Annotated in this window: 39 protein-coding genes and 1 pseudogene; 22 read left to right on the forward strand and 18 right to left on the reverse strand. The window is 64.8% G+C overall.

Going from position 1 to position 52,941, the window contains the following annotated elements; all coding sequences use genetic code 11:
• Both PG879_RS16695 and PG879_RS16700 read left to right on the forward strand, forming a co-directional pair.
• Window positions 1-135 (forward strand): annotated as a pseudogene (locus tag PG879_RS16695) (IS1595 family transposase); the annotation flags it as partial.
• Window positions 136-234: 99 nt separating this feature from the next.
• Window positions 235-729: a hypothetical protein gene (locus tag PG879_RS16700; protein WP_010674428.1), complete on the forward strand. Its 495-nt coding sequence runs from the start codon at window positions 235-237 to the stop codon at window positions 727-729.
• On the opposite strand, the gene PG879_RS16705 is transcribed toward PG879_RS16700, so the two are convergent.
• On the reverse strand, window positions 692-2,329 hold the full coding sequence (locus PG879_RS16705; protein ID WP_223953133.1) for an EAL domain-containing protein: 1,638 nt from the start codon (window positions 2,327-2,329) through the stop codon (window positions 692-694). The two genes, PG879_RS16700 and PG879_RS16705, sit on opposite strands and share 38 nt — an antisense overlap.
• A 188-nt stretch (window positions 2,330-2,517) precedes the next feature.
• Here PG879_RS16705 and glgC point away from each other — a divergent pair, with 188 nt between their 5' ends.
• A complete protein-coding gene (gene glgC, locus PG879_RS16710; protein WP_039038908.1) occupies window positions 2,518-3,792 on the forward strand; it encodes a glucose-1-phosphate adenylyltransferase in 1,275 nt (424 codons plus the stop codon).
• A 58-nt stretch (window positions 3,793-3,850) separates the two neighbouring features.
• Here glgC and PG879_RS16715 read toward each other — a convergent pair whose 3' ends face one another.
• Both PG879_RS16715 and PG879_RS16720 read right to left on the reverse strand, forming a co-directional pair.
• On the reverse strand, window positions 3,851-5,851 hold the full coding sequence (locus PG879_RS16715; protein ID WP_041212925.1) for a hypothetical protein: 2,001 nt from the start codon (window positions 5,849-5,851) through the stop codon (window positions 3,851-3,853).
• A 146-nt stretch (window positions 5,852-5,997) separates the two neighbouring features.
• Complete coding sequence (locus tag PG879_RS16720) at window positions 5,998-6,549, reverse strand: lipoprotein (RefSeq protein ID WP_039038906.1); 552 nt, start codon at window positions 6,547-6,549, stop codon at window positions 5,998-6,000.
• A 320-nt stretch (window positions 6,550-6,869) separates the two neighbouring features.
• Here PG879_RS16720 and PG879_RS16725 point away from each other — a divergent pair, with 320 nt between their 5' ends.
• From PG879_RS16725 to amoH, 7 genes are read left to right on the forward strand one after another with little or no spacing between them, the layout of a single operon-like run.
• Entirely contained in the window at window positions 6,870-8,063 is a 1,194-nt protein-coding gene (locus PG879_RS16725) for an isochorismate synthase (RefSeq protein ID WP_041212926.1), read from the forward strand.
• The gene (gene amoE / locus PG879_RS16730) at window positions 8,060-9,724 is read left to right on the forward strand and encodes an amonabactin biosynthesis (2,3-dihydroxybenzoyl)adenylate synthase AmoE (RefSeq protein ID WP_270830456.1); all 1,665 of its coding nucleotides are present in this window, start codon (window positions 8,060-8,062) and stop codon (window positions 9,722-9,724) included. Before PG879_RS16725 ends, amoE begins: the two co-directional genes overlap by 4 nt.
• A gap of 17 nt (window positions 9,725-9,741) precedes the next feature.
• Window positions 9,742-10,650, forward strand: coding sequence for an amonabactin biosynthesis bifunctional protein AmoB (gene amoB / locus PG879_RS16735; RefSeq protein WP_041212928.1), 909 nt, complete (start codon window positions 9,742-9,744; stop codon window positions 10,648-10,650).
• A complete protein-coding gene (gene amoF / locus PG879_RS16740; RefSeq protein WP_143237423.1) occupies window positions 10,647-13,748 on the forward strand; it encodes an amonabactin biosynthesis non-ribosomal peptide synthetase AmoF in 3,102 nt (1,033 codons plus the stop codon). Before amoB ends, amoF begins: the two co-directional genes overlap by 4 nt.
• A 20-nt stretch (window positions 13,749-13,768) precedes the next feature.
• Window positions 13,769-14,518 carry an amonabactin biosynthesis protein AmoA gene (gene amoA, locus PG879_RS16745; RefSeq protein ID WP_041212930.1) on the forward strand — a complete coding sequence of 250 codons (750 nt, stop codon included), beginning with the start codon at window positions 13,769-13,771 and terminating at the stop codon, window positions 14,516-14,518.
• Between the two features lie 14 nt (window positions 14,519-14,532).
• Entirely contained in the window at window positions 14,533-20,796 is a 6,264-nt protein-coding gene (gene amoG, locus PG879_RS16750) for an amonabactin biosynthesis non-ribosomal peptide synthetase AmoG (RefSeq protein ID WP_223952980.1), read from the forward strand.
• Window positions 20,793-22,337, forward strand: a complete 1,545-nt coding sequence (gene amoH / locus PG879_RS16755; protein WP_223952979.1) for an amonabactin biosynthesis glycine adenylation protein AmoH — start codon at window positions 20,793-20,795, stop codon at window positions 22,335-22,337. Before amoG ends, amoH begins: the two co-directional genes overlap by 4 nt.
• A gap of 205 nt (window positions 22,338-22,542) precedes the next feature.
• Here amoH and PG879_RS16760 read toward each other — a convergent pair whose 3' ends face one another.
• A complete protein-coding gene (locus tag PG879_RS16760) occupies window positions 22,543-23,481 on the reverse strand; it encodes an ABC transporter substrate-binding protein (RefSeq protein WP_010674440.1) in 939 nt (312 codons plus the stop codon).
• 185 nt (window positions 23,482-23,666) lie between these two features.
• On the opposite strand from PG879_RS16760, the gene PG879_RS16765 reads away from it, so the two are divergent.
• On the forward strand, window positions 23,667-24,398 hold the full coding sequence (locus PG879_RS16765) for a 4'-phosphopantetheinyl transferase family protein (RefSeq protein WP_029314400.1): 732 nt from the start codon (window positions 23,667-23,669) through the stop codon (window positions 24,396-24,398).
• 90 nt (window positions 24,399-24,488) lie between these two features.
• On the opposite strand, the gene PG879_RS16770 is transcribed toward PG879_RS16765, so the two are convergent.
• The 5 genes from PG879_RS16770 to PG879_RS16790 all read right to left on the reverse strand — a co-directional run bounded on the left by PG879_RS16770 (window position 24,489) and on the right by PG879_RS16790 (window position 30,777).
• Window positions 24,489-25,307 carry an amonabactin ABC transporter ATP-binding protein gene (locus tag PG879_RS16770; RefSeq protein WP_010674442.1) on the reverse strand — a complete coding sequence of 273 codons (819 nt, stop codon included), beginning with the start codon at window positions 25,305-25,307 and terminating at the stop codon, window positions 24,489-24,491.
• Between the two features lie 43 nt (window positions 25,308-25,350).
• Complete coding sequence (locus PG879_RS16775; protein ID WP_010674443.1) at window positions 25,351-26,400, reverse strand: amonabactin ABC transporter permease subunit 1; 1,050 nt, start codon at window positions 26,398-26,400, stop codon at window positions 25,351-25,353.
• Between the two features lie 12 nt (window positions 26,401-26,412).
• The gene (locus PG879_RS16780) at window positions 26,413-27,429 is read right to left on the reverse strand and encodes an amonabactin ABC transporter permease subunit 2 (protein WP_010674444.1); all 1,017 of its coding nucleotides are present in this window, start codon (window positions 27,427-27,429) and stop codon (window positions 26,413-26,415) included.
• Between the two features lie 78 nt (window positions 27,430-27,507).
• Window positions 27,508-29,481: a siderophore amonabactin TonB-dependent receptor gene (locus PG879_RS16785; protein WP_270830458.1), complete on the reverse strand. Its 1,974-nt coding sequence runs from the start codon at window positions 29,479-29,481 to the stop codon at window positions 27,508-27,510.
• A 60-nt stretch (window positions 29,482-29,541) separates the two neighbouring features.
• Window positions 29,542-30,777: an MFS transporter gene (locus PG879_RS16790; RefSeq protein ID WP_103259985.1), complete on the reverse strand. Its 1,236-nt coding sequence runs from the start codon at window positions 30,775-30,777 to the stop codon at window positions 29,542-29,544.
• Between the two features lie 215 nt (window positions 30,778-30,992).
• Between PG879_RS16790 and PG879_RS16795 the strand changes: the two genes are divergently transcribed.
• Window positions 30,993-31,742, forward strand: a complete 750-nt coding sequence (locus PG879_RS16795; protein WP_223952977.1) for a hypothetical protein — start codon at window positions 30,993-30,995, stop codon at window positions 31,740-31,742.
• Between the two features lie 9 nt (window positions 31,743-31,751).
• Here the strand turns inward: PG879_RS16795 and PG879_RS16800 are convergent, their stop codons facing one another.
• The 3 genes from PG879_RS16800 to PG879_RS16810 form a co-directional block, all read right to left on the reverse strand.
• Window positions 31,752-32,213, reverse strand: a complete 462-nt coding sequence (locus PG879_RS16800) for a DUF2919 domain-containing protein (RefSeq protein ID WP_043155869.1) — start codon at window positions 32,211-32,213, stop codon at window positions 31,752-31,754.
• Between the two features lie 144 nt (window positions 32,214-32,357).
• Window positions 32,358-33,305 carry a magnesium/cobalt transporter CorA gene (corA, locus tag PG879_RS16805; RefSeq protein WP_005301617.1) on the reverse strand — a complete coding sequence of 316 codons (948 nt, stop codon included), beginning with the start codon at window positions 33,303-33,305 and terminating at the stop codon, window positions 32,358-32,360.
• Window positions 33,306-33,720: 415 nt separating this feature from the next.
• Window positions 33,721-35,364, reverse strand: coding sequence for an electron transfer flavoprotein-ubiquinone oxidoreductase (locus PG879_RS16810; protein ID WP_182976549.1), 1,644 nt, complete (start codon window positions 35,362-35,364; stop codon window positions 33,721-33,723).
• Window positions 35,365-35,490: 126 nt separating this feature from the next.
• On the opposite strand from PG879_RS16810, the gene PG879_RS16815 reads away from it, so the two are divergent.
• The 5 genes from PG879_RS16815 to aroG all read left to right on the forward strand — a co-directional run bounded on the left by PG879_RS16815 (window position 35,491) and on the right by aroG (window position 41,290).
• Entirely contained in the window at window positions 35,491-36,240 is a 750-nt protein-coding gene (locus tag PG879_RS16815) for an electron transfer flavoprotein subunit beta/FixA family protein (protein WP_041215927.1), read from the forward strand.
• A 103-nt stretch (window positions 36,241-36,343) separates the two neighbouring features.
• Entirely contained in the window at window positions 36,344-37,273 is a 930-nt protein-coding gene (locus PG879_RS16820; protein ID WP_236758320.1) for an electron transfer flavoprotein subunit alpha/FixB family protein, read from the forward strand.
• Between the two features lie 224 nt (window positions 37,274-37,497).
• The gene (gene serC / locus PG879_RS16825; protein ID WP_010674452.1) at window positions 37,498-38,586 is read left to right on the forward strand and encodes a 3-phosphoserine/phosphohydroxythreonine transaminase; all 1,089 of its coding nucleotides are present in this window, start codon (window positions 37,498-37,500) and stop codon (window positions 38,584-38,586) included.
• A 170-nt stretch (window positions 38,587-38,756) separates the two neighbouring features.
• Window positions 38,757-40,037 carry a 3-phosphoshikimate 1-carboxyvinyltransferase gene (gene aroA / locus PG879_RS16830; protein WP_042863731.1) on the forward strand — a complete coding sequence of 427 codons (1,281 nt, stop codon included), beginning with the start codon at window positions 38,757-38,759 and terminating at the stop codon, window positions 40,035-40,037.
• Between the two features lie 197 nt (window positions 40,038-40,234).
• Complete coding sequence (aroG, locus tag PG879_RS16835) at window positions 40,235-41,290, forward strand: 3-deoxy-7-phosphoheptulonate synthase AroG (protein WP_041212942.1); 1,056 nt, start codon at window positions 40,235-40,237, stop codon at window positions 41,288-41,290.
• 86 nt (window positions 41,291-41,376) lie between these two features.
• Here the strand turns inward: aroG and PG879_RS16840 are convergent, their stop codons facing one another.
• Entirely contained in the window at window positions 41,377-42,099 is a 723-nt protein-coding gene (locus PG879_RS16840; RefSeq protein WP_270830459.1) for a TerC family protein, read from the reverse strand.
• Window positions 42,100-42,216: 117 nt separating this feature from the next.
• Between PG879_RS16840 and PG879_RS16845 the strand changes: the two genes are divergently transcribed.
• The 3 genes from PG879_RS16845 (at window position 42,217) to PG879_RS16855 (ending at window position 45,482) form a co-directional block, all read left to right on the forward strand.
• Window positions 42,217-43,332: an ATP-NAD kinase family protein gene (locus PG879_RS16845; protein ID WP_270830460.1), complete on the forward strand. Its 1,116-nt coding sequence runs from the start codon at window positions 42,217-42,219 to the stop codon at window positions 43,330-43,332.
• A 107-nt stretch (window positions 43,333-43,439) separates the two neighbouring features.
• Entirely contained in the window at window positions 43,440-43,718 is a 279-nt protein-coding gene (locus tag PG879_RS16850) for a YfcL family protein (RefSeq protein ID WP_010674457.1), read from the forward strand.
• A 99-nt stretch (window positions 43,719-43,817) separates the two neighbouring features.
• Window positions 43,818-45,482: an AMP-binding protein gene (locus PG879_RS16855; RefSeq protein WP_270830461.1), complete on the forward strand. Its 1,665-nt coding sequence runs from the start codon at window positions 43,818-43,820 to the stop codon at window positions 45,480-45,482.
• 606 nt (window positions 45,483-46,088) lie between these two features.
• On the opposite strand, the gene cdd is transcribed toward PG879_RS16855, so the two are convergent.
• From cdd to PG879_RS16870, 3 genes are all read right to left on the reverse strand, one after another.
• A complete protein-coding gene (gene cdd / locus PG879_RS16860; protein ID WP_010674459.1) occupies window positions 46,089-46,970 on the reverse strand; it encodes a cytidine deaminase in 882 nt (293 codons plus the stop codon).
• A gap of 226 nt (window positions 46,971-47,196) precedes the next feature.
• Window positions 47,197-47,883, reverse strand: a complete 687-nt coding sequence (locus PG879_RS16865) for an LrgB family protein (RefSeq protein ID WP_041212945.1) — start codon at window positions 47,881-47,883, stop codon at window positions 47,197-47,199.
• A complete protein-coding gene (locus PG879_RS16870; protein WP_010674461.1) occupies window positions 47,880-48,239 on the reverse strand; it encodes a CidA/LrgA family protein in 360 nt (119 codons plus the stop codon). The genes PG879_RS16865 and PG879_RS16870 overlap by 4 nt, the downstream gene beginning before the upstream one ends.
• Before the next feature lie 129 nt (window positions 48,240-48,368).
• Between PG879_RS16870 and PG879_RS16875 the strand changes: the two genes are divergently transcribed.
• Window positions 48,369-50,084 (forward strand): glycoside hydrolase family 36 protein, encoded by a 1,716-nt coding sequence (locus tag PG879_RS16875; protein ID WP_270830462.1) that lies wholly within the window; start codon window positions 48,369-48,371, stop codon window positions 50,082-50,084.
• A 58-nt stretch (window positions 50,085-50,142) separates the two neighbouring features.
• Here PG879_RS16875 and PG879_RS16880 read toward each other — a convergent pair whose 3' ends face one another.
• Complete coding sequence (locus tag PG879_RS16880) at window positions 50,143-50,649, reverse strand: hypothetical protein (RefSeq protein WP_039038881.1); 507 nt, start codon at window positions 50,647-50,649, stop codon at window positions 50,143-50,145.
• A 148-nt stretch (window positions 50,650-50,797) separates the two neighbouring features.
• Complete coding sequence (sbcB, locus tag PG879_RS16885) at window positions 50,798-52,213, reverse strand: exodeoxyribonuclease I (RefSeq protein ID WP_270830463.1); 1,416 nt, start codon at window positions 52,211-52,213, stop codon at window positions 50,798-50,800.
• A 188-nt stretch (window positions 52,214-52,401) separates the two neighbouring features.
• Between sbcB and PG879_RS16890 the strand changes: the two genes are divergently transcribed.
• A complete protein-coding gene (locus tag PG879_RS16890) occupies window positions 52,402-52,881 on the forward strand; it encodes an Arm DNA-binding domain-containing protein (protein WP_270830464.1) in 480 nt (159 codons plus the stop codon).
• Window positions 52,882-52,941 lie beyond the last annotated feature (60 nt).

A 52,941-nucleotide genomic window follows, 5' to 3' on the forward strand; every position in this document is an offset into this window, starting at 1 on the left:
GGGGTAGCGACCCACTATCTGAGAAATTATCTGGGTTGGCGAAGGATGTTGGAGCGCTACGGGCGGGAAGTGAATGTGCCACGTTGCTTGCATGAGGCGCTGGGGCGCCCCATGCAACACGTAATTGGGACATAGCCTTTTTTTATGGCCGCCATGGGCCATGAAAAGGCGATTTGCCTTTGCACCCGTCCCGGGGATGGGTCATCATCAACCCTTTGCCGATCGGGAGGTGCCATGTTTGTCTTTGACGTGACCACGAAGGCGGGGGCGCAGGGGAGGATCCAGGTGCAGGCGCTGGACTGGAGCCAGAGCGGCCCGGTGAGCTTTCAGTGTGACAGCGACGAGCTGGCCCTGGTGCTGCTGAGCGGGTGCCGCTGCGATGCCGTGGGGTACTTCAATCTGCTGGGGGGCTGCAAGCCGCTCTACGTGGAGCAGTGGCTCACCTATTTGCAGGAGCGTGGCCAGCTGGAGAAGGTCACGGCCCGCCAGGAGAGCCCGTCTCAACCCGATTACCTGACCCGGGCCGGGCTGGCGGACGACGAGCTCAATGCCCTGCTCGGCCAGATTTACAAGGTGGCCGGGTTCAACCGCCTGCAGATCAACCGCTACCTCAAGCATCGCCACAACCCGACCATGCTGGCGACCCGTTACGATCAGAAGGAGCTGGAGCGTTATCGCCAGCTCAACGACATCATTCTGACCCTGTTGAAGCTGAAACCGTCTCCGTGAAGATCCCCATCTGACCGATCTCCGGTCCCAGCTCCTGGGGCCGGGCGATGAGGTAGCCCTGCAAGCCGTCCACATACATGCTCTGCAGCATCTGCTTCTGGCCTATCTGTTCCACCCCTTCCGCGATCACCAGGCAGCCCATGCGATGGGAGACGTCGACGATCATCCGCACGAACTGCTGGTTGGTGAGATCCTGCTCCAGCTCGGTGATGAGACCGGGGTCCAGCTTGATGTAGTCGGGTTTGAGCTCGCGAAACAGGCTGAAGGAGCCGATCCCCTTGCCGAAGTTGCAGATGGCCGAGCGGCTGCCGTGGCGCCTGAGCAGCTCGAACAGCCGCCTGGACCCGGTCAGGTTGCGCTCCAGGTGCTCCTCGTCGAGCTCGAACACCAGATTGGCCCCGATGTCGGGGTCTTTTTGCAACTGGTGATCCAGCCAGATGAGAAAGGCGCTGTTTTGCAGCAGGGAGCCCGGCAGATTGAGACCCCATCGGCTGTTGTGGCCTCCGAAGGCGCGGTATTGGCGGATGACATGGCGGATCACCATCTGGGTCAGGCGCAGTACCATGTCCAGCCGCTGCGCCATGGCGAGCAGGGTATCGCTTGGCAGCACGGTGCCGTCGCTGCTACTGAAACGGGGATAGATCTCGTGGTAGGCGAGCATGCCGCGATGCAGGGGCTGGATGGGCTGGCAGGTGAAGCTGACGCTCTCCTGCTCCAGCAGCTCGGTCAGCACCTGGGTCCAGTGACGCTGACCCTGCACCTCGACCACCTCGTCGTTCTGCTGGATGGCCCAGCCATTGACCACCTCCGTCTGGGCGCGGGCCAGCGCGAGATCCGCCCGGGCCAGAATGGCCTCTATCTTCTGCTCGCTGCTCAGGCGGGTCATGCCCGAGTAGGCGGCACTCTCGAGCTCGTGATCGTGCTGATAGCGATCGAAGGCGAGCTTCAGATCCCGTCCCAGCAGATGGGGCGGGATCTGGGCCAGGGGGGGCAGCAGGACGGCAAAATCGGCCCCCGAGATGCGATAGACCCGGTGGCCCGGGAAGCGGTTGACGGTGTGGCTGATGAGGGCGGCGATGTCCCGGATGTAGGCATCCCCGGACTGGAAGCCGCGCTGGGCGTTGAGGGTCCCGAGCTCGGTGGCGCGGATGAGCACCAGGATGGCGGTCTGGGTGTTTTCCTGTTGCAGCAGCTCGGTCAGATCGCGCCGGAAGGCGTGGCGGTTGCCAAGCCCCGTCATCTCGTCCCGGGTCGCCTGATTGTGCAATTCGGTGATCTGGCGGTGGGCATCGATCTCGGCCTCATTGAAGGATGCAAGGAGCTGGCGCAGAGCCGTTTGTGCCTGTACGCTGTCGAGCATGGCGGGATCCCGCTGCTGCAGCGCCAGCAGCCAGCGTTGCTCCTGCCTCGCCTTTTCCCCACGGCGCACGCTGTGGGTGAGAAAGAGCTGCAGGGCGAATCCCGTCAGGGTGGTCATCAGGACCAGCAGCAGGGTGAGCGGTGAGGCGGGGGGGGCGAGCAGCACTCCCTGCAACAGCAGCATGGGAATGCAGACCAGTGCGCTGACCAGCAGCAGGTTTCCCTCATGTTTATTCAACATCGTTTCATCCTTGATGATGTTCATGATGTAGAAATTCTAACCAAGTCGCTGGCGCAAAACATGAGTACTCACGCAACTCCACGATAAAGCGCCGGCGGAATGCAACTAAATGTGAGTGAAAACACTTTCATGGTCTGTAAAAAAAGCGAAGATGGGTTGAAAACAGCCCCAACAGAGCAGAGGTAGATATGTTGCTAGAACCCGTAGACACCGCCAAAGCACGGCAACTATTGAATCAGAGTATGGCCTTGGTGCTCGCAGGGGGACGGGGCAGCCGCCTGAAGCAGTTGACCGATAACCGCGCCAAGCCCGCCGTCCACTTTGGCGGCAAATTCCGTATCATCGACTTCGTGCTCTCCAACTGCATCAACTCCGGCATCCGCCGGGTGGGTGTGGTGACCCAGTACAAGTCCCACAGCCTGTTGCGCCACCTGCAATCGGGCTGGTCTTTCCTGCGCTACCAGATGAACGAGTTCATCGACCTGCTGCCCGCCCAGCAGCGGGTGGACGAGGTGCACTGGTATCGCGGCACCGCAGACGCCATCTACCAGAACGTCGACATCATCCGTGACTACGGTCCCAAGTACATCGTGGTGCTGGCAGGGGATCACATCTACAAGATGGACTACGCCGCCATGCTGCTGGATCACGTGCGCCTCGGTGCCAAGGTGACGGTGGCCTGTATCGAGGTACCACGCTGCGAGGCATCGGCTTTCGGCGTCATGGACATCGACGAGCAACGCAAGATCCGCGCCTTCGTGGAGAAACCGGCCAATCCGCCTGCCATGCCGGGCTGCGAGGATCGCTCGCTGGCCTCCATGGGCATCTACATCTTCGAGGCGGAGTACCTCTACCAGTTGCTGGAAGAGGACATCCACAACCAGGAGTCCAAGCACGACTTCGGCATGGACGTGATCCCGCGCATCGTGGGGGAGGGCAAGGCCTTTGCCCACCCGTTCAACATGTCCTGTGTCGGGGCCAAGGAGGGGCAAAAACCCTACTGGCGCGACGTGGGGACCCTGGATTCGTTCTGGGAGGCGAACATGGACCTTGCCTCCGTGGTGCCCGAGCTCGACATCTATGACGAGAACTGGCCCATCTGGACCAGCCAGAACATGTCGCCCCCGGCCAAGTTCGTGCAGGACAGAAACGGCCAGCACGGCATGACCATCAACTCCATGTTCGCGGGGGGCTCCATCGTGAGCGGCTCCTTCGTGCTCAACTCGGTGCTGTTCACCAACGTGCGGGTGCACTCCTTCTGTACCCTGGATCAGGCGGTGATCTTCCCCGGGGTCGAGATCGGGGCTGGTTGCCGCTTGCGCCGGGTGGTGGTGGACAAGGGATGCAAGCTGCCAGACGGCCTGGTGGTGGGGGAGAACGCGGACGAGGATGCACGCCGCTTCTACCGCTCCGAGCAGGGCATCGTGCTGGTGACCAAGCCGATGCTGGCCAAGCTCGGCTAACTTCGTCGACACAGACAAAAAAAGGGAGCCCTGGGCTCCCTTTCTATTGGTGGTCGATTTATTTCTCGCTGACCAGGGCCTTGCCGGCCATCACCATGGCGGTGCCATGCTTGCCACCGGCGGCGGTCACTTGCGGGACGCCATCTTCGTCGGTGTCGCTGCTGGCCCCCTCGATGACGTTCTCGCCGGAGTCGCCGATCCACTCGGCCATCTGCATGCCGCCGTTGACGGTGCCGCGGAACCAGCTCACGTAGCGCTGGGTCAGCTGGGCCAGCTCCAGCTCGGGTGCCTTCTCGGCCCCTTCGTTGCGCAGGTTCAGCATGGCAGAGCGCAGGGCGCCGGAGATGGCGGCCTGGGTCCAGGGGGTGTATTCACCCTGCTTGCCGGCGAGCCAGGTACCGGCCTTGGCATTGAAGTAGGCCTTGTCGGCGGCGATGAAGAGCTCGCGCGCCGCGGTGCGGTACTTGGCATCCGAGGTGGCCAGGAAGGCGGCGGTCAGGCCGCGGATGGCGGCGAACTGCGCGTCGATGGACTGACCGGCGTCAAGCTTGCCGCCCAGTGTCAGACCGTCATGGACCAGGCCGTTCTTGCCCTTGAGGTTGGCGAGGATGAAATCGGCCTGCTTGCGGACCAGTGCGATCGCCTGCTCACCCTGTGGGGTCTTGAGGTTCAGCTCGCCATTGTCACCGGCGGCGTAACCCACAGGCAGCGCATCCTGGGCGCGCTGGAAGATCTGCAGGGCGACCAGGGCGTAGGCGGCGTCGAAGGTGGTGACGTGCCCGGCCTGTTTGCCAGCTTGCCAGCTGTCGACCAGGGTGCCGGCCTTGGGCTCGAAGTGCAGGGCCAGCAGGTTCTTGAAGGTGAGGTTGGAGAGGTTCAGGGCCAGGGAGAAGGCATCGCTGCCCGCCACCGCCTTGCCCAGATCGTTGGTCTGGTTGGCAGCCGGAGCGGCGGCGAACGGGGCACCGTCAAACACGGCGTGGAAGGCCGGGTTCTGATTGGTGTTGGCCGTGCGCTGATCGCTGAAGGCGTAGAACTCGGAGAGGGGCCACAGCAGCATCCAGGCGTCGCGCAACTGGGCGGAGCCGTCCACGACCTCCAGCTTGCCGATGGCACCGGCGTCGTTCTTGCTGGTCTCGGTCACTTTCACCTGATGAGGGAAGTAGACAACCCCCTTGGCCGGATCGTACTGCGGGGTGATTTTGGCGCCCAGGGTCTTGCCGTCAAAGCCGAGCTGACCTTGCAGGATGGCGAGCTTGTCGATGGACTGCTCGGTCAGCATCATGCCGTTGAAGCCGTCGGCGGCAGAAACCCCCAGCTTGTGCTTGCCGTCCTGATCCATGGTGGCGGACGCGGCTTCCACCTCTTCATCGGTCTCGGCCACGTGCATGCCCCCGAGGAAGTCCTGGGACCACATCACTTCCTTGAGCAAGATGCCGCCCACGGCGGCCGGGACCAGCAGGTTGTCACTGCCGCTCCAGCGCAGGGTGGCGTAGTCGCGGAAGTAGGCGGGGACCTGGGTCTTGACGCTCTTCTCGTTGCCCTTGGCGGTCTTGATGGTGATCTGGTCACCGTTGACCGGGGTGGCGTTCACGGCCTGGGCGAACTCCGGGTTGGCGGAGGCGTAGGGCAGGGAGAGGGGATACATGCCCTGGGGAATTTCATCGGCGGGGAAGCCGACGGCCTCGGCCATGGCCAGTACCCGTTTGCCCAGGTCGGCCAGGGTGCCGCCACGGGCCTGGTTTTGCGGCCCGTTGACCAGATGGGGGCCCATGCCGGACTGGTAGTTGAGGGCGTACATTGCCTCTTCGGAGTATTCATAGGATTCGATGCCGGCGGCGAAGTCGAACGGGGTCGGCTCGTCGGCGCGGTTGGCGTCCAGCACATCCAGATCCAGACCGATGGCCTCGGCCAGCGGCTCGCCGGAGAGCTCGAATTCGGTGTAGGCCAGCATGTTGGCGGCGGTGTTGAACGTCTTGTCCTCCACCTTGACGGCAGCCTGTGCGGCGCTGCTGAGGAGTGCGCAGGCGATCGCCTGCACCAGTACGGTTTTTCTCATGTCCTTCTCACCATATTGTTGATTTTATTATGACGCTTCTCATGAATCTAAATGAGAATGGTGTGCATTATGGGGCAAAGGGCGGGGCTTGAGAAGAAAAAAACCGCGCCCCGGTGGGGTGAAGAGGAGGGGCGCGGCGGCAGGTGTCACATCAGTTTGAAGGGGATGACCAGTCGGCCCGGCTCCACCTTGAGGGCTTCGACCTTCTCCTTGATCCGCGCCTCGTTCTGGCGGCTGCCATCGAGCCGGTAGACGGGGGTCTGTGAGAGGAACAGAGAGAGGGACTGGTTGAAGGTGGGCAAGAGCGGGGAGAGGGCGGTGCCCACGTCCGCCGGCTCGGTCTTGACGGAGAGCAGCTCGAGATCGCGCAGATAGATGGCGCCCTGTTCGGCCACATAGTCCGGGCGTGCCCGCAGGGAGAGGCGGATCTTCATCTGCTGGCTGCCAAGGGGGCTTGCCACCTGCAGCTCGCCGGCGGCATCCAGCTCGACCTTGTCGGCCTGGCTGCGGCCGATGCGGCTTTGCATGTCATCGAGTCGGATCTTGCTCGACATGATGCCGGGGATCCCCAGCTGTTTCTCGAAGGCGACTCGCTCCTTGAGGTACTGGTTGATCTCCCCTTCGCTGACGCTGTACTGGGTCAGCGAGCAGGCCGCCAGCAGCAGGGCGAAGGGAAGCAGAAGCAGGTGTTTCAACATGGGAGGGTTCCATTTTCGGGGCTGTCACAAGAGGTGGCGCCATCTTAGAGGCAAAGCGGGTTGGCCGCCAGTGGGGCCTCTATGACCGGTTTCTGTCGCATCCCCCATATGGGGATGGCAATCCGTTTTCATTCGAGTAGCTGTTTCCCTTCACGGCCAGCAGGCCCGTCCTGGCGTCATCCCCGACATACCCACAGACAAGCTCCTGTTTTAACGATGCAAAATCCCATTGACCCCGCGATTTCAAAGCGAGTATTTTACCGCCGCACAAAGTCAAACTGATAATCATTATCATTTTGAATCTTCTTTGAGGGTATGACGTGAAGACTCGAGTAATGGACAATGGCGCACCTGCCGAGGCGAAGATGTCGCCTGATTTCTTGTTTACCTCGTGTCAGGGCACGATCAGTGCCACTGACCTGGGGCAACCCATCACCACCCCCGCCTGCGAGTGGCCCCTGCTGGCACAGCAGATAACCCTGGCCCTCGATGCCGCCAGGGCTGCCGGCCAGAGCAACCCCCTGCTCATCGGTGCTTTTGCGTTTGATCCGGCAGAGGCTTCCTGCCTCTATGTGCCCGGCCGCTATAAGCGGGGCGATCGCCCTGTCCCGGCAGCACAGGTGCCGGCAACAGCGGCGATGGCAGAGCAGGCCCCCGAGGCCAACCGGGTCATCTCGGTGCAGAGCACCCCGCCGGCAAGCGAATTTCAGGCCTCGGTCAGTGCGGCGCTGGATGCGTTTGCACAAGGTCGGCTCGCCAAGGTGGTGTTGTCGCGCAAACTCACCCTTACCCTGCACCAGCCTGCCGATCCTAAGCAGGTGATGGCCCGTTTGATGGCCCAGAATCCCCACGCCTTCCACTTCTCCCTGCCGCTCGGCCAGGACCGCCGCCTGCTGGGCGCCAGTCCGGAGCTGCTGCTGCGGGTCAGCGGGGGAGAGGTGTTCACCCATCCGTTGGCGGGCTCCGCCAGACGGGCGAGCGAACCGGCGCAAGACGAGATGGTGGCCCGGGATCTGCTGGCTTCTCGCAAGGATCAGCATGAACACCGCCTCGTGATCGACGAGATCCGCCGGGTGTTGACCCCCCACTGCCGCGAGCTGGCGATACCGTCCAGCCCCTCGCTGATGAGTACGGATACCCTCTGGCATCTGGGCACCCCCATCGCCGGGCGGCTCAATGGCGGCGAGGCATCGGTACTGTCACTTGCCTGCCAGCTGCATCCCACCCCGGCCCTGTGCGGCTATCCCACTGATCTGGCCCGCCAGTTCATCCGCGAGCAGGAGCCCTTCCGGCGCGCCCTGTTCAGCGGCATCGTCGGCTGGTGCGACAGCCAGGGCAACGGCGAGTGGGCCGTAGTGATCCGCTGCGGGGTGCTCGATGGCCATCAGGTCGAGCTGTTTGCCGGCGCCGGTATCGTCGCGGGCTCGGATCCCGCCATGGAGTGGGCCGAGACCGGCACCAAGCTTGGCACCATGCTCAAGGCACTGGGCCTGAGTCCGGAGGTGGCGCAATGAGCCAACTCAACCGCTTCCTGCCCTATACCCGCTGGCCCGAAGAGCTGGCCCAGCAGTACCGCGCCAAGGGTTACTGGCGCGGCGAGCCGCTGACCGCCATGCTGGCGCGTCAGTGCGAGCTGGCCCCCGACGCCGAGGCCATTCTCTGCGGCGAGCGCCGCGTCAGCTATCGTGAGCTGGACGCCGCCTCGAGCCGGCTGGCCGCGAATCTGGCCCGCCACGGCCTGGGGGTGGGGGACACCGCGCTGGTGCAGCTCCCCAACGTGGCCGAGTTCTATCTGGTGTTCTTCGCCCTGCTCAAGGCCGGTATTGCGCCGGTCAACGCGCTCTTTAGCCACAACCGGCTGGAACTCCTCTCTTATGCCGAGCAGATCACACCGCGCCTCTTTATCGGCTCGCTGGCTCATCCGCTGTTTGCGAGCAAGGGTCGCGAGAGCGAGCTGCTGACAACCATCAGCGCCGAGCTGGTGCTGCTGGATGGCGATGGGGGGGAGCTGGGGCTGACTCACTGGTTGACGAAGGGGGATGAGAGTGAGCCAGTGAAATATGGCCCGACCCCGGCGGACGAGGTGGCCTTCTTCCAGCTCTCCGGCGGCAGTACCGGCACTCCCAAGCTCATCCCGCGCACCCATGACGACTATTACTACAGCGTGCGCCGCAGCAATGAGATCTGTGGCCTCGGCTCCCATACCCGTTATCTGTGCGCCCTGCCGGCGCCCCACAACTTTCCCTTGAGCTCCCCTGGCGCCCTGGGGGTGTTCGAGGCGGGTGGCGCCGTGGTGCTCGCCCCCGACCCCAGCCCCATCAGCTGTTTCCCGCTGATCGCCCGCCACCGGGTCAACCTCACCTCGCTGGTGCCGCCGGCGGTCTCCCTCTGGCTGCAGGCCGCGGAAGCGGACCCCACCGCGCGCACCCAACTCGAGAGCCTCGACTTGCTGCAAGTGGGCGGCGCCAAGCTGGGGGAGGCGGTGGCCAGCAAGATTGGGCCGCTGCTCGGCTGCCGGCTGCAGCAGGTGTTCGGCATGGCGGAAGGGCTGGTCAACTACACCCGGCTCTCTGATCCCGACGAGAAGGTCATTCACACCCAGGGCCGCCCCATGAGCCCGGACGACGAGGTGCGCATCCTCGATGAGGCGGGCAATCCGGTTGCCCCCGGCGAGCCTGGCGCCCTGCACACCCGCGGCCCCTATACCTTCCGCGGCTACTACCAGAGCCCGGCCCACAACGCCCGGGTGTTCAATGCCGAGGGCTTCTACTGCTCCGGCGATCTGGTGGTACAGGATGCCGATGGCTACCTCACCGTGGTGGGGCGGCAGAAGGATCAGATCAACCGGGGCGGCGAGAAGATCGCGGCGGAAGAGGTGGAAAACCAGCTGCTGCACCACCCTGCCATCACCCATGCGGCCCTGGTCTCCATGCCTGACAGCGCCATGGGGGAGAAGAGCTGCGCCTTCATTGTCAGCACGGATCCCGCCTTGAAGCCGCTGGCCTTGCGCAAGTTTCTGCGCGAGCGCGGAGTGGCGGATTTCAAGCTGCCCGACCGCTTCGAAACCCTGGACGCCCTGCCCATGACGGCGGTGGGCAAGATTGACAAGCAGGGGCTGCGGGCACGCATTGCGCACACCATCGCCGCCAACCAGCCTCTACAGCATAAAAACTAGTAAGGAATCATGACGTTATGGCTATCCCAACTCTGAACAATTACGCCATGCCCAGCCAGTGGAAGGCCAACAAGGTCAACTGGTCTCTGGATCCCAAACGTGCCGCCCTGCTGATCCACGACATGCAGGAGTACTTCACCGCCTTCTATGGCGAAAACAGCCCGCTGATCGCGGCGCTCACCGAGCGCCTGGCCGCCGTGCGCAAGCAGTGCAAGGCCCTCGGCATCCCGGTCTTCTACACCGCCCAGCCCAAGGATCAATCCCCTGAGGATCGCGCCCTGCTCAACGACATGTGGGGCCCGGGGCTCAACAAACGGCCCGAGCAGCAGCAGGTGGTGGCAGCCCTGCGCCCGGAGCGGGACGACACCGTGCTGGTCAAGTGGCGCTACAGCGCCTTCCAGCGCTCCGAGCTCGAGCAGATGCTCAAAGCGCTGGGGCGGGATCAGCTGATCATCGGCGGCATCTACGGCCATATCGGTTGCATGATGACCGCCTGCGACGCCTTCATGCGCGACATCCAGCCCTTCTTCCTGGCGGACGGGGTGGCGGACTTCTCCCTGGCCGACCACCAGATGGCGCTCGACTACGTGGCGACCCGCTGCGGCAAGGTGATCCGCTGCGAGGAGGTGCTGGCCCTTGCGCCGGTTGCCGCTTCTGCCGTCCAGAGCAATCCGTTGCTGACGTATGAGGGGCTCAAGGCGCGGCTGCTGAGTCATATCGACGAGGACGAAGATGAGTTTGACCCCGATGAGAACCTCATCGACTACGGTCTGGATTCGGTGCGGATCATGGCCCTGCTCACCGAGTGGCGCGCCGCCGGGGTCGAGCTCGGCTTCGTGGATCTCGCCAAGTTGCCGACCCTCAACGGCTGGTGGCGCCTGATCGAGGCCAGGCTGGCAGCCCAGGCGCTGGAGGTGACCCCATGAACCGCTTCCCCTTGACCATACCTCAGCAGGGGCTCTGGTCCGGACATCTGCTGAACGACGACAAGGCGATGTTCAACACCGCCGAGTGCATCGCCTTCGACGGCAAGGTCGAGGCGGCCGTGCTGGCCGCGGCCCTTGCCAAGGCGGTAGGGGAGTGCGAGGTGCTCAAGGGCCACTTCGAAGACGATAAGGAGGCGGTCTGCTTCGTCTCGCATGAGCTGCCCCTGGCCTATGAAGAAATCTCCCTCGAGCACGATGACGAGACGCTGGCCCGCGCCTGGGCCTGGGCCGATCTGCGCCGCCCGTTCGAGCTGACCCAAGAGGCACCCTGCCGTTTCGCCCTGCTGCGCGGCCCCGGCCGCGATTATCTCTACAGCTGCGTGCACCACATCGCCCTCGACGGCTTTGGCACCACCTTGCTGTTCCAGCGCATCGCCGAACTGTATGCAGAGGGGCTGGCCGGTGAGATGAACTCCCCATCCCCCTTCGGCTCGTTGGCTGAAGTGCTGGCAGAAGAGGCGAGCCGCGAGCAGAGCGGCAAGAACGACGCCGCCCGCGCCTTCTGGCAGGAGCAGCTGCAAGGCTGGCCCGAGGTGAAGTCCTTTGGCGAGACCCGCGCACCCATCGCGGCCGAATTTATCCGCGAGAGCCGCCCACTGCCGGCGGCGCTCTGGCAATCCCTGACCGGCTTTGCCGACGAGCACAAACTGGGCTGGCCCGATCTGCTGCTGGCCGGTATCTCTGCCCAGCTGTCGCTGTCGAGCGGCCAGGATAAGACCCTGCTCGGCCTGATGATGATGAACCGCATCGGCTCGGCGTCGCTGACCGTGCCCTGCATGCAGATGAACATCACCCCCCTTGCTCTGGAACTCGAAGAGGGGTTGAGTCTGGCGGGGGCCGCCGGCGCCGTGGCCAAGGCCAAGCGCGGGGTGCGCAAACACCAGCACTACCGCTACGAGCTGTTGCGCCGCGACCTTGGCCTGGTGGGGGGCGACAAACGCCTGTTCGGCCCGCTGGTCAACATCATGCCCTTCGATCACGCTCGCCGCTTCGGGCCGCTATCTGCCCATATTCTCAACATCAGCGCCGGCCCGGTGGAGGATCTCACCATCGAAGTGCAGGTCGGCGTCGATGGCCAGCCCAGACTGGATCTGGACGCCAACCCCGGCTGCTACCAGCAGGGAGAGCTGGCGGTCATCGCCGATACCCTGTTTGCCCTGCTGGGCCGCTGGCTGGCCGAGCCTGCTCAGACCCTGGGAACGCTCAAGGCCGACTGGCTGGCCGAGCAGCGAGCCAGGGCCCTGATCGCCGGCCCCTCCCATGAAGTGATCAAGGCACGGCCTGTGCTGGAGGCGATCTGCCACTTCGCCGCCCAGACACCGGACAAGATTGCCTTGATTCAGAGCACGGCGCAGGGAGAGGCCCGCTTCAGCTACGAGGCGCTGCTGGCCAGATCCGAACAGATGGCGGCTGCCCTGCAGGCCGCAGGCGTCGCCCCCGGCGACAAGGTGGGGGTCATGCTGGCCCGCACCCCCCAGGCCATCTTCGCCCAGCTGGCTGTGCTGCTGGCGGGCGCCGTCTATGTGCCGCTCGATCCCGAGCAGCCGCTGGAGCGCCAGGGCCATATCCTGCGACTGGGGGAGGTCAAGACCCTGATCACCCAGGCCGAGTACCGCCACAAGCTGGCCAGCCTGTTTGAGGGGCGCACCCTGCTGGCGGGGGATCTGGTGAGCGATGATCGGCTCAACCAGCCGACAGCCGGCCGCGCCGTCGCCTACCTGATGTTCACCTCGGGCTCGACCGGCCTGCCCAAGGGGGTGGCGGTGAGCCACGGCGCGCTGGATCACTTCGCCGCCGCCGCCCGCTGCCGTTATCACCTGAATGAAGAGGCGCGGATGTTGCAATTCGCCCCCTTCAACTTCGACGCCAGCATCGAGGAGGTGTTCGCCACCCTGAGCGCCGGCGCCACCCTGGTACTGCGCACCGACGCCCTGCTCGAATCCATGCCCGCCTTTGCGGCCGGGGTGGAGCAGATGGGGATCACCCACCTCGACCTGCCCACCGCGTTCTGGAACGAGTGGGTGGTGGCATTGACGGCGGGTCAGGCCCACATTCCTGCCGGGCTTACCACCGTCATCATCGGCGGCGAGGCGGTCTACCCCGAGCAGCTGGCCCAGTGGCAGCGCCAGGGTCGCTCCGATGTGCGCCTGTTCAACACCTACGGTCCCACCGAAACGACCGTGGTGGTGACCACTCAGGAGCTGCAACAGGAAGACCCGAGCCAGGCCCAGTTGCCCATCGGTCTGCCGCTGCCCGGCATGCAGGCGCTCATTCTGGGGGCGGGGGAGCAACCCGCCGAGGAAGGCGAGCTGGTACTGCTCGGCCCGCAGCTGGCCAACGGCTATGTGGGGGGCGTACAAGGCAGCTTCAATACCTTGCGGGTTGGCGCGGAGCTGATGCCCGTCTATCGCACCGGCGATCGGGTGCGCCTGGTGTCCGGCCGGCTGGTCTACCTCGGCCGGCGCGACAACGAATTCAAGATAAGCGGCTATCGCATCCAGCCCGGCGAAGTGGAGGCCCAGTTGCTGGCCCTGCCCGGGGTGGACGAGGCGTGCGTGCAGGGGGTGAGCATCGGCAGCGTGCGCCGACTGGTGGCCTTCGTGGCGGGGTCGGAGCGCGACAGCCGGGTCATCAAGGCGCAGCTGGCCAGGGTGCTGCCTGCCGCCATGATCCCCACCGACTATCGCCACTATGACCAGCTGCCCCGCACCGGCTCCAACAAGCTGGATCGCAAGACCCTGCTGGCCGCCTACCAGGCGGGCGGCGAAGCCCTGACCCTGGGCAGCGAGACCGAGAACCGGGTCGGCGCCATCTGGCAACAGATCCTGGGGCTCGCCACCATGGCGCCTGCCGACAACTTCTTCGAACTGGGGGGCCAGTCCCTGCAGACCATCCAGATCGTCAACCGGCTCGGCGCCGAGTTCGGGGTGCAGGTCAAGGTCTCCGACGTGTTCGATCACCCGCGCCTCGATGATTTCTGCCGTTTCCTTGACGGCCTGCTTTCCGAGGACGAAGAGAGCGTGGAGATGGTGTGGTGATGGATAAGGAGCAACAAGCAATGGCCTTTGATTTCACTGGCAAGCGGGTCTGGGTGACCGGGGCCGGGCGCGGCATCGGCCGCAAGGTGGCGACGCAGTTCGTGGCGGCCGGAGCAATCGTGGTGGGGCTGGATCTGGCGTTTCCCGAAGCCGACTACCCCTATGCCACCCGGCTGCTCGATATCGGCGATTCGAAGGCGGTCAACGCCTGCTGCGCAGCGCTGCTGGCGGACGGCGGGCTCGATGTGCTGGTGAACGGGGCCGGGGTCTTGCGCCTCGGCTCCACCGAGACTCTGAGCGATGACGACTGGCACGACTGCATGACGGTCAACGCCAGCGGCGTCTTCTATCTGCTGCGGGCCCTGGTGCCCCACTTCAAGGAGCAGCGGCGCGGCGCCATCGTCACCATCGGTTCCAACGCCGCCCATGTGCCGCGCATGCAGATGGCGGCCTACTGCGCCTCCAAGGCGGCGGTCACCAGCCTGACCCAGACGGTGGGGCTGGAGCTGGCCCCCTTCGGCGTGCGCGCCAACCTGGTGTCGCCGGGCTCGACGGATACCCCCATGCTGCGCGGCATGCTGCCAAGCGAGGAGGCCATGGCCCGCACCATTGCCGGGTTGCCGGAGCAGTTCAAGCTCGGTATCCCCCTGCGCAAGGTCGCCACCCCGGCGGAGATCGCCCATACCGTCCTCTTCCTGGCCTCGGATCTGGCCAGCCACATCACGCTGCAGGATCTGGTCGTCGACGGCGGCGCCACCCTGAGTGCCTGAGGCTTGAGAAACAGATGAACAATATGATTTTGCTGTTGAAACAGCTGGAACGGCAGGGAGTGAAGCTGGCGCTGAACGACAAGGGCCAGCTTATCTCCCAGTCGAGCAAGGAGGCGGTGACGCCGGCCATCGGTGCCACCATCAAGGCCCACAAGGATGAGCTGGTGCGCTGCCTGGCGGCCCGTGCCGCCTTCGAAGAACCTATCGCCGCCGAGGGCGCCCGGCAGGGGCCGCTCTCCTCGTCCCAGAGCGGGCTCTGGTTTATCGAGCAGTACGAGGAGGCCTCCCACCTCTACAACATGCCGGTCTATTTTCGCGTCAAGGGAGAGCTGGACACGGTGGCACTGGAGTTTGCCTTCGACCACCTGTTTGCCCGCCACCCCAGCATGCGTACCCGCTTCATCAAGGACGAGGCGGGCAGGGGGGCCCAGGAGATCCTGCCCCACACGCCCTTCAAGCTGCAGATAGAGGACGTGAGCACAGAGCCCGCTGCCGAGCGCGAAGCCTATGTGGCCAGGCGGGTACGCGAGGAGATCGGGCGCCCCTTCTCCCTGACCCAGGGGGAGCTCAGCCGGGTGCATCTTATTCGGCTGGGCAGCCGCGAGCACGTGCTGCTAATCACTCAGCACCACATCATCTCCGACGGCTGGTCGGTCAAGAACATGTTCGCGGATCTCAAGCGCGCCTTTCTTGCCCATCAGAACCGCGAGCCTCTGCAGGTGAGCGAGCTGCCGCTCACCTACATCGACTATGCCCGCTGGTTCAACTCGGACCGCTTTCTCGATTATCACGCCGAGTTCAAGCCGTTCTGGGTCGATCGGCTCGGTGGCAGCCCCGAGGTGCACGGTCTGCCGCTCGACAAGCCGCGCCCGGCCCATCAGGACAGCGGCGGCGAGCTGGTCTTCTCCACCATCGAGAGCGACCTGTGGGAGAGCTTCAAGCGCCTCTGTCAGCGCCACAGCACCTCCAACTTCATCGGTCTGCACGCCCTGTTTGCCCTGCTGATGGTGCGCCAGAGCGGCGAGAAGGAGGTGGTGATCGGCACCCCGCTCGCCTATCGCGAGCGCCACGAGATCGAGTCGCTGGTGGGCTTTTTCGTCAATACCCTGGTGCTGCGCACTCAACTTAGCGGCAAGCCCAGCTTTGTCGACTATCTACAGCAGTGCCGGGAGGAGGATCTGGCGGCCTTCGATCACCAGCTCTACCGTTTCGAGGCGCTGGCCGAGGCCATCGGCGCCGATCGCACTACTGCCATCAACCCCATCTTCCAGATCATGCTGGTCTATCAGGCCAAGGTGGACTTCAACGATCTCATCCCCGGCTGCCAGCTGGTGGAGGAGACCTCGCCGGTGCTGCCGGCCAAGACCGACATCTCGGTCAAGGTGACCGAGCTGATGGATTCGGTCAGAGTGGACTGGCTGTTTGCCACCGCCCTGTTCGAGCGAGAGACCATCCAGGCTTATGCCGATCGCCTGCTGCACCTGATGCGCGCCGTGGTGGCGGCCCCCGAGACCGACATCTGGCAGTTGCCGCTGGAGGAGGGCACCGACCAGGCCGCGCTGGCCGCCGAGCTTGCAGACCTGCCGCCGGATTACCCGAGCCGCGACACCCTGCTCTGTCATATCGAGCGGCGCGCTATTCAGTTGCCGGACGCGTTGGCGGTCAGCGACGGCGCGCAATCGTTGACCTATGGCGAGCTGGAGATGCGTGCCAACCGGCTGGCCCACTGGCTGCAATCCTGCGGCGTCACCCCGGGCGCCGCCATCGGCATCCAGGCCAGACGGGATGTCGCCTTCGTCATCGCCCTGCTCGCCTGCTGGAAGGCGGGGGCGGCCTATGTACCGCTGGATCCTGCCTATCCCGCCGAGCGGCTGGCCCATATCCTCACCGACGCTGACATCAGCCTGGTGCTGGGTGGCGTGCCGGACCCGCGGCTTGGCGAGGCGCTGGCGGGCACGACTGCCGAGTATCACGATCTGCACCAGCTTGCGTTGGACAAGATGCCAACCAGCACGCCCGCACTGCCTCGGGACGCCGCCATGCTGGCCCAGATCATCTACACCTCCGGCAGCACCGGCCTGCCGAAGGGGGTCATGGTGGAGCAGGGCAGCCTGGTCAACCTGATGGCGGATCACGGCGAGCGCATCGCCCTTGGGAAGGGTGGGGCCATGTTCAACTGCATGTCCCTCTCGTTTGATGCTGGCAACATGACCACCCTGCTGCCGCTCTACTGCGGCGCGGCCCTGCACTTTGGCGAGCCGGGCGAGGGGGTGATCGGTGCCGCGATCGCTCGGGGCGTCAGCCATATGATTTTGCCGACCGCCCTGCTCGCGAATCTGCCGCCACCGACGGATCTCGGTTCCCTCAAGGCCATCGGCTTTGGTGGCGAGGCGTGCCCGAGCAGCCTGGTGGAGCGTTGGGGGGAGCGGGTGGCGCTGTTCAACATGTACGGCCCGACCGAGTGCACCGTCACCGCGCTCTGCGCGCGGCTCACCCCGGGGGCGCCCATCACAATCGGTCGACCCGTCAACCACCTGAAGGCGCTGATCCTGGACGAGGCGGGCAACCTCTGCCCGGTGGGGGTGCCCGGTGAGCTCTGCTTGGCGGGGCTGGGGCTGGCCCGCGGCTACCTCAATCTGCCAGAGCGCACCCAGGAGGCCTTTATCGAGCTGGCGCTGGCGGAACGTACCCATCGCCTCTATCGCACCGGCGATCGGGCCCTGCTGCGCCGCGATGGCAACATCCAGTATCTGGGCCGGATAGACGAGCAGATCAAGCTGCGCGGCTATCGCATCGAGCCGGGTGAGATAGAGACCCGGCTTGCCGAATTGTGTCCGACGATGCGTCAGATCAAGGTGGTGGTGCAGGAGGGGCGCCTGCTCGCTTACGCCTGTTTGCAGGCCGGGGCAAGGGAGCCCGACGGCGATGCCCTGCTGCAGCGGGCCGGCGAGTGCCTGCCCGAATACATGGTGCCGGCGCGCCTGTGCTGGCTGCCCGAGATGCCACTCACCCCCAACGGCAAGCTGGACTTGCGCCGACTGCCCGCCATCGTCTGGCAGCAGAGCAAGGGCGAGCCACAAAACGAACTGGAGCAGACCGTGCTCGCCATCTGGCAAGGGGTGCTCAAGCAGCCCCTCGGGGTGGAGGATGACTTCTTCCGGTTGGGCGGTGACTCCATCCTCAGCATCCAGCTCACCACCCGGTTGCGGGATGCGGGGCTGCACTGCAGCGTGAAAGACGTGTTCGAAGCCAAGACGGTGCGCCGCCTCTGTCGCCAGCTCGGCCAGCAGCAGGCGATCAGCCACAGGAGCGAGCAGGGCAGCCTGACCGGCGAGTTCCCGCTCCACCCCATTCAGCACTGGTTCTTCGAGCAGGGCTTTGCCAAGCCCGGTCACTGGAACCAGGGGGTGATCCTGCGCCTGCCGGCCGGGGTGGACGATGAGGACCTGCGCGGCTGGCTGTATGCCCTGTGCCAGCACCACGATGCCCTGCGCCTGGCGGTGACCCCGACCGGTCAGCGCTACCTGGCCGAACTGCCATTGCCGCCGCTGCCGACCCTGGATGCCGCCAATCTAGACGAGGCCGAACTGCAGGCCCGCCTGACCGAGCTGCAGGAAGAGCTCGACCCTGCCAGCGGCCACACCCTGGCCTGGGTCCGTCTGCGCAATCTCGTCCTTGATGGGGATCGCGAGAGCGAGACGGTGGAGGGGCTCTTCCTCGCCTTCCACCACCTGGTCATCGATGCCGTCTCCTGGCGCATCCTGGCCGAAGATCTGGCACGGGTGAGCAGGGGCGAGCCGCTGCCCGCCAAGGGCAGCAGCTATCGCCAGTGGGGTGAGGGGCTGGCGGCCTACGCCAAACGGGAAGAGGATCAGCTTGGCTTCTGGCTGGCTCAGGGGGAGGGCTGCGAGTCAGGCTTGCTCTCGGCGCAACGTGCCGCCGATGGCCGTGCCACCGCCAGCCTGCTGCAACTGAGTCAGGAGACCACGGCTCGGCTCATCGACGCCGCCAACCAGGCCTACTTTACCCGGGTGCCCGACCTGCTGCTGGCGGCCCTGACCCGTACCCTGAGCGAGCTGGGTTACGGCAATCGTCACTGCGTGATGCTGGAAGGACACGGCCGCGAGGCCATCGATGCTGAACTGGACGTGAGCCGTACTCTGGGCTGGTTCACCAGCACCTACCCGCTGGCGCTGGCGGATGCCAAGGAGTGGGATGCGCTGGTGTGCGCCACCAAGGAACAGCTGCGCGCCGTGCCGGACAAGGGGGTGGGCTTCAACGCCCTGCGACTGCACCACCCCCGTGGTTGGGCACTGCCCGAAGCCCTGATCGTCTTCAACTACCTGGGGGTCAGCCATCAGGGCGAGGCCGCTCAGCCCTGGCAGCCCCTGCCGCTGGCGCCGGGGGCACCTACGTCCCCTGACAACCTGCCGCGGGAACTGGTCAGTCTGCATGGGGGCGTGTTTGATGGCCGCCTCACCCTGCGCCAGGTGGGCGCCCTCAACCAGCAAGGGAGCGACGCTCTGATGGCGCGGCTGGCGGACAACCTGACGGCGCTGGTGGAGCACTGCTGCAACCTGAAGGCGCCGCGCCATACCCCGAGCGACTTCCCGGGGCTTGACCTCTCGCAAGCTGGGCTCGATCGGGTGCTGGCCGGGCGCGAGGTGGAGACCCTGCTGCCCATGACCTCGCTTCAGCAGAGCATGTTCCATCACAGGGCGCTGCTGCCCCGGGATCACGCCTATCACCTGCAGACCGAGATGGACTATCACCAGCCGCTGGACGTGGCGGTCTACCGTCAGGCCTGGCAGGGGCAGATTGCCCGCTGGCCGGCCCTTCGCAGCGAACTGGTACTGGCGGACGGGGTGGCGCTGCAGCGCATTCTCAAGCACGCCGAGTTGCCATTCCACTATGAGGACTTGTCCGAGGTGGGAAATGCAGAGACACGGGTCCAGGCATACCGCGAGCAGGATCTGGCCCGCCCGATCCCGCTGGAGCAGGCCCCCCTGCTGCGCCTTGCCTGTTTCAAATTGGCCCCCGATCACCACAAGGTGATCTTCAGCGCCCATCACGGCGTGCTGGATGGCTGGAGCGGTCCCGTGTTGCTGGGCTCCCTGCATCGCGGCTATCAGGCGCTGATGAACGGCCTGCTGCCACAAGCCGAGCCGGATACCGCCTGGCTCGAATTTGGCGACCATATCGCCAGCCAAGCCCGCAGCGCCGAGGCTTACTGGCAGGGGCGTGGCGAGCTGCTAACAAAGCCTAACGATCTCGCCTGCCTGTTCGGGGTGACGCTGGACGCTGGCTCAAGCGGGCGCCATACCCAGCAGCGACCGGCGGTGTGCGCTAGGGTGTTGCCGGCCGAGGTGGCGACCCTGCTCGCCCATCGTGCCCGCGACCTTGGCGTGACCGCGGGCCTGTTGGCCCAATATGCCTGGCACCGTCTGCTGGCACGCCGCTCTGGCGATGCCGTCACTCTGGTGGGCAACGTGACCCCGGGCCGGGATTACCCCATCGAGGGGATCACCGCGAGCGTCGGGCTCTATATCAACAGCCTGCCGTTGGCCCTGGCGTGGCGCACCGAGCTGACCCTGGCCGAGCATATCGCCCGGTTGCAGGCCGATCTGATGGCACTCAACGAGCACGGCACCCAGTCGCTGGCGGCACTGACCAAAGGCCGGGCGCGTCTGTTTCAGAGTCTGTTCGTGTTCGAGAACTACCCCATACCGGCGGCCCCTGTCGCCCCCGAACCTCACCAGCTGGTGCCACGCTTTGGCACCGTGGTGGAGAAGGTGGAGCTGCCGCTCTCCTTGGTGGTCAGCAGCCGGGGTGAGACGCTCCAGCTGCGCCTCGAGTTCGATGGCGAGCAGATCCCCGAGGCACGGGCAGAGGCGGTGCTGGCTGACTGGCTGGTCGAGCTCGGCTGGCTGGCGCAGGCGGATCTGAGCCAACCGGCCAGTGTGGTGGCGACGGCACTGCCCCCGGTGATGCCGCAGGTGGTCGCCACCAGGACGGAGCCCGGTCTGGCTCAGCCGCCGGCCGAGGCCCGCGTGCTGGTGGCTCTGTGGGAGCGCCAGTGTGGCGTGCCCGGCATCTGGCAGCAGACCTTGTGTGAACTCGGGGTGGATTCGGTGCAGCAGCTCGCCCTGCTGGCGGCCCTCAACGAGGCGTTTGGCCAGGAGCGGGCGCCGCTCAGCCTGCAGACCCTCAAGGCCCATCCATCCCCCAGCCGGCTCTATCGGCACTGGCTGGTGCGCCAAACGGAGGCCGCACTATGACGGTGACCATCAAGCATAAGGCTCAACTCGTGCAAACCCGGCCCGCCCCCCGTGAGGGGGCGGCCAACCTGGGTGCGCGGCTGGCCGCCTGTCTGGCCGCCAGTCCGCTGGCCCCCGCCATCCGTATGGGCGGGGAGGGCATCAGTGAGGGCGGATCAGATGAGCAGTGGCTCAGCTACGGCGCGCTCAATGTCAGGGTCGGCGAGATTGCCGCCCGATTGCAGGGGCTGGCGGTGGGGGAGCGGGTCGGCCTCTATCTCTCCCGCAGCCCCGATCTGGTGGCCAGCCTGCTGGCCTGCCTGCGGCTCGGTCTCACCTTCGTGCCCCTTGAGCCGGACTTTCCGGTGGAGCGGCTGCAGGGGATCGCACGCCAGGCGCGCCTGTCGGCGGTGATCTGCGACGGCGACAGGCCGGCTCCCGCCTTCGGCTGTCCGCTGCGTACCCTCGATGGCCCGGCAGCGGCAGGGCCCGTCTCCTGGCCCCAGGTGGATGACGCCCTGGCTGCCTACATGATGTTTACCTCGGGTTCCACCGGCGAGCCCAAGGGGGTGGTCATCAGCCGGCGGGCCCTGCTCTGCTTCCTCGACGGGATCCGCGAGCGGCTCGGGCTTTCACCTAGCTGCCACTGGCTCTTCATCACCACCCCGGCCTTCGACATCTCGCTGCTGGAGATGCTGGGGCCGCTCTGGGGCGGTGGCCGGCTGACGGTGGCCGGCGGTGAGCACAACAAGGATCCCCTGGGGATGCTGGCCCTGCTCGAGGCCGACCCCTCCATCAACTGGCTGCAGGCCACCCCGGCCTGCTGGCGCATGCTGCTCAAGGCGGGCTGGCAGGGGCGCAATACCCTCACCGCCCTGTGCGGTGGCGAGGCGCTGGACTCAGGGTTGGCCGAGCAGCTCTGTGCCCGCACCCGGCGGCTGTGGAACTGCTACGGGCCGACCGAGGCCACCGTCTGGTCGCTGGTGAGCGAGGTGCGCTGGCCGCCGGTTGGCGGGCAGATCACCATCAGCCACAGCCTGCCCGGCTATCGTCACTGGGTGCTGGACGAGGCGGGGCAGCCGGTGGCAGAGGGGGAGTGCGGCGAGCTCTGCATCGAGAGCCCGGCCCTGTGCGAGGGGTACTGGCGCAAGCCTGCCTTGACCAGCGCGGCCTTCCTGCGCCTTGCCACCCACCGCCTCTATCGCACCGGCGATCGGGTGCGCCTCCTTGGGGCGGACCGCTTCCTCTATCTGGGACGGCGCGACGATCAGGTCAAGCTGCGGGGCTTTCGCATCGAGCTCGGGGAGGTGGAGGCGGGGCTGCGCCGCCAGGCCGGGGTGCAGGAGGCGGCGGTGCGTCTGGTGGGTGAGGGGGACGATGCCATGCTGGTGGGCTACGTGGAGGCGAAAAGCGGGGTGACTCTCAATCGCCTCGCCCTGCGCAAGGGGCTGCAGGCGACGCTGCCGCACTACATGGTGCCGGCGCGGCTCATCCTGCTGGATGCCCTGCCCAAGACCGGCAGCGGCAAGCTCGACAGAAAGGCGCTGCCATTACCGGGGTGACAAAGGGCTTGCAGGCTCGATGCCTCAATAACAGGGTGCTGGCACGGATCCTCTTGCTGGATGCCCTGCCCAAGACCGGCAGTGGCAAGCTCGACAGAAAGGCGTTGCCTTTGCATGAGTAAGCTGTCTTGCCGGATGGTAAGAGCGATGGATAAAAAGAAGCCCGCATCATGCGGGCTTCTTGTTGGCTGTAAACCGAGGGGGCTTAGTGAGCGATGGGGGCGGCATCCGGTTTGGTGAGCAGGCGCTCGACGTCGTCGATCACCTTGAGGGCCGCCTGGGGGCCGCCGGTGGAGGTCCAGAGAGACCCGTCCACGGCGCCGAAGCGCTTGCCCTTGATGGCGCCGAGCTGCTGGAAGGCCGGGGTCTGCTCGGCCTGCTTCATGGCATCCACCGCATCCCCGCTGGTGCTGAGGGTGCCGATCACCAGCCAGTCACCGTCCAGCAGGTTGAGGGATTCGAGGCTCAGGGCCGGGGAGTGGGGGCTCTTGTCGCCAATCTGGTGGGACGGTCGGGTGAGCCCCATCTCGGTGACCACGCTGCTGGCAAAGGTGCCGCCGTGCATGTAGCTCGGCCCCTTGGGGTTCCAGCGCACTATGCTCATCTGCTCCCCCTGATGCTTGGCGAGCTTGCTGCGGGCCTCTGCCAGGCGGGCCTCATACCGGGTGAGGAACGCCTTGGCCTCGGCCCCCCGGTTCATCGCGTCGGCGCTGCGACCGAACACGGTTTTCCAGGGCTCGCCCCAGTTGCCGGTGACGACGGTAGGGGCGATCTCCTTGAGCAGGGCCAGGAGCTCGGGCTTGGTCTGGCCGGTGAGGATGAGGTCCGGCTCCAGATCGATGAGGGTCTCCAGATTGGGGTTGTCCAGATCCCCGACCACGGCGATCTCCTTGCCCGCCTTGTCCAGCAGATAGCGGGGCAGGGTGGACTGGCCGCGTCCATTGACGGTGCCTACCGGCTGCACCCCCAGAGTCAGGGCGCTGTCGAGATCGAGTTCGCTCAACACGACGACCCGCCGGGGCGCATCGGGGACGCTCTGGGACTGGCCGTTGGCATCGATGACCTGGCGGCTGCCCGCCTGGGCCTGGAAGCCCGTCAGGCTGGCCAGCATGAGCAAGGTGGCCAGCGGGGAGAAGATCTTCATGGTGACATCCTTATGGGTGAAATCGGTGGGCCGGAGTCTGTGAAAAGTGCCTGAGAGCCGCCCGGCCAGCCCCGAATGGGCGGGGACATGCTACCACAAAGCAAGTGAGAAGCATTGTCATTTGTATTTGTGGCATGACCTCGGCTTGCTTTGGTACCATCGCAGGCCCCTGTCAGGAGCCTTTCATGTTGCCTCGTTGTCCCTCACTCGATGGACCCTTTGTCCGTCAATTCGATACCTTGTGCCTGCCGGGTCTTGAGACGCTGCCTCTTCATCGGGTCTGTTTTGATCCCGCCGCCTTCTCGCCGGAGTGCTTTGGGGCGCAGGGCATCATCCTGCCTGCTTCATTGCAGGGGGCTGCCCCCAGGCGCCTCGGGGAGTTTCTGGCAGGGCGTCTCGCAGCCCGTGAGGCCCTGCGACCCTTCGGTCTTGCAGGATGCAGCGTGGCCATCGGCGCTGCCCGGGAGCCACTCTGGCCTGAAGGGGTGGAGGGGAGCATCAGCCACAGCCGGCTGGCGGGAGAGGGGGTGGCCCTGTGTGCGGTGCGTCCGGGCCAGGAGGGAATCGGGCTGGATCTGGAGGCCTGGCTCGATGGCGACCAAGGGGCGCAGCTCTGGCCCGGCATCATGGATGGGGAGGAGTGGGGGCGGCTGGAGGCGGGGGTTCACGACGCCCAGCTGAGCCTGGCAGAGGGACTGACCCTGGTGTTTTCCGCCAAGGAAAGCCTCTTCAAGGGGCTCTATTCCCGGGTGGGGCGCTACTTTGACTTTCTCGATGCCCGCTGGCTCGCCATGACGGCGCAGACTCTCACCCTGGAGCTCAAATGCCCGCTGACACCGACCCTGCCAGCTGGCTGGCGCTGCACCCTGCACTGGCAAGCCCTGCCGGGGGGCGTGCTCACCGTCTTGCTGCTGTGAGCACGATGCCAGCGCCCGGATAACGCCAACGCAAAGCCCAGAGAAAGAAACCGCCATCAGGCGGGTTCTTTCTCTGGCACAGGGTATGGCTCAGGCCGACACGCCATGGTCGGCGCGCAGGCGAGGCACTTCGTCAGCGCGTCGGCGGGGCACGATGACAGGGGCCCCGTCGCCGGGGGCGTGCAGTATGTCCACATCGGTCTGGTAGAGGCGATCGATGAGGGGCTTGGTCACCACCTCCCGGGCTGGGCCCATGGCCTGGATGGCGCCATCCCCCAGGGCAATCAGCTCGTCGCAGTAGCGGGCGGCGGTGGCGAGATCGTGGATGACGATAAGCACCGTCTTGCCCTCGGCGGCGACCCGATGGATGGCCTCCATCACCTCGGTCTGGTGGCCGATGTCCAGCGCGCTGGTGGGCTCGTCCAGCAAGATGATGTCCGCATCCTGTGCCAGCACCATGGCGAGCCACACCCGCTGGGCCTGACCGCCGGACAGCGAACTGGCGCTCTGGTGCCAGATGGCATCGAGCTGCATCCGCTCCCGGGCCCAGTCCACCATGCGGGCATCTTCCTCGCTCCACTGATTGAACCAGCCCTGATGGGGATGGCGGCCATATTGCACCAGCTGCTCCACCAGGATACCGGGGGGGACCAGGGGACGTTGGGGCAGATAGGCGAGTTCCCGAGCCAGGGCTTTGGCGCCATAGGCACCGAGTGGCTTCTCCTTGAGCAGGATCTCCCCGGACCGGGGCTGCTCCTGTCCCGCAAGGAGCTTGAGCAGCGTGGATTTGCCGCCGCCGTTGGGGCCGACGATCCCCACCAGTTTGCCCCGGGGGAGGGAGAAGGATATCTCCTTGAAGATGGTCTTTTGCGGGTAGCCGAACTGGAGTCGGTTCACGGTGAGCGTCATCGGGCGGCCCTCGGTCTGTATTGAAAATGGATGAATGCCATGGTCAGTCGGCCTTCTGGCGATCTTTGAGCAGGATGAAGAGCAGCAGCAGGCCGCCGAGAATGCGGGTCATGATGCCGGTAGCCACTTCGTGGGGGCTGGCCAGCACCCGCACCAGGGTGTCACTGGCGAGCAGCATCAGGGCGCCGCACAGGGCGGCAATCCAGAGCGGCACGATGCGATCCCGGCTGAGCCAGGAGGCAAGGATGGGGGCCGCCATGGCAATGAAGACCACGGGGCCGCCGATGGCGGTGCCAAGGGCTGCGACGATGATGGCCTGGGCCAGCACCCCGAGCTGGACCCGGTTCACGTTGACCCCGAGGGTGCTGGCCGTCACCGGTCCCAGGCGCAGCACGCCGAGGGAGCGGGAGAGACAGACGGTCCAGGGACAGATGAGCAGGAGCAGCAGGCTCACCGGTAGCAGGGTGCCATAGCCCTGACCGACGAAGTTGCCCATGTTCCACAGATAGAGGCTGGTGAGGTGCACCAGGGACTGGGTGGACATGACGAACTGGCCGAGGGCGTTCATCAGCTCCGAGACCCCGATGCCGATCACCACGAACAGGTAGCCCTGCTCCCCCGGCTTGTTGCACAGGGCATAGAGCACGGCGGCGGCAAACAGGGCGCCGAAGGGGGCGGCCCACCAGGGCCAGGTGCCCAGCGTCAGATAGAGGGAGAAGATGATGATGGCCAGGGATGCCCCCTCGTTGACCCCGATCATGTCCGGGGTGGCGAGGCGGTTTCGCACCAGGGTCTGCACCAGGCAGCCCGAGAGTCCCATGGCGGCGCCGGCCACCAGCACCGCCAACAGGCGCGGCAGGCGGATTTTGAAGACGGTCACCTGATCGAGTCGGCTTCCCTCCCCGAGCAGGGTCTGGATCACCCCCATCATGGTGATCTTGCCGGAACCCAGGGTGAGGGCCAGCAGGGAGAGCAGGGTGAGGGCGACCAGGAGCCCCAGGGTGATGAGCCAGGCGCGGCGGTGCAGCAACAGGGTGCGGCTGCCAAGGCGAAGGCAGAGGGTGCCGCTCGGGAGTGAGAGAGAGTTCTTCATGGGCGTGGCACCTTATTTGACGGCCAGCAGGGAGCGGAAGCCGCCGCTGCGCACCACCAGGATGAGCACGGGCGCCCCGATGAGCGCCAGAATGACGCCGTTGGGCAGCTCGTAGGGCTGGATAAGCCAGCGGGCCAGCACATCGGCACCGAGCAGAAAGAGCACCCCGAACAGGGCAGAGAAGCGCACCTGGATGGCGAGGCGAACCGGCTCCACCAGGCGGGCGCAGTAGGCGGCGAGGAAGCCGACAAAGCCGATGGGACCGGCGATGGCGATGGCGCAGGCGGTGAAGAGCGTTGCGGCCAAGAGCACGCCGATCCGCACCCGGGTGGGGCGGATGCCGAGGGCCCTGGACTGGTGATCCCCCATCTGCATCAGGGTGAGAGGGCGACAGAGCGCCAGGGTCAGCAGCAGGGCGGCCAGGGCGAAGGGGACCACGGTGAGTACCGCTTCCAGACTGGAGGCGGCAAGGGACCCTAAGTTCCAGAAGCGGAACTGCTCCAGCACCACCCGGTTGGAGAGCAGCAGGAAGTTGGAAAGACCGCCGAAGGTGGCGGAGAGGGCGACCCCTACCAGGATGAGCTTGAGGGGGTTGGAGCGCCCCACCATGAGGCCGAGGCCCAGCACGATGAGGTTGCCGAGCAGGGCCCCCATGCCGGACCAGAGCAGATACCCGTAGGCGGATTCGACGCCAAACCAGGTGAGGCCGATCACCAGAGCAAAGACGGCGCCGGCATTGACCCCGAGCAGGCCGGGTTCGGCCAGAGGGTTGCGGGTGGCACTTTGCAGCATGGAAGCCGCCAGGGAGAGTGACGCCCCCACCACCAGGGCTGCCAGGGTACGGGGCAGGCGCAGGGTATGGACTATCATGGCGAGCTTTTCATCGGCCACGAAGGCGGGATCGCCCATCAGGAAACCGGCGACCTCGCGGCCACCATAGACACCGGCCCCGGTGGCCAGTGACAGACAAATCAGCAGGAAGAGGAGCAGCACGCCGAGCCAGAACAGCCGAGCTTGGTATCTGAGCACTCAATGACTCCTTGAATTCGGGGAGGCAGAAACGCAAAAAGGGAGCCCCGCGACCGGGGCTCCCGCATACAGGATGGATTACAGCTTGTAATCGACCCCTGCGTAGACGGTGCGACCTTCCAGGATGAAGTCGGCGTCGGTCGCCACCTCGTCACGCTGGGTGTTGGTGAGGTTGGTGATGCCGAGCTTGAAGTCCAGGGCCGGCGTGACGGTCCACTTGGTGTTCACGTCCAGGGTCTGGTAGTGCTTGGAGGTGAATGCCTGGGCGTTGCGGGCCGGCACCTTGATCACCTGGCTGCCGACATACTGCCAGGCCAGGTTGGCGCTGACCACGTCGCTCGCCTTCCAGTCCAGGCCGATGTTGCCGGTGTGATCCGGGGTCTTGGCCAGATCGTCACCCGTGCTCTTGTCTTCGGATTCCAGCAGGGTCAGGTTGCCGGTCAGCTGCACGTTGTCCAGCACGTCGAACCAGCCGGTCAGCTCCAGCCCCTTGATGCGGGCCTTCTTGACGTTGAGGTAGGTCATGACGGTCGGACGGTAGCCCGGGCCCCACTGATCGCTCTGGATCAGATCCTCGATCTCGTTGTGGAAGCCGGTCACCCCTGCGCCGAAGCGATCGGCGTTGTAGGCGGTGCCAAGCTCGTAGCTGACGGAGGTTTCCGGCTTCAGATCCGGGTTGCCTATCACCTTGCAGGCGCCGCGGCAGGCGGTGGTGGCGAACCCTTCGCTGGACTGGGCCAGGGTCGGGGCCTTGAACGCCTTGCCGGCGCCGCCCTTGATCACCCACTCGTCACTCAGGGAGTAGAGGGCGTAGGCACGGGGGCTGAACTCGTTGCCATAGGTCTCGTGGTGATCCAGACGGCCGGAGAGCGTCAGGGCCAGATCCCCAAAGCCGAACTCGTCTTGCAGGTAGAGAGCGCTCTGGCTCGCATCCACGCTGCCGTTCTGGATGCTGCGGCTGTGCTCCAGCTCGGTCTTGCGGAACTCTGCACCCGAGGTCAGCAGGTGATCCCCGAGGTAGCCGCTCAACTGGCCATCCACCGTGTTGTTGGTCTGGGTGATGTCGGCTGCGCCACCGTTGAGCTGGGAGTCATCCATCAGATCGGTCTGCTCGAAGTAGTAACGAGCGCGGCTGTCGAAGTGTTCCCAACGGCCGTTGTGGGTCAGCCCCAGGCTCAGGCGATCGAGTTTCTGCACGTTGTGGGGGGTAGCCGGTGCGGTCGGGGCACGGGGCACGTTGTTGAAGTAGCTGTCCATGTCGTTCTGGTTGTAACCCAGATCGAAGTCGATGTCCTGGTTGTCGGCCACCAGCCACTTCAGGCTGGAGAGCACGTTGACCACTTCCCGTTTCTCCAGGGCGTCGGCATCCGGGTTGTTGGACTGCTCGCTCTTCCAGCGATCCCGCTGATAGCCTTCCACCACCACGCTGCCCAGCAGCTTGTTGTCGATCAGGGCGCCGGAGACGAAGGCGCTACCCTGGTTGGCATCCCCGCCATCCCCCTTGGTGGGCATGGTGTGGGTGTAGCCGACGGCCGCTTCGGTGTTCTCCTTGGCCTGGCGCAGGATCACGTTGACCACGCCGCCGAGGGCATCGGCCCCGTACAGGGAGGAGACGGGACCGCGGATCACCTCGATGCGCTCGATGGCGGCCATGGGGATGGAGCTTAAGTCGAAGTCGTTGCCAAAGGAGCTGCCCAGGGTCTCGCGGGCGTTGACCCGCTTGCCGTTGACCAGCAGCAGGGTGTAGTCACCGCCCATGCCGCGGATCTTGATCTCGTTGCGACCCGTGGGGTTGGTGCCGATGATGTTGACACCGGGCACGTGCTTGAGGGCATCGCCGATGTTGTTGACGTTCATCTTGTCCAGATCGGCGCGGGTGACCACGGAGACGCTGGCCGGGGCGGTCAGCTCGGTGTGCTTGGTCTGGGTGGCGGTGACCACCACCGTCTCGTTGGCCTTGACGGACTCGGCCTGGGCCAGGCCCGGTACGGCCAGCAGACCAAGGGAGAGCAGAATGGGGTTCAGTTTAAAGAGGCCGTGCTGCAACTGCATTGTCAAAAACTCCATGGATATAACTGAGGTTATGGGGTCCGGATTCTTCTGATCCGGTGCTCACTGACTTCCTTGTCTGGCGGTGCCAGAGGCAGGATTATTGTTATCTCTTGTGCTCTTCAGGCCCCGGATGAGGAACCAGACACCGGCGCAGGCCACCAGGGTGCATGCAATGTTGATCCAGGCCAGGGTGGGGAAACCGTGCAGGGCGCCCCCCTCGTCGGAGACCAGATATCTGGCGGAGAACAGGCTGCCTAGGCCCGCCGCCACATTGGTGACCGAGCCCTGGAAAGACATGAAGGCGGCGCGCTGATGGGGGGCCGGAATGGCCGCCGTGACCGCGAGGGTGGTGCTGGCACGGGCGGAGCTCAGGGCCATGAAGAGGGTGAACAGCAGATAGAGAGGCAGGCCTGCCGGCAAGGCAAAGCCCACCAGGGTGATCAGGGCCAGGGCCAGGCTGGTGAGCAGGATGGCGCCCTGGGCGCGGCCCTGATCGATCCAGCCGCCGCACAGGCGCATAGTGGCCATGCTGGCAAGGCCGCCGCACAGATAGAGGCTGGCGATCTGCTCGCGCGGGAAACCCAGGTTGAACTGGAAGTAGTTGGCAAAGTGCGGAATGAGCAGGAAGTGGCCGAACATCTGCAGGCAGAGGATGAAGAGGGCTCCCTGGCAGAGCGGTGACCCCAGCAACTGGCGCATCCCCTGGCCTGCCGGGGCCCGGTTGACCGGCAGGGACGGCAGCCAGATGGCACACAGCAGGGCCAGCAGCAGGCCGCCAGCACCAAACAAGAGGAAGGGGCTCTGCCAGCCAGACCACTGGGCCAGCACGAGGGCCGCGGGCACGATCAGAATGGCGGCCAGGGAAAACGCCATGCCCACGTAGGCGAGACGGCGGCCCCGCTCGGCGGGCGGTACCAGATCCAGCACCGCCGCCATCAGGATGGCCCCAAGGGGGCCGGCGACGCAGCCGGACAGGATAAAGAGCAGCAGCAGGGTCTGGCTATCCTCGGCCAGGGCGCAAGCCATCAAGAGCAGGAAGCGCAGGACCAGCAGTACCAGCAGGGCGGGTTTGCGGTTGACCCGATCGAGCCAGGGGGCGGCCAGGAGGCCCAGCAGGGCGGCTCCCAGGGTGGCGCCGCCGCTGAAGTAACCTGTCTGCTCCGGCAGCATCCCCAGGCGGGTTACCAGTTCCGGGCCAAGGGGCATCACCATCATCATGCAGCCCATGGAGAGCATGTTGATGAGCAGCGCAAGGTGGATGGCGGCAGGGGTGGATGCGACGGATTCTGGCTTCATCAGAGGCTGACTCGAAAAAATGAGTCCGAATTGTATCCGAGGGTTTTTGTTGTGACAACAAATGATAACCATTTTTATTTGTATTGATTGGTATCTTAACGAGTCTTTATCAGGTGCCTCTGTATGGGGTTGCATACCAGGCCCGTTGCAATCGGGGCGCCATGGACCATGATGGCAGGAAGCGAGAGGGTGGCGGTGAACGCCGGGAGGAGAAGATGCGCGCTGGATCAGGGTATTGGGGGCTTGGGTGCTGCCTGTTGCTGGCATTGCCCCTGAGGGCCGAAGTGAAGGTCATACCGGTATTCGAGGCGGATGCCGCGGTGCAGACGCTCAAGGAGATCTACCCGGATCTCGGGGTGAGCGCCATGGGCAACCAGCTGGTACTGAGCGGAACCCCCGCCCAGTTGCAGGAGGCCGAGCGTACCCTGGCGCAAGTGAACCAGCCGCCCCAAAGCCTGCTCATCGAGTGGCGGGTGGATGGCGCCTCCAGCAGTCAGCAGGCCGGAGTGGGGCTGGGCCTGGATGCCAAACGGCAGTGGCTGCTGGAGGGGAATGCCCGGCACTATGAACGCAGCCAGAGTGACAACTGGCAGGTGCGTGGCCTCTCCGGGCGGCCCGTGTTGTTGCAGATGGGGTCCTATCAGCCGGTCACCTTTTACCAGTGGCAGGGGGGAAGGGTGGTGGGCATGATGCCGCTGATGAACGGTCTCTACGCCACCGCGACCCTGATAGGGGACAGGGTGCAGGTGGCCCTCAGCAGTGAACAGGTAAGAGTGGAGCGAGGCAACATACACACCGGCCAGAGTGCCACCGAGGTGAGCGGCGCCCCGGGCCAGTGGCTGACGGTGGGGGAGCTTTCCACAACCCAAGGCAGCCGGGAGGCCGCGATCGCCAATCCATCAGGCATGGGCGGGGCCAGCGGCAGCGAACGCCAGACTCTGCAGATCCGGGTCACGCGCCAGTGAACCAGCCTGTCAGTGGGGCTGATCCAGAGCGTAATCCCGCAACTGGCGGCTTCTCAGCAGATACCAGAGCGCCCAGAGGCTGGCGATGAGCACCAGGGCGGTGGGCCAGTTGAACGACCACTGCTGCAGATTGAGGCTGTGCAGTTGCATCACCAGGCCGCTCGCGGTGGAGCAAAGCAGCAGAGCGCGGCTGTGGCGTCTGAGCCAGGCTCTGGCACTGTGGGTCTGGCGATGGGTGCCGCCGCAGGCGAGCAGCGCCAGCATGGCGGGCACGTCCGTCAGCAGGCTGATATAGAGGGTGAGCTTGTCCGGGTAGAAGAGGGTCAGGATGGCGCTGCCACTCTCCCGGGTGACCCCCGCCATCAGAAACAGCCAGACCGAGCGGGTCAGCAAGAGGGCGATGGGCCAGAACCAGAGCGGGGGGCGCAACTGGCCGTGATCGTCGTAACGGTGTTCGGGGTAGAGGGTCATAGTGGCCCGGTATCCATTCATGCAGTGCGAGTGATGAAGGGGATATGGGGCACAGGGCAGGTCATTGCAAGGCCGGCAACGGCCGGGAATTAATCGGGGGGCCATGCCCCCCAATCCGCAGTCTTTAGTTGCCGGGTTCCGGCGTCACAGCCAGCCTTTTCGCTTGAAGAAGAGACCGGTGCCCAGCGATGACATCACCATCAGCACCAGGGAGAGGGGATAGCCGTATTCCCAGGCGAGCTCCGGCATGCGACCGAAGTTCATGCCGTAGATGCTGGCGATGAGCGTCGGCGGCAGGAAGATCACCGCGGCTACCGAGAAGATCTTGATCACCTTGTTCTGCTCCAGATTGGTCACCCCCATAGAGGCCTCCAGCTGGAAGTTGATCTTGTCGAACAGGAACTGGGTATGGGGCAGCAGGGATTCCACGTCGTGCAGCATCTCGTCGATCCACTTGTTCTGCTCCCCCGTCATGCGCTGGCGCAGACTGCGTTTGAGGAAGCGCAGGGCGCGGCGGGTATCGTGCAGGGAGAGACGGATCTGGCCGTTGGCCTCTTCCTGGGCCATCAGCTCCTTGAGCATGGGGTTGATCTGGTCCGGCTCGAAGATCTGATCGGCGGTGTTCTCCAGGGTCTTGTAGCCATCCTCGATCAGGTCTGAGAGGTACTCCACCTTGAGGTTCTGCACCTCCAGCAGGATGTCGAGGGCGTCTTCGACCTCCAGCCTGTCCTGGCGCATGTAGTGGCGCAGCAGACGCACCAGGCCGATGTCATCCTCGCGGATGCTGATCAGCAGGTTGTTGCGCAGGGTAAAGGAGACGTGCACACCCTTGGTGTCGCGACCGATGCGCTGGGGAAACAGGGAGTGGATGTGCAGACCGTCGGTGTCCCAGTAGAAGCGGGCGGATGCCTCGATGTCATCGAGCTCCTCCTTGTCAGGCACCTCCTCCAGGAACAGGCCCGTCAACCATTCTCGCTCCGCTGTGTCCGGCTTGTAGGCATCCAGCCAGACGGTGTTGTCGGGAACGATGTCATCCGGCCCGAGCGTGACTATGTCCAGCACCTTGTTGTTGAGAATGTAGGCGGTGATCATCTGTCCCCCCTTAAGAAGTCATGGGTAATCAGGGATGGTTGCACAGGTTCATGCGGCCTTAGATCGCACGGAAAGCGATCCCATGAAATAGCATAACGAGGCCGATGGACAACCTGAATGCGGCGAACTATACAGGGGCGGGACCCGCTTGTCAGGGCCTATTCATCAGGGGTTCAGCCTGTTCGCTCAAAAAATCGGCGAGGTCGGATCAGCCGTGGCGACCCTGATGCGGGTGATCCCGGCGTCGCCTCCTTTGTTCGCCCTGGAGTGGGGGAGGGCCCGAGCTCACCGGCGGGAATGGCGGGTTTATGGTCGCCCTGCGACAGTCCCCGGCCAAGCGCAGGAAACGGTCTCCGTGCGGTGTTCCGGGGCTGCGTCTCCTTGTTATCTGCTCTGGTGTGCGTGGGCAAGCCTGTTACAGATTGGGGTAGTTGGGGCCCGAGCCACCCTGGGGCGGCGTCCAGACGATATTCTGGCTGGGATCCTTGATGTCGCAGGTTTTGCAGTGAATGCAGTTGGCGGCGTTGATCTGCAGCCTTGGCAGGGTATCCCCATCAAGGATCTCGAACACCCCCGCCGGGCAGTAGCGCTGGGCGGGTTCGGCCCAGGTGGGCAGGTTGACCTCGACCGGAATGCGCGCGTCCTGAAGGGTCAGGTGACAGGGTTGATCCTCGTCGTGGCTGGTGCTGGCCAGATAGACGGAAGAGAGCTTGTCGAAGCTGAGCTTGCCGTCGGGTTTGGGGTAGTCGATGGGCTGGCAACGGCTGGCCAGGCGCAGCTGGCGGTAATCCGGTTCCTTGTCCAGCAGAGTAAAAGGAGAGGTCAAGGCAAAGAGTCGCTGCTCCAGCCAGTTGAAAGCGCCGCCGAGCCAGGGGCCGAAGCGGTGCAGGGCGGCCCCGACGTTGCGGGCCCTCTTCAGTTCCCGGGTCAGCCAGCTTTGCAGCAGCGCGTCCTGAAACTCGGCCAGATCCCGTCCCCCTTCATCCCCTCCTCGCAGTGCCATGGCGACCGTCGCGGCCGCCACCATGCCGGACTTCATGGCGGTGTGGATCCCCTTGATGCGGGAGAAGTCGAGGGTGCCCGCGTCACAACCGATGAGCAGACCGCCGGGAAAGTGCATGCGCGGCAATGAGTGCCAGCCCCCCTTGGTGATGGCCCGCGCGCCGTAGCTGATGCGCTCACCCCCCTGCAACGTTGCCGCGATGAGGGGGTGGTGCTTGAGACGCTGGAATTCGTCAAAGGGGCTGAGCCAGGGATTCTGGTAGTTGAGATCGACGATAAGGCCGACCGCCACCTGATCCTGGGCCAGATGATAGAGATAGAAGCCCCCCTGACTCTTGTTGCCCTTTCCCTCACCAAGGGGCCAGCCGCTGCCATGGAGCACCCGCCCAGGATGGGATTGCCCCACAGGCACCTGCCACACCTCCTTGAAGCCGATGGCGTAATGCTGCGGCTGGGCGCTATTTTCCAGATGGAATCGGGCGATCAGCTGTTTGCCGAGGTGGCCGCGCGCCCCTTCGGCAAACAGGGTATAGCGGCCATACAGGGCCATGCCGGGCACGTGATCCGGCTTGGGGTTGCCCTCCTTGTCGAGGCCAAGATCGCCGGTCACCACCCCGCGTACCCGGCCCTCCTCCACGATGAGGGTGCTCGCCGCAAAGCCCGGGTAGATCTCGACACCGAGGGCCTCGGCCTGCTTGCCGAGCCAGCGGCAGAGGGTGCCGAGGCTGATGATGTGGCTGCCGTCGTTGTGCATGCGGGGTGGCACCGCCCAGTGGGGCAGCTGCAGGGAGCGGCTGTCGCTTTGCAGCAGATGGACCTGATCATCCGTCACCGGCACGCCGAGGGGGGCCTCCTGCCAGCTCTCTGGCAGCAGCTCCCTGAGGGCGACGGGATCGAGCAGGGCGCCGGAGATCAGGTGGGCGCCGATCTCGGCCCCCTTCTCCAGCAGGCAGACCGAGAGGGCCGGGGCCTGCTGCTTCAATGCGATGGCGGCGCTCAGGCCTGCCGGGCCGCCACCGACGATGACGACATCAAATTCCATTGCTTCGCGTTCCATCTTGCCTCTGTGCTCGACTTGGCCTAGGGTAGTGTTGGTAGTTTACGTAAACGTAAACCACTTTGTCAGCAGAAAAGTGAGTGACGACAAGGTGGATCCACACAACAGGTATGAGGGATGACCGCCATGAAGCTGCTGGTCGCAGTCAAACGGGTCGTTGATTACAACGTCAGGATCCGGGTCAAGGGGGATGGCTCCGATGTGGAGCTCGCCAATGTGAAGATGGGCATCAACCCGTTTTGTGAAATCGCGGTGGAGGAGGGGGTCAGGCTGCGGGAAGCCGGCGTGGCATCCGAGCTGGTGGTGGTGACCTTCGGCCCCGAGGCGGCGGCCGAGCAGTTGCGCCATGCCCTGGCGCTGGGGGCGGATCGGGCGCTGCACTATGTCACCGACGAGACCCTGACTCCGCTCACCGTGGCCCGGGCCCTGCAAACGGTGTGCGGGCAGGAGCAGCCCGATCTGGTGCTGCTCGGCAAACAGTCCATCGATTCGGACAACAACCAGGTAGGGCAGATGCTCGCCGCCCTCAATGACTGGCCGCTTGCCACCTTCGCTTCCGCCATCAGGCTGGTGGAGGGGGAATTGCAGGTGACCCGCGAGATAGACGGTGGCCTCGAGACCCTCGGGATGGCGCTGCCCGCCGTGGTGACCGTGGACTTGCGCCTCAACGAGCCGCGCTTCGCCTCCCTCCCCAACATCATGAAGGCCAAGCGCAAGCCGCTGGAGAGCCAGCCGTTCGCCGCCCTCGGGGTAGTGCCGGCCGGCCAGACACGGCAGCTCGGAGTGATGGCGCCGCCGGTGCGCAGCGCCGGCATCAGGGTGGGCTCGGTGGACGAGCTGCTGGACAAGCTCAAGCACGAAGCCCGGGTGCTCTGATGGGCAGGGGCATGAGAGGGATGCCTCCCGCAGGCGTGAGCGCCATGCATGGGGCAGCGGCCCCGGGGAGCAAGGGATCAATGGATGACATGAAGGTGCTGCCATGAGCGTACTTGTGATTGCGGAACATCATCAGGGGCGGATCGCCGACAACCTGGCCCAGCTGGTCACGGCGGCGGGGCGCCTGGGGGGCGAGGTGCATCTCTTGCTGCTGGGGCAGGGGCTGATGGAGGCGGGGGAGCAGGCCGCCGCCCTCACGGGAGTAAACCGGGTGCTGCTGGCAGAACATCCCATGCTGGCGGAGGGGCTCAACGACGGGGTCGACAGACTGCTCGCCGAGGTGGCCAGGGACTACCAGCACTGCCTGATGGCGGCCAGCAGCCAGGGCAAGGATCTGCTGCCGCGAGTGGCGGCCAGGCTTGGGGTGGAGATGATCGCCGAGGTGACCGGCATCGAGGGGCCCGACACTTTCCTGCGTCCCATCTATGCGGGCAACGCCATCGCCCGGGTGGCAAGCAGCGCCCCCATCAAGGTGCTCACCGTGCGGCCTACCGCGTTCGCCAAGGCCGGGTCCGGGGAGGAGCGTGCCGTGATGGAATCGCTGCCGGTGGCCGAGGTGCGCTGCCGTACCCGGCTCATCGAGCGGTGTGCGGTGCGCTCCGCCAGACCCGAGCTCGGGGCGGCCCGGGTGGTGGTCTCCGGCGGGCGGGCGCTCGGCTCGAAAGAGCACTTTGCCCTCATCGACGCCCTGGCGGACAAGCTGGGGGCTGCCGTCGGGGCATCGCGGGCCGCCGTGGATGCCGGTTATGTCTCCAACGACCTGCAGGTGGGGCAGACCGGCAAGGTGGTGGCCCCCGAGCTCTACATCGCGGTGGGCATCTCGGGCGCCATCCAGCATCTGGCGGGGATGAAGGAGTCCAAGGTGATCGTCGCCATCAACAAGGACGCGGAGGCCCCCATCTTCCAGGTGGCGGACTACGGTCTGGTGGGGGATCTCTTCACCCTGCTGCCGGAGCTCACCGCCAAGCTGTAAATTTGCCACAAAGGGGCGAAGAAAGCCGTCCGTGCTGTCTTGCCCCCGTTTCCATGCATATTCTCTGCAAGCCCTGGCCCGTTCAGGGCTTTTGTCTGATGGGTGCCCGGTGGCACCAGGGCAAAAGGTTGCGCTGGATCCCAAAAAGCCTTTGCCCCCACGGGGGACTGTCGTGTAAAAACGTTCGAGTCACCGATCACACACATCCATTCACGGAAAGCGTCATGAGCAAACAGATTTACAACTTCTGCGCCGGCCCCGCCATGTTGCCGGTTGAAGTCATGGAGCGCGCCCAGCGCGAATTTTGTAATTTCCAGGGGCTGGGAGCCTCGGTCATGGAGCTTTCCCATCGCGGCAAGCCCTATATGGCGGTCGCCGAGAAGGCCGAAGCGGACCTGCGCGACCTGCTGGCGGTGCCGGACAACTACAAGGTGCTCTTCATGCACGGCGGTGGCCGCGGCCAGTTCTCCGCCGTGCCCATGAACCTGCTGGGTGGCGCCAACAAGAAGGCGGATTACCTGGTGACCGGCGTCTGGGCCCAGAGCGCCGTGGATGAAGCCCAGAAATACGGTGACATCCAGACCTTCCAGGGGGTGGCCAAGAACGAGCAGGGGGTCTCCCACCTGCTGCCGACGCCGGCGTTTCGCGCCGATGCCGCCTATGTGCACTACTGCCCGAACGAAACCATCGATGGCATCGAGATGTTCGACATCCCGGCCACCGGCGATGTGCCCCTGGTGGCGGATCTCTCCTCCACCATCCTCTCCCGTCCCCTCGACGTGAGCCGCTTCGGCATCCTCTACGCCGGTGCCCAGAAGAACATAGGCCCCTCTGGTCTGGCCATCGCCATCGTGCGCGATGACCTGCTGAACCAGGCCCGCGCCGATGTGCCGTCCATCTTCGACTACCAGCTCACCGCCAAGAACGACTCCATGTTCAACACGCCCCCCACCTACGCCTGGTACCTGGCCGGTCTGGTGTTCGAGTGGCTCAAGGAGCAGGGTGGCCTGGCGGCGATGGAAGCACGCAACAAGGAGAAGGCCGACTTCCTCTACGGCTACCTCGATCAGTCGAGCTTCTATGGCAACAAGGTGGATGTGGCCTGCCGCTCCCGCATGAACGTGCCCTTCCAGCTGAAGAACGAGGCCCTGGACAAGCTGTTCCTGGCGGAGTCGGAAGCGGCCGGTCTGCTGGCCCTCAAGGGACACCGCATCGTCGGTGGCATGCGCGCCAGCCTCTACAACGCCATGCCCCTGGAAGGGGTCAAGGCCCTGGTCAGCTTTATGGATGACTTTGCCAAACGCCACGGTTGAGGCGTGCCTCCCCATTGCCAGACGCCGGGGACTCCCCGGCGTCTGTTTTTCAGACCCATCCTGACCCAGGCTGCCCTCTCCCGCGGTCGTGCCACTGTCGAACTTGCCGCGGGGGACGCGGGCTGTTAACGTCCGGTCAGGTGATTTAATTGAGATCGAACAGGAAGTCTATGAATTCGTTGCGTTTGGAACCCATTTCTAGCGTGGCCGGGGTGGTCAATCTGCCCGGCTCCAAGAGTGTCTCTAACCGGGCCCTGCTGCTGGCGGCCCTGGCCCGGGGCACCACCCGGCTGACCAACCTGCTCGACAGCGATGACATCCGCCACATGCTGGCGGCGCTGACCCAGCTCGGCGTCAAGTACAAGCTCTCCGCCGACAAGACCGAGTGCACCGTGCACGGTCTGGGTCGCAGCTTCGCGGTCTCGGCACCGGTCAACCTGTTCCTCGGCAATGCCGGTACTGCCATGCGCCCCCTGTGCGCCGCCCTGTGCCTGGGCTCCGGCGAGTACACCCTGGGCGGCGAGCCGCGCATGGAAGAGCGCCCCATCGGCCACCTGGTGGATGCCCTGCGCGAAGCGGGTGCCCACATCCAGTACCTGAAGAAAGATGGCTATCCGCCCCTGGTGGTGGATGCCAAGGGGCTCTGGGGTGGCGATGTCCACATCGACGGCTCCGTCTCCAGCCAGTTCCTGACGGCGTTTTTGATGGCGGCCCCCATGGCGGCCGGCGACACCCGCATCCACATCAAGGGGGAGCTGGTCTCCAAGCCCTACATCGACATCACCCTGCACATCATGAAGCAGTTCGGGGTGGTCATCGAGCACGACGACTACAAGGTGTTCTACATCAAGGGCAACCAGACCTATGTCAGCCCGGGGGACTTCCTGGTGGAAGGGGATGCCTCCAGCGCCTCCTACTTCCTCGCGGCGGGTGCCATCAAGGGCAAGGTGCGGGTTACCGGCATCGGCAAGCACAGCATCCAGGGGGACATCCACTTCGCCGACGTACTGGAGAAGATGGGGGCCCGTATCACCTGGGGCGATGACTTCATCGAGGCCGAGCAGGGGCCGCTCAAGGGCATCGACATGGACATGAACCACATCCCGGATGCGGCCATGACCATCGCCACCACGGCGCTGTTTGCCGAGGGCACCACCACCATCCGCAACATCTACAACTGGCGGGTGAAGGAGACCGACCGCCTGCACGCCATGGCGACCGAGCTGCGCAAGCTGGGCGTGGAAGTGGAGGAGGGGCACGACTTCATCACCGTGATCCCGCCCGCACAGCTGACCCACGCGGCCATCGACACCTACAACGATCACCGCATCGCCATGTGCTTCTCCCTGGTGGCGCTCTCCGATACGCCTGTCACCATCAATGATCCGGGTTGCACCTCCAAGACCTTCCCGGACTACTTCGACAAGCTGGCCAGCGTCAGTCAGGCCTGAGCCCTTTCGGCCCGCTTCGTGCGGGCCTTTTCATCTCTGCCCCCCGCTTTTTTCATGCCTCCTAGCAGCATTATGCAAACTTGCAAGGTGCGATAATAAAATTCCTTGCCGAAGAATGTAATTTTCTATTTACACCGACCCGGCACAGGGCTAGATTGAGATCTCTTTATCGCAGTCATCTAGCAGGAAACTTGGTCATGCAGCATCAAACCGACGACGTTCGTATCAGTGAAATCAAAGAGTTATTGCCCCCGGTTGCGGTGCTTGAGAAGTTTCCGGCGACCGACACCGCCTCGGCCACCGTGTTTGAATCCCGTCAGGCCATCCACAACATCCTGGCCGGCGACGATGATCGCCTGCTGGTGGTGATCGGCCCCTGCTCCATCCACGATCCGGTCGCCGCCCTGGAATACGGCAAACGCCTCAAGGTGCTGCGCGACGAGCTGAAAGATCAGCTGGAGATCGTGATGCGGGTCTACTTCGAAAAACCCCGTACCACAGTGGGCTGGAAGGGGCTGATCAACGACCCCTACCTCGACAACAGCTGCCAGATCAACGACGGCCTGCGCCTGGGTCGCAAGCTCTTGCTGGATCTCAACGACATGGGGCTGCCGACCGCCTCCGAGTTCCTCGACATGATCACCCCGCAATACGTGGCGGATCTGATGAGCTGGGGTGCCATCGGCGCCCGTACCACCGAATCCCAGGTACACCGCGAGCTGGCCTCCGGTCTCTCCTGCCCGGTGGGCTTCAAGAACGGCACCGACGGCACCATCAAAGTGGCCATCGACGCCATCGGCGCCGCCAGCGCCCCGCACCACTTCCTGTCGGTGACCAAGTACGGGCACTCCGCCATCGTCTCGACCGCTGGCAACCCGGACTGTCACATCATCCTGCGTGGTGGCCGCGAGCCCAACTACAGCGCCCGTCACGTGGATGAGGTGGTGAGTGGTCTGGACAAGGCCGGTCTGCCCCAGAAAGTGATGATCGACTTCAGCCACGCCAACAGCAGCAAGCAGTTCAAGAACCAGATGCTGGTGGCCGAGGACGTGGCCGGTCAGCTGCGTGCCGGCAGCAAGGCGGTGTTCGGCGTCATGGTGGAGAGTCACCTGGTGGAAGGGCGTCAGGATCTGGTGGACGGGTGCGAGCTCACCTTCGGCCAGAGCATCACCGACGCCTGCATCGGCTGGGCCGATACCGAGGTGCTGCTGCGCAACCTGGCGGACGCCGTGGCCGCTCGCAACGCCCTCTGAGCCCAAGGCGCCCCGTTGGCGGGGCAATAAAAAAGCGCGACCCTGGGTCGCGCTTTTTGTTTGGCCATCTCTCGACAGGTCGCGGTTTACTTGGCCCGCTCCTGGTGGCCGCGCAGGCGGATGTTGATCATCTCCACCACCAGCGAGAAGGCCATGGCGAAGTAGATGTAACCCTTGGGAATGTGCAGATCCAGCCCTTCGGCCATCAGCGCCACCCCGACCAGGATAAGGAAGGAGAGGGCCAGCATCTTGATGGTGGGGTGGGTATCGACGAAGTCGCCGATGGCCTTGGCGGCAAACATCATGACGCCGACGGCGATGATGATGGCCAGCACCATGACAGGGACATGATCCGCCATGCCCACGGCTGTGATGACGGAGTCCAGGCTGAAGATGATGTCGAGGATGGCGATCTGCACCAGGGTGGACAGGAAGCCCGCGGTCTTGCTCACCACACCCGCCTCTTCGGCGGCCCCTTCCAGGCTCTGGTGGATCTCGTGGGTGCTCTTGGCGATGAGGAACAGACCCCCCACCAGCAAGATGAGATCCCGTCCCGAGATGGCTTCCCCCAGCACGGTGAAGAGGGGCTCGGTGAGGCGCATCACCCAGGCCAGGGAGAGCAGCAGCAGGATGCGGGTGCCCATGGCGAGCCCCAGCCCCAGGATGCGCGCTTTCTGGCGCAGGGCTTCCGGCAGGCGACCCACCAGGATGGAGATGAAAATGATGTTGTCGATGCCGAGCACGATCTCGAGCAGGGTCAGGGTGGCGAGCGCGACCCAGGCGGAGGGGTCCGCAATCCATTCCAGCATGATGGAACCTTGGTTGAACAGTGATTGAGGTAGAAGTCGCGCATTTTAGCAGGGGGTCATGGCTTGTCCCAGTGGCGGGAAAAGATAAAAATGGCGGCGATCCAACAGGAGGGAAACATGTTTCGATTAGGGCTCATCATCAACCCCGTCGCCGGCATCGGCGGGGCCGTCGGTCTCAAGGGCAGTGACGGCATGGTCGCCGAGGCGCTGGCGCGCGGGGCCGTCCCCAAGGCCCGGGAGCGGGCCCGCCAGGCCCTGTTGCCCCTGTGCGAGCTGACCACCCCATTCGAGCTGCTGACGGTGGCCGAAGAGATGGGGGCCGACCTCGCCTCCGAGCTGGGGCTGCCCCATCGCATCGTCCATCGGCCTGCCGGGGCGCAGACGAGCGCCGAGGACACCCGGGCTGCCGCCCTGGCCCTGCGCGATGCCGGGGTGGATCTGCTGCTCTTCGCCGGTGGCGATGGCACCGCCCGGGACATCTGCGCGGCGGTGGGGGAGTCCTGCCATGTGCTCGGCATCCCGGCGGGGTGCAAGATCCACTCCGGGGTCTATGGGGTGACGCCGGCGGCGAGCGGCCGGGTGGCGGCCAGAATGATCGCGGGGGAGCTCCTGAGCCTGGTGGATGCGGAGGTGATGGACATCGACGAGGAGGCGTTTCGCGCCGGCAAGGTGCGCGCCCGCCACTACGGCCAGCTGCTGGTGCCCGGGGATCTGCGCTACGTGCAGGCGGTCAAGCAGGGGGGGCGGGAGTCCGAGGAGCTGGTGCTCGCCGATCTTGCCGCCGGTGTGGTGGAGCAGATGGAGCCCGATACCCTCTACCTGATGGGGTCGGGGAGCACGGTGGCCGCCTGCATGGGGGAGCTGGGTCTGGAAAATACCTTGCTCGGTGTGGATCTGGTGGAAAATGGCCAACTTATCGGGCAGGATCTGTCCGCCGCCGAGATCCTGACCCGGATCCGCGGCCGTCGCTGCCGTCTGATCATCACCCTGATCGGCGGTCAGGGACATCTGTTCGGGCGCGGAAATCAGCAATTGAGTCCAGACGTGATCCGGGCCGTCGGGCGCGAGCATATCCAGGTGCTCGCCACCAAAGCCAAGCTGGCGGCGCTAGAAGGCCGTCCGCTGCTGGTGGACACCGACGATCCGGCACTGAACCGGTCGTTGAGTGGTTATCTGCGCATAACCACGGGATACAAGGATCAGGTCATCTACCCGGTGGCCAACCCGGAATAGGACATCAAGGATGCGGCTGGCCTGGCGCCAGAGAGCCGCGATCAACCGGATCGCGGTTCCACTCCCCGAATTTTTTGCCGGCAACCCCGGAAATGAGGCTGCGTTAAATGACGATTCACGATTTTGAACACAAGTTGTTGGGACTGATCGACGCCATGGTCGCCACGGCCAGCGAAGACGAGCTGTTTGCGGGCGGCTATCTGCGAGGGCACATCTCCCTTGCGGTGGCGCGCGCCGAGCTGGAGGGCAAGACCCTGGTGCGGGACGTCAAGAGCTATGTGCTGCGCAGCCTGAACGAGGCCATCTTGCAGGGTGAGCTCTCCGAGCAGGACGAGGTGCTGGTGCAGGAGATGTGGAAGCGTCTGCAGGCCCAGGCGGAAGCTTGATCCCATTCGCAGTTCAAACACAAGTTTAAGTAATCTGCTTCCCTGAGTGTTATCAAAAGGTTAATAATGAGGCTCGCCTTTTGTTTCAGGGATTAAACCATGGCCTCCACCTCACGCATTGCCACCAGACTGCCGCTCGAGATGCTCTATCACTGGGAGCGGCAGTGTCCCGACCGAATCTATCTGCGTCAGACCATCCACCGCGAATACGTCGACTTCACCTGGGGTGAGGTCGCCGACGAGGCGCGGCGCATGGTGTCGGCACTGCGCGCCCTGGGCCTGGTGCCCGGTGACAAGGTGGCGTTGCTCTCCAAGAACTGCGCCCAGTGGTTCATCGCCGATCTGGCGATGCAGATGGGGGGATATGTGAGCGTGCCCATCTACCCCACCGCCAACGTCGACACCATCGAATACGTGCTGCGCCACAGCGAAACCAGGGCGATCTTCGTCGGCAAGCTGGACGACTGGAAGAGCCAGGAGGCGGGGGTGCCCGGGGATCTGCTGCGTATCGCCCTGCCTTACGACACCATGCCGGCCACCCACCAGTGGGACGATCTGCTGGCGCAATACGACCCCATCCCGGACAGCCCGGTGCAGGCGCCGGATGCCCTGCTGAGCCTGGTCTACACCTCCGGCAGCACCGGCAAGCCCAAGGGGGCCATGCTGAGCGTGGAGCGCTACGCCTGGTCCTGCGAGAAGCTGGTGGAGGCGGTCTCCCTCACCGCCGAGGATCGCGGCTTCTCCTACCTGCCCCTTGCCCACATCACCGAGCGGGTCTACATCTACGGCGGCAGCCTGTTCAGCGGTGCCACCATCGCCTTCCCCGAATCCCTCGACACCTTCATCGAGGACGTCAAGCGCTGCCGTCCCACCGTCTTCATCTCGGTGCCGCGGCTCTGGGCCATGTTCCGCATCAAGATCCACGAGAAGCTGCCCCAGAAAAAGCTGGCGCTGCTGCTCAAGATCCCCCTCGTCTCCAGCCTCATCAAGAGCAAGCTGCAAAAGGGGCTGGGGCTGGATCAGGCGCGGGTGCTGGGCTGCGGCTCTGCGCCGGTGGCCCCGGCGCTGCTGGAGTGGTATCACAGCATCGGCATCCATATCACCGAGGCCTGGGGCATGACCGAGAACCACGCCTACTCCACCCTCAACTACCCGTTCCGGGCGGACAAGATAGGCACCGTCGGCAAGGCCGGGCCCGGGGTGACCATCAAGATCTCCGACGAGGGGGAGATCCTCTGTCGCTGCGACGGCATGATGGTGGGCTACTACAAGGATCCCGAGCACAGTGCAGAGGCCATCGACGCCGAGGGCTGGCTGCACACCGGTGACATGGGCAAGCTGGACAGGGAGGGTTACCTCACCATCACCGGCCGCATGAAGGACGTCTTCAAGACCGCCAAGGGCAAGTACGTGGCCCCGGTGCCCATCGAGGGGATGCTCGGGCAGGAGCCCATCATCGAGCAGCTCTGCGTCATCGGCTACGGCATGCCGCAGCCGGTCGCCCTGGTGCAGCTCGCCGAGAGCGCCATGAAGGGGGACAAGGCCGGGGTGGAGGCCCAGCTGGAGGCTGCCCTCAACCGGGTCAACGACAAGCTGGAATCCCACGCTCGCCTGCGGGGCATCCTGGTGGTCAAGAGCCCCTGGAACATCGAGAACGGGGTGCTGACCCCCACCATGAAGATCCGCCGCCACCTGCTGGAACAAAAATACGCGGACATCGGCGAGCGCTGGTCCGGCAGCCAGCGCATCCTGTGGGAGTCCTGACAGGGGCCGGCGCCGCCATATGGGCCACATCAATGACAGTCGGGGGAGCCAGTGGCTCCCCCGCTGTATTTCAGGGGGAAGCAAGCCGACAGGGGGCTGGGGCATTGACCCCTTCCCCGACGTTTCCCGCCGCCGCCATACCGCCCCGCGTCGAGGGAACGGCAGGGAAAGGTATTTGCAAAATCCATGGAGAGGCGGGATCCCAGTGGTTTGGCAAATGCATCTTGGGGTCACACACGGGGGCTGCAAGGGGCGGGGGCGGGGCATTGACCCCTTCCCCGACGTTTCCCGCCGCCGCCATACCTCTCCGCATCGAGGGAACAGCATTTGCAAAATCCATGGAAAGGCGGGATCCCAGTGGCTTGGCAAATGCATTGTGGGGTCACACACGGGGACCGCAAGGGGCGGGGTGGGGTCTTGGCCCCTTAACCTGGGCTTCCCGCCACCGCAGAGGAGGTCTGCCAATAAGGTCATCGGAGGGAGGCCGCCCTCACATGGGGCAAGAGGGCATCTGATGCACGGCGCCAGAGGCGCAGAGAAAGGGGGTGAGGGGCAGAGAGCAAGAAGGGGAGCCGCAGCTCCCCTTCCCGTTGGCGGATGCCGGGGTCAGACGGCTTTGTACTCAAGCTCGACCGAGCCCAGCGCCTTCAGGGTGGACTGGGCGGAGTCCCGCTGGCTGATCTGGCCATCCTTGCTCTCCAGCAGCACGGCGCGGCGCACGGTGGCGAGATCCTCGCCACCCAGCACAGCGTGGGCGCAGGCCATCTGCATCGGCGGCAGGCTCGGGTTGAAGGCGGCGTTCTCGGCATAGCGGCCGCAGAAGATGCGCCCGTCCTCGAACTGCAGCGCCACCGCGGCATAGCCCTGGCTGTAGGGGGCATAGCTCTGGCGGGCGGCGGCGAGCGCAGCCTGCCACAGGGGGTCGTCGCTCTCGAGCACCAGCTCGTCGTGAGCCTGGGGGCTCATCAGGGCATCGGTGATCTCGAGATCGGCGGGGCCGAAGGAGTGGGGCAGGAAGGATTGCAGCTCGCTGAGATCGTCCGGCAGGGAGACCTTCAGGGTCTTGGCGGTGCTCAGCTCGTTCATGAACTGGCGGCAGTGGCCGCAGGGGGTGTAGTTCACGGTGATCTCGGAGATCCCGGTCTCGCCACCCAGCCAGGCGTTGGAGATGGCGGACTGCTCGGCGTGGACCGAGTGGAACAGCCCCTGGCCCGCGAACTCCATGTTGGCGCCAAAGTACCAGGTGCCGCTCAGGCCGCAGGCGATGGCGCCGACGAAGAACCTGGAGATGGGGGCCACCGAGCAGGCGGCCGCCAGCGGCAGCAAGGCCAGACGCAGGGCCCTGTCATCCAGCCCGGTGGCGGCTTTCAGGGTCGCGACCTGGTCCGGGGTGAAACGGGCCTGGAAATCGTCCCCCAGCATGGGCAGCAGGGCGGCCTGGAGCGGGGCGGAAAGGGTCTCGAATGGCTTGGCAAAGCGGGGATGCATACTGTGTCCTCAAAGGCCAATTGGGGGGCCATTGTAGGGAGCAAGCGCGGCGAATTGTGTGAGCGCGCTCACGCCTTGATGGGTAAAGGGGCGGGGATGGTAAAGGAAACGTTTGTCTTTCGCAATCTGTGCGCCAGCTCCCGGCATCAGGGAGGCGAGGGTATCGGATGGAAACGGTGAAAGGGCACAGAGGCCATGGCCGCAAGGGCGGCCATGGCAACGGGGATCAGGTCAGCCAGTGGTAGAGGGCGAACAGCAGGGGGGCGATGGCCGCGGTCAGCACGCCGCACACCACCATGGCCAGCGACGAGAAGGCGCCCTGGGTCACCCCCTGCTCGGCGGAGGCGGCGGTGCCGATGGCGTGGGCGCAGGCTCCCATGGCGAGCCCCTGAGCCTCGGGGTCGGTGACCCGCATCAGCTTGAGCAGGGGGTAGCCCGCCAGGGCCCCCAGGATCCCCACCACCACCACCACGGCGGCGGCGATGGCGGGAATGCCGCCGAGGGACTGGCTGACGCTCATGGCGAGCGGCGTGGTGATGGACTTGGTGGCGATGGAGGCGAGCAGCGCCGGATCCGCCCCCATCAGGTGGCCGACCCCCAGGGTGGTGCAGACCGAGATGAGCACCGCGGTGAGGGTACAGGCCAGGATGGGTGTGAGCTTGTCGCGGATCTGGCGCGCCTGCTGGTACAGCGGCAGGGCCAGGGCCACCACGGCGGGTTCCAGCAGGGCGGTCAGGGGTGAGGCCCCCTGCTGGTACTGATCCAGAGGCAGATCGAGCCAGAGCAGCAGGCCGATGATGACGGCGGTGGGGATCAGCACCGGATTGATGACGGGCCAGGGCAGGCGGCGGTAGAGGGCCCGGGTCATGAAATAGAGGGCCAGGGTGAGGGGCAGGGCGAACCAGAGGATCATGGCTTGTTCATCCTTTGATAGAGGTGGCCGACCGCGCCCAGGATGAGCACGATGCCGAGCACGACGCAGAGCATGATGAGACCGAAGGATTGGCGCAGGGGCTCGAGCCAGGCCACCAGGCCCACCGCCACCGGCACGAACAGCACCCCCATGTGGCGCAGCAGCAGGCCGCCCCCCAGCTCGACCCAGGAGAAGCGGACGATCTGCAAGGAGAGCAGCACGAACAGCAGCAGCATGCCGATGATGCTGCCGGGGAAGGCGAAGGGCAGGATGGCCGCCACGGCCTTGCCTGCCAGCAGACAGGCGATGATGACCAGAAAATCACGAAGGTAGCGCAGGGTGCGTTGCAGCAGCACGGGGGCCTCATCTTGGCAAGTGTGAGCAAGGTCGCAGTTTAACAGGCACGGGGGGGAGGGAACAGGGTCAACTGGCCCGCAGGGGATACAATGGCCCGGCTTCAACCCCATTCACAAGAAGGAGTTCCCATGTCGACCCCCTCTCTCCTGGCCCGGTTGCGCCAACTGCCCGCCGATCCCGCCCTCCCTGACACCCTGCTGCAAACCCGCCAGTGGGAGGGGCCGCTTTGCCGGGTGAGGCTCGACAACACCGGGAAGCAGTCCGAGGCCGTCCACCACTGGCGGCTGTTTGAGGGGGATCTCGGACTTGCGCCCGACGCGGCCATCTACGGGGAGGGATTCCAGATGCTGGCCCAGACCGGGGGACGCTGGAACGCCCCCGAGCACCTGGGCCGCTGCCCCGATGCGTCTGTCTATCGCATCACCGCCGACCATGGCTACCACACGGTGCACAACCTGCTGCTGGTGGCGCAGGAGGGGGGTTGGCTGCTGCTGGCCTTTGCGAGCTGCCAGCGCTTTGGCGGGGAGTTTCGCCTCCATCCCGACGGGCGCCTCGAGATCGTGATGAACACCGAAGGGCGCACCCTGGCGCCGGGTGCGTACTGGCAGAGCGAGGCGCTGATCTGCCTGGAGGGGCCGGACAGGGAGGCCCTGCTCGCGACGCTGGCGCAGCATATCGCCGCCGAGCACGGCTCCCTGGTGGGGGAGGTGCCCACGCGCCCGAGCGGCTGGTGCTCCTGGTATCACTACTACGCGAACGTGAGCGCGGCGGACATTCGCGAGAACCTGGCGGTGCGGGCCGAGCGTTTCCCGGCCCTGCGCTACGTGCAGATAGACGATGGCTATCAGGCCAGGATGGGGGACTGGCTCACCCCTTCCGCCAAGTTCGAGGAGGGAGTGGCGGCCCTGGCAGGGGAGATCCGCGCCGCCGGTTGCGAGCCTGCGCTCTGGGTCGCCCCCTTTATCGCCGAGCCCGGCTCCCGAGTGTTCCAGCAGCACCCTGACTGGTTCGTGAAAGGGGAGGATGGCCTGCCGCTCCCCTCGGAGCGGGTCACCTACGGGGGCTGGCGCTGCACCCCCTGGTACGTGCTGGATGGCACCCACCCCGAGGTGCAGACGCACCTGGAGCAGGTATTTCGCACCCTGCGTACCCAGTGGGGCATTCACTACTTCAAGCTCGATGCCAACTTCTGGGGGGCCATCCACGGTGGTCGCTTCCACGACCCCGCCGCCACTAGGGTGGAGGCCTATCGGCGCGGCATGGCCGCCATCCTGCGCGGCGCCGGGGAGGGGGCCTTCCTGCTCGGCTGCAATGCGCCGCTGTGGCCGAGCCTCGGCCTGGTGCACGGCATGCGGGTGAGCGATGACGTGGAGCGCCAGGGCCCCCGTTTTCGCCAGATAGCGCGAGAAGCCTTCTGCCGCGCCTGGCAGCACGAGCGGCTCTGGGTGCTGGACCCCGACTGCGTCTGCCTGCGGGATATCCCGGGCCAGCACGGGAGCCGCGCCGAGTACGACTTTCACCTGGCCGCCCTGGTGGCGAGCGGTGGCATGGTGCTGGCGGGGGACAGATTGCAGGATCTGGACGAGGGGCAAGGGGCGCGCCTTGGCAAGCTGCTCGCCCTGTGCGCCGCGCGCACCCCGGCGGCCCGCTTCGAGGGGATGGCATTCGAGCGCGGGCGGGTGGCGTTGCCCGGGGGCGGCGAGCTGCTCTGCCTGTTCAACTGGGGGGAGCACCCCTGCGAGTGCCCGTTGACGCCGGGGGGCACAGACTTCTGGGACGAGACGCCCCTGGGGAGCACCCTGGTGCTGCAAGGGGGGCAGGGGGCGGTGATCCGCTACCCCTGATGGCGTTGCACTGCAAAAAGGCTCCCTCGGGAGCCTTTTTTACGTGGCGAAATGGTCTCTAGAAGTGCCACTCCATCCCGATGGCGTAATTGGCGGAGCCATAGCCCGGGATCTCGTTGCTGGAGGCGAGCGCCTTGACGGTGAGGCGGGTTGTCAGGGGGATGCCGAGCCCCATGCCGATGGCGATCTCGTCGCTCTGATCCCCCATCATGTCCACCCGCAGGGTGCGATAGAGGGAGAGATCCTGGCTCATCTGGGCATAGATCTGGGACGACTTGTTGTAGAGCTGGCCGAACACCTCCATCTGGAAGCCGTTTTGCGGCGTGATGGCCAGGGGAATGCCGGCGAAGCGGTAGAGATCCGAGTGGTTGAAATAGCTGTTGGTGATTTGCGGGGTGAAGTCAGTCTGCTGGTAGAGGGTGCTGAAATTGCGCTCGATGAGCCGGTAGGTCTGCTCCGGCAGGCGCAAGAGGTAGTCCGGCACCTCGAACCGGGCGCCAGCGAGGGCGGCCTGGGGCAGCAGGGCACAGGCGACGAGTGTCAAAGCAGGCAGAGCTGAACGCATAAAACGAGAGTTCCCCAACAGTCGAAAGCACGGCATCCATGCCGTCAGCGCATCTAAATATTCACACTATCAGGAGCTTGGGCTCCCTGCCCATTATGTCGCGAGCCGGGGAAACGCATCGGTTTTTAACTGTGAAACGGCTCACATCTCACAGATTTTCAAGGTAGTGATAGAGACTCTTTAGAATCGCAAAGTTCCGTTCGTTCCCCTGGTTCTGTTCCGCCAGGGCTTCCAGGCGCGGCACATAATCCGGCAGGCGGCGGCTGAAGTAGTCACTGCAATGCAGGCGCCAGCGCTTCTGCTCCGCTTCGCTCAAGGTGTGGGGCCAGTTGCGGGCGCGGTAACGGAACAGCATCTCGGGCAGACGGGGATCCGTGAAGGCAAACTCCCGCTCCCCCAGCAGATCCGCCGGAGTGGCGCGCACCAGGTCTATGGTGGACTTGTCGCCGTGGCCGAAGAAGCCGGCGTAGAGCTGGGTGTCGGGGTCGCCGTCGGTGCTGCCGGCAAACTCCTGGTTGAACACCTCCACCAGTTTTTCCCGCACCTCGGGGTGGGCCCGCAGCAGATCCAGGCTCTTGCGGCACTGAGCCCGATTGATGCCCAGCTCGTCCGCCCGCTCCGGCGTCAGGGTGGCGGCCGGGGCCAGCACCGGGCACTTGTTGATGTGCACCAGTTTGACCGGAATGCCGGCCAGATCCCCCAGCTCCTCTTTTTTGGTGTAGAGGCGCTCGCGGATCTCCTCGCAGGAGAGCTCGATAAGCGGAGTGGGGTCACGGGTCAGATCCACCATGATCACCGCGTTCTGGTTGGTGGGGTGCCAGGCGAGCGGCGACACCCAGCTTGCACACCCCTGCCAGGGGGAGAACATGCCGGAGACGTGCACCAGGGGTTTCATGGTCACCACGTCGATGAGGGCCTTCACCTTGTTCTTGTTGCGAAGATCAAAGAGGTACTCGAAGAGCTTGGGCTGAGCCTTTTTCACCAGCCTGGCCATCTCGATGGTGGCCAGCACATCCGAGAGCGCATCGTGGGCGTTGGCGTGGGCCACGCCGTTGGCGACGGTGAGCTTCTCCAGCCTGAAGCTCGGCTTGCCCTCGTCGTCAAACGCCCACTCTATCCCCTGCGGGCGCAGGGCGTAGCAGGCCCGCAGCATGTCGAGGATGTCCCAGCGGGAGTTGCCGTTCTGCCAGGCGTAGGCATAGGGGTCATAGAAGTTGCGATAGAGGGTGTAGCGGGTCACCTCGTCATCGAAGCGGATGCTGTTGTAGCCGAGCACGCAGGTGCCCGGGGTGGCGAACTCTGCGTGGATCTGGCGGATGAAGTCCGCCTCGCACAGGCCGTCCTTCATCGCCTTTTGCGGCGTGATGCCGGTGATGAGGCAGGCTTCCGGCTCCGGCAGGTAATCCGCCGGCGGCTTGCAGTAAATCACCAGCGGCTCGCCGATGACGTTGAAATCCCCGTCGGTGCGAATGCCCGCAAACTGCGCCGGTCTGTCTTTGGCCGGACTGATGCCGAAGGTCTCGTAGTCGTGGAAATAGAAGGTAGGCTTTGTCTGCTGGCTCATTTCGTGGTTCTGAATTGTGTTTATATGCTTGAAAAACAAGTCGTTATACGGAGTGTTATCTCAGATTGTCTCACTTTGTCTGATCTTGATTCAGTCCGTTTCAGACCAGTTTGGTACGTATCTGTGTACACGTCAGGGCGCGTTAATGTGTCAGTGAAAAATCAGATGGCCAATCACAGGAGAGTCATATGCCACTTACTGATGCGAAGCTACGTGCCCTGTATGGTAAGCCCTACTTTGGTAAGACGGAATTGTCAGATCGTGATGGATTGTCAGCTCGGGTCACCGAGCGTGGCACCATCTCATGGCAATATCGCTATCGCTGGCAAGGAAAAGCGGCGAGACTCAAAATTGGACGCTATCCCGACCTTAAACTCGCTGATGCCAGGGCATTGATCCCTGCTATCCGTGGTGCGCTGGAGCGTAATGAACACCCTAGAGTTTTCTGGGATAAGCTCCACCAGAAGCATGATGTCACACTGAAACAGTGCTGCGAGCATTTTCGTGAGCACCATCTGCCCAAGCTGCGGCCTCGTACGGTCATGCTCTATGAGCATACCATGCAGCGCTATTTCGAACCTCTGTTTATTGGTATTCCGGTTGAACAGATCCCGTTTTCCAGCTGGCTGGAGTGGTTTGATAAAATTGGCAAGGGAAGGTGCGAATAAGCGGGGAAATTCTTCTCGGCTGACTCAGTCATTTCATTTCTTCATGTTTGAGCCGATTTT

The organism is Aeromonas sp. QDB63 (assembly GCF_027707425.1).
GTDB classification, from domain to species: domain Bacteria; phylum Pseudomonadota; class Gammaproteobacteria; order Enterobacterales; family Aeromonadaceae; genus Aeromonas; species Aeromonas caviae.

Excerpts from the sequence above, each read along its gene's own strand:
- PG879_RS16700 (WP_010674428.1), top strand. The coding sequence starts at position 235 with ATGTTTGTCTTTGACGTGACCACGAAGGCGGGGGCGCAGGGGAGGATC.
- PG879_RS16705 (WP_223953133.1), bottom strand. The coding sequence starts at position 2,329 with ATGTTGAATAAACATGAGGGAAACCTGCTGCTGGTCAGCGCACTGGTC.
- glgC (WP_039038908.1), top strand. The coding sequence starts at position 2,518 with ATGTTGCTAGAACCCGTAGACACCGCCAAAGCACGGCAACTATTGAAT.
- PG879_RS16715 (WP_041212925.1), bottom strand. The coding sequence starts at position 5,851 with ATGAGAAAAACCGTACTGGTGCAGGCGATCGCCTGCGCACTCCTCAGC.
- PG879_RS16720 (WP_039038906.1), bottom strand. The coding sequence starts at position 6,549 with ATGTTGAAACACCTGCTTCTGCTTCCCTTCGCCCTGCTGCTGGCGGCC.
- amoE (WP_270830456.1), top strand. The coding sequence starts at position 8,060 with ATGAGCCAACTCAACCGCTTCCTGCCCTATACCCGCTGGCCCGAAGAG.
- amoB (WP_041212928.1), top strand. The coding sequence starts at position 9,742 with ATGGCTATCCCAACTCTGAACAATTACGCCATGCCCAGCCAGTGGAAG.
- amoF (WP_143237423.1), top strand. The coding sequence starts at position 10,647 with ATGAACCGCTTCCCCTTGACCATACCTCAGCAGGGGCTCTGGTCCGGA.
- amoA (WP_041212930.1), top strand. The coding sequence starts at position 13,769 with ATGGCCTTTGATTTCACTGGCAAGCGGGTCTGGGTGACCGGGGCCGGG.
- amoG (WP_223952980.1), top strand. The coding sequence starts at position 14,533 with ATGAACAATATGATTTTGCTGTTGAAACAGCTGGAACGGCAGGGAGTG.
- amoH (WP_223952979.1), top strand. The coding sequence starts at position 20,793 with ATGACGGTGACCATCAAGCATAAGGCTCAACTCGTGCAAACCCGGCCC.
- PG879_RS16760 (WP_010674440.1), bottom strand. The coding sequence starts at position 23,481 with ATGAAGATCTTCTCCCCGCTGGCCACCTTGCTCATGCTGGCCAGCCTG.
- PG879_RS16765 (WP_029314400.1), top strand. The coding sequence starts at position 23,667 with ATGTTGCCTCGTTGTCCCTCACTCGATGGACCCTTTGTCCGTCAATTC.
- PG879_RS16770 (WP_010674442.1), bottom strand. The coding sequence starts at position 25,307 with ATGACGCTCACCGTGAACCGACTCCAGTTCGGCTACCCGCAAAAGACC.
- PG879_RS16775 (WP_010674443.1), bottom strand. The coding sequence starts at position 26,400 with ATGAAGAACTCTCTCTCACTCCCGAGCGGCACCCTCTGCCTTCGCCTT.
- PG879_RS16785 (WP_270830458.1), bottom strand. The coding sequence starts at position 29,481 with ATGCAGTTGCAGCACGGCCTCTTTAAACTGAACCCCATTCTGCTCTCC.
- PG879_RS16790 (WP_103259985.1), bottom strand. The coding sequence starts at position 30,777 with ATGAAGCCAGAATCCGTCGCATCCACCCCTGCCGCCATCCACCTTGCG.
- PG879_RS16795 (WP_223952977.1), top strand. The coding sequence starts at position 30,993 with ATGCGCGCTGGATCAGGGTATTGGGGGCTTGGGTGCTGCCTGTTGCTG.
- PG879_RS16800 (WP_043155869.1), bottom strand. The coding sequence starts at position 32,213 with ATGACCCTCTACCCCGAACACCGTTACGACGATCACGGCCAGTTGCGC.
- corA (WP_005301617.1), bottom strand. The coding sequence starts at position 33,305 with ATGATCACCGCCTACATTCTCAACAACAAGGTGCTGGACATAGTCACG.
- PG879_RS16810 (WP_182976549.1), bottom strand. The coding sequence starts at position 35,364 with ATGGAACGCGAAGCAATGGAATTTGATGTCGTCATCGTCGGTGGCGGC.
- PG879_RS16815 (WP_041215927.1), top strand. The coding sequence starts at position 35,491 with ATGAAGCTGCTGGTCGCAGTCAAACGGGTCGTTGATTACAACGTCAGG.
- PG879_RS16820 (WP_236758320.1), top strand. The coding sequence starts at position 36,344 with ATGAGCGTACTTGTGATTGCGGAACATCATCAGGGGCGGATCGCCGAC.
- serC (WP_010674452.1), top strand. The coding sequence starts at position 37,498 with ATGAGCAAACAGATTTACAACTTCTGCGCCGGCCCCGCCATGTTGCCG.
- aroA (WP_042863731.1), top strand. The coding sequence starts at position 38,757 with ATGAATTCGTTGCGTTTGGAACCCATTTCTAGCGTGGCCGGGGTGGTC.
- aroG (WP_041212942.1), top strand. The coding sequence starts at position 40,235 with ATGCAGCATCAAACCGACGACGTTCGTATCAGTGAAATCAAAGAGTTA.
- PG879_RS16840 (WP_270830459.1), bottom strand. The coding sequence starts at position 42,099 with ATGCTGGAATGGATTGCGGACCCCTCCGCCTGGGTCGCGCTCGCCACC.
- PG879_RS16845 (WP_270830460.1), top strand. The coding sequence starts at position 42,217 with ATGTTTCGATTAGGGCTCATCATCAACCCCGTCGCCGGCATCGGCGGG.
- PG879_RS16850 (WP_010674457.1), top strand. The coding sequence starts at position 43,440 with ATGACGATTCACGATTTTGAACACAAGTTGTTGGGACTGATCGACGCC.
- PG879_RS16855 (WP_270830461.1), top strand. The coding sequence starts at position 43,818 with ATGGCCTCCACCTCACGCATTGCCACCAGACTGCCGCTCGAGATGCTC.
- cdd (WP_010674459.1), bottom strand. The coding sequence starts at position 46,970 with ATGCATCCCCGCTTTGCCAAGCCATTCGAGACCCTTTCCGCCCCGCTC.
- PG879_RS16865 (WP_041212945.1), bottom strand. The coding sequence starts at position 47,883 with ATGATCCTCTGGTTCGCCCTGCCCCTCACCCTGGCCCTCTATTTCATG.
- PG879_RS16875 (WP_270830462.1), top strand. The coding sequence starts at position 48,369 with ATGTCGACCCCCTCTCTCCTGGCCCGGTTGCGCCAACTGCCCGCCGAT.
- PG879_RS16880 (WP_039038881.1), bottom strand. The coding sequence starts at position 50,649 with ATGCGTTCAGCTCTGCCTGCTTTGACACTCGTCGCCTGTGCCCTGCTG.
- sbcB (WP_270830463.1), bottom strand. The coding sequence starts at position 52,213 with ATGAGCCAGCAGACAAAGCCTACCTTCTATTTCCACGACTACGAGACC.
- PG879_RS16890 (WP_270830464.1), top strand. The coding sequence starts at position 52,402 with ATGCCACTTACTGATGCGAAGCTACGTGCCCTGTATGGTAAGCCCTAC.